Raw genomic sequence first — 56,425 nt, 5'->3', positions numbered from 1 at the left:
CTGTATACGCAGTATTTACATCATACCACGTCTGCTTAATTGATAGGAATGACGTAAAGAAACTAATCAATGCCAGCACGAGCACTGTGATGTCCAGGGTAAAATTATTCTTGCTGGGCAAGTACGTACCGGCTAAGGATGATAGCAAAACCGTGTAAACAACCACCGCAAGCACTATGGCAGCCGCCAATAACTTAGACATGGCAATCACCTCAACGCATCCCTTAACCTATTAATTACGAAATCCTTACCAAGCATCGCCAGGTAAGGCGCAATCCTTGGGCCGCTCGGTTTACCGAAGAACACAAGGTACGCAGCCTCAAAGAATGCTCTCTCAACACTCTTGTCCTCCCTTGGAACCCTCTTCATAGCCTCCTTAATATTATCCTCACTCCAAACATCAACCTTCTCAAGCTCCTGAAGGAGTAGGTTAAGCTTACTCCTCTGCACATCAGTTAACGATGACCTAATCGATTCCGGTAACTCCTCAAGAACCCTAATCCTGTAGGTCTCTGGCGCGTACTTATTGACCCAATTACGGGCCCTGACCAACCTGGACTTAATCCTCTCACGGGACAAGTCATCCAAGTCCTTAGTAAGTACCTTAGTCTCCCTCAACCTCTTAATAACCCTCTCCATAAGCTCATCCTCACTTAATGACTGCGGTAACGTCTGGATTAACGCAACGGCGTGAAGGTACGGCAACTGGAACGGCATCTCCTTAGGCAGTGGTCTCCTTAATTGTGCATATTCATAGGACTTAATGATTAGGTCTAGGTAGTCCTTCTCCTTGGGGCTCGGCTTATCAACACCGTAGTAAAGTCTCTCAGCCCTATCATAGATATCCACGTATTGATAAATCGAGTCGAGACTAAAGGTCAGCCTTTTCGTTGGTTCATGGAATATGTAGATGTACCTAAGGACCTCAGGTTCAGCAACCTCAACCCACTCCCTGGGCGTGAAGCCTATGAAATCGCTACTACCCATGTCACCCACGTCCTTACCGTTGACCACGTAACCAACCCACTCATACCAAGTACCCAGGGGTGAATTAATGCCATAGACAGACTTTGCAATCTCCACAGCAGAGTCCCTGGAACCACCCGGCATTGCGTGATCCTTACCGTAGGGCTCAAAATCGACCTGCAGCGTGTACCAAACACCAACCCACTCAACTCCACGGGAGCTTGCCATCGGTCAACTTAGCCCTACCCACATGACCGCAGTACGTGCACTTATACTCAACCTCATACTTATCGAGGTCTAGCTTCGTAACCTCCGCAGTACCAATACGGCCACAATTCTCGCAAATTGGTTCGAAGGGTATCCAATCCCTTGGGTATGGGTTCCTACCCCTGTACTTATTAATGACCTCAATCAACCTCTCCCTATTCCTCATTGTCATCACTATGAACTCCCTCATCCTAGGATGCTCCCTATACATCTCACCGGTCGTTATAACCTCCACATTCCTTGCGAAGTAATCCAGGTAATCACCGAAGTCCCTCCAGTAATGGTCAACCCAGGACCTATGGCATCCCTTCGGGTCAGGTACTCGCTCCAGGGGCCACTCAATGTACCTCCTACCAACGTCAGGGTTTAGGAACTGCTCGAGCTGCTTATCCTTACCCTTCCAGGGATCCACCGTGTATAGCGTCAATACCTGCCTAACCCTGAGCCCAGCATCCCTCAGCTTCTCAGCAATGACACTATTCAGTATTATCTCACCCCTAAGCCTACCAATGTGCTGAAGCCCAGAAACGCTGAGCCCACCATTGAGTACACACTCCTCCTTACCCTCACTACGGCACCTCTCAAGGACTTGACTCGCTATCCTATCAACCAATGAATATAGCTCATTAATGATAAGGGATCAAGGACTAATTTATAAGTTATCCTAATAATAATCATGCCGCTAAAGAACCATTAACTGCAACTACCATTTCCAGCAGGGACCTTCGTTAGGTTTTGGCTCCTTCTTTGCTTGAGTTAGATTTTTATGTACTGCGTCTTTACCTCGGTTTGTGAGGGTTAGGGTTAAGTTTTTCGGTGACCTTTACGAGCTTATTGGCACGTTTAAGCTAGAGCTTGAAGTTACTAATGGTCTTTCTATTCATGGTCTTATTGATTTGATTTCGCATACATTCAATCCCAAGTTCACTGAGGCTGTACTTGACGGCAATGGCAAACTGAGGGGTGAGTATGTGGTGTTGGTTAATGGTAAGGCCATTGAGTGGCTTAATGGCTTGGCTACAAAGCTAAATGATAATGACGAGGTCGTGTTCCTACCACCTGCGGAGGGTGGTTAATCACTCCACTCCTTTCTGATTCAATTAGACCAAACTCACACCATCTTGGGTCTTAGTGGACATAAAATCCTTAATTGACAGTGGGGTTCTCTTCAGCATATCCGCCAACTCCTGGGTGCTAAGGAAGGGAATACGATAATTTGCCCAGGTTTTAAAGAAACGACCCTCGCCCTTACTTAGATCAAGCCCTATCAACACGTCAGTACGGCTCTTCCAAAAACCCTTCGGAGTATACACGTCAAATAGGTACACGACACTCACGTTAGAGTGGTAAATCACCTCCGCGCACTTTGCGCCAGTACCGAGTTCAGGCGCCGCCTCCCTCAATGGCTTGTCCACCTCGGCATCCTCAACAGAGAACAACCTACCACTATACGTACCATTCCTCAGGCCAACACTACGATCCGCGAAGGGCTTTATCCCCCTCAAATCATTCAGGAAACTAGTATTGATAATACCAAAATCCGTTTGACCGAATGAACTGTAAAGCTTGGATCCCCAGAATATGAGCCTATCATTGGTTATTATAAGCCTGCCTCCCATTCCCATACGATTCAAGTCTAGCTTGCATGTTTGGGATCCATTTAGAACCTAGGGAAGGCTATAAAGCACCTGCTCCTCTAACTGATCATCCCTTCCAAAATCATAATGGCAAAAACTGCATTTCTTCTCTCCCTCCCTATTCACGTAACCACACCTCGGGCAAGTTATTTCACCAACAATTGACATTAATCACTAATATCCTAGCTCTTTAAAAAAACTTTGTATTTTCAATAACTCTATAAATTCTTAATTGCAATTGAATTATCATTTATACTAAGTATAAATAATATGGTCACGCAATGATGAGGATGGCGTATGGATCACCCTCTGCCTATTATATGCGTAGCGCCTTATGTAATTGGTTTTCTTGGCTAAGTGCAAGAGTCATTTTGTATGTAAATAATAACGATATCAGAAGCATTTATAAAGGACTTTTTCCTTGATGCCATGTGTCACAGTTGAGTAATGAGGAGAGTACTTGGGCTTTGGTTGCATGGTTGATTCCGCTTGTCGGTGGAATAATTGGCATGGTGGTTAAGCCCAACTCAAACTATGTCAAGCATTGGTCTTACCTGAGTATTGCCTTTGGCTTGGTCATAATTGGTGTTGATGTGGTACTCGGAGTAATATCACTCCTAACCATCTTAATACCACCAATACACATAGTAATAATGGCACTGAGTTACCTGGCGGGGCTAGCATTCCTAATAGTGTGGATAGTTGGTATACTGAGGGAACGCAACTCAATCTACTGGAAACCAACAATAATATACGACGTGGCAAAAATGATTGGTGCACCATAAACAAGGCAACCACAGCCCAAGACTTAAAACTATCATAAATCATCTTAACAATCAACATCCATAGTAAATGGGCAAGATTTGAAAATGAAGGATTAATTGCAAAAATATGGTGCCCCGGCCGGGATTTGAACCCGGGTCACGGGCTCGAAAGGCCCACATCCTTGACCGGGCTGAACGACCGGGGCTGTTGTCTCATTTTTCCTGTGGAGTTTTAAACTTTTGTCTATGGTTCTTAACCTGGGCCTGGGTGAAGTCCTCGGGGCAATCCGCCGCGGTCGCCCCCTTTGTGGGTGTGGTCTCGCTTAAGTACGAGGATTCTTTGCCTTGTCTCTTCATCCTCGGCATCCTTATACCTTAAACAGAGCACTGCCGTGATACTCCTCCTCAAATCATCATCCAGCATTACCATCCTTAGTACCGCATTGTATGGTAGTTCCACACGGGTATAGTTATAGTCACCATTTTTCTTATGGATATTATGAGTATAGGTATAAACAGTGATAGCGCCATACTTATTCTTCAATGTATCAACGAGCCGCTTAGCGTTCTCACTCACCACATTACAACGGAGCGAAAGCGTTTTTTATGAATAATTATTGTAAACGCTTTCCCCATCAATTCCACACTATATCTCCCCTTCTTCTTCCTCCGCCCCATAGTTCATGGGTTAAGCGTGCGTTGAGGAGGTTTAAGTCTGGTAGCGTCAAGTAAATTAATGAGAATGTCGGTTAATTGATTTAAGTTTGTAATTTTACGGTGTTTTTAATGCCCATTACCGTATTTAGAGGTGGTGATTTATACTTCGTTAGATTCTCGATAAATAGGTATCCCAGGAGGGCTGCTTTTGTAGTTGGTAATTTTACTGCGTATATGAAGCCCATTGAGCTTGAATTCTGTGGTTCTGACTATTGTGCCTATGTTTCATTACCTCCGGGCAGGTACTACTATAGGTATTTGGTTGATGGTGAGGTTGTCCTCGATGATGGTCCTACGGAGAATGGATTTAACGTCCTCATACTCCGTGGCCCCGTTAGGAGGGTCCGCATGAATAGGCGTAGGTTGTTTAGGGCGATTTATGGGATATTCGTTGATAGGTTTGGGTGTAGGAGGGAGGGTGGCCCTAGGGATAGGCTTGGTGGTGACCTGTATTTCATTAGGGATAAGCTTGGCTATATAAGGTCCATGGGTTTCGACGCGATTTACTTAACGCCGATTTTTAGAGCGATGTCATACCATAGGTATGACGTTACTGATTACCTTAACGTTGATGATGACTTGGGCGGTAATGAGGCATTTAAGGAGTTGTTGAGTAGGGCGCACGACCTAGGCATCAAGGTCATACTGGATTTACCTATACACCACACTGGTTCCGATCACCCCGCCTTTAAGGCCGCCTTAAGTGGCGATCCTGAGTATTCCCGCTGGTACTACATTTATGATGGCGATTATGAGAAGTTCATGGATGTTAAGAGGATGCCTAAGCTTAACATGAAGTTCGCCGGTGAGTGGGTTAAGGGCATAGTTCTTCACTGGGCTTTGATGGGGTTGATGCCTTTAGGATTGATGTTGGCGCCGGCATACCACCCTGGTTCTTGTGGGACCTGAGGAACTTCATCAACACGCCTTTAATCGCCGAGGTCTGGGGCGACCCATTCCTATGGAGGAACGCCGTCGATGGCGTTATGAATTACCAAGTCTGGGAACCACTCACTAAGTTTCTACGTAATGAAATAAACGCTGAGGAATTTGCTCAAGTGCTTAAGAGACAATTAGCGGTATTACCGAGGCACTTCCTAACGAATTCCTGGCTCTTCGTGGACACGCATGATACACCAAGAGCAATAACTATACTCAACAATGATATTGAAAAGTTCAAGGCCGCATTGGTATTTATATATACCTGGGTTGGAACGCCAATGCTTTATTACGGTGACGAAATAATGCTTGAGGGAGGTCCTGACCCAGATAATAGGAGGTGCATGGATTGGAAAAGAGTTTATAATGCCAATACCCTTCATGATTTCATAAAAAAAGCTTTCAGGATTGAACATAATGCCCAAGCATATAATTGCCAACTCAAGTGAGCTTATTTATTACGATAGTAGGCTTGAGGTTAGGCTAAGTAATGAGGTGAGGAGGTACGATGGTGGTATATTGAGTGGTGATTACTTTATTGTTAGGAGTAGGTAACTTGACAGGAATTATCGATATTTAATTATCGTTAATAATTGTTTATTAATGGGTATACCTAGGTATAAACATATAGATAAATATCTAATCTTTGTCTCTTTTATTTATGAGTATGCATGAATTATATAAATCAATCACGGTAATGCTTTTAAACCTGTTCATAATACCTGAATACGTATGAACAGGCTTGGACTATCAACGGGCGCCATAATAGGTATAATCGTTGCGGTGATAGTCGTAATAGTCGCTGTAGTAGCCGTGGTCTACTTATACAAGCCCTCTGCGCCAAAACCAGTAACACCGCCGGGCTTCGTAATACCGATAAGTGAATTCACGCCGCAGAATGTCTATAGTTCCAGCTTTGCCCAAACCTTCTGTTCGAAGGTCGGTAACGTAACAATAACCGTGTGGAACACGTATAGCCCCAGTGAGAATGAGGCATTTAATGCCTCGCTAGCCTCCTTCGAGCAGTTATACCCATGCATACACGTTGAGGTAACCTACGGCGTAGGCATAGCCACGAGCAACTTCATATCAGCTGCCAAGGCTGGGCAGGCGCCCATTGTTTACAGGGACTCGAGTGATGATGCGGGTAAACTCTTTGCAGCAGGCCTAATACTTAATTTAAGCGAGTATTTACCACCGTCTGTCTTTGAGCAGTACCTATCAACTGCTGCACAGAACTTCTATCTCAACACGCCAAGTGCCCACGGCTATTACGGACTGCCAGACAACATAAACTACATAGTCATGTTCTACAACAAGCAATACATAACATCACCACCAAACACCACAGACCAGTTAATTAATATGTGCCTGCAGGTCAACAGTACGTACCACGTGTGGTGTATCGCATACGGCGTTGGCTCCGAGTGGGGCTATAGGTTCGCAGCCTGGTTCGCGGGATTTGGAGGACAGATATTCGGTCCCAACAACATGCCGCAGCTCAACTCGAGCGCCATGGTTAACGCCCTAGAATTCTGGTATAACCTAACATATGGTCTCCACATAAATGCCCCAGACATGAACCCAAGTCTCGAGGGTCAATTATTCACAAGCGGCCAGGCAGCAATAATATTTGACGGCCCATGGGACTTAGGGACGTACTTCAAGGCCCTTGGCTGCAACCTTGGTGCCGCGCCATTACCCGTGGTTAGCCAGACAGGGCTACACGCAAGCCCGTTGATAGGCAGTACTGGTTGGGTAATTTCCTCACCACAGGCTAGCGGCGCCACGCCGCAGCAGATAGAGGCTGCATTAGTATTCATACTATACATGACTGGTCCGCAGGCGGACCTTAACCTATGGAATTACGCACATGACATACCAGCAAACATACAGGCTTATAACACGGCGGTCAGCCAATTAAAGTCTGGGCAGTTAACGCCGGCATGCCTCAACGACATTATGGAGGGCATATTCGCGCAAGCCCAGTATGGCCAGAAGTTCCCCAATATACCAGCAATGGCCTATTACTGGCCGGCATTTCACCAGTACGTAACTGCATACTTCGCAAATCAAACCACAGCCCAAGCCGCTGCCCAGGGCATGGAGCAGTACATGCTCCAGCAGATGGCTCAGTCAAGCGGTTGAGCTAGGTGATTGGTAATGGATTCTCTTCAAAAATTAGATCGTATTATTATCCAATATCTTTACCTCCTCCCCATCATTGCCATCGCATTATTCCTATTCCTATACCCAGTGGCCTATGCGGTTTACATTTCGTTTACAAATTTCGATCTATATCACCTATTTCATTATGCATTCGTTGGTTTGAAAATCTATGAACAAATACTGACAAGTAGTACATTCTATACATTATTATTAAACACGATTATCTGGACAGTGGGTAGTTTGATCCCAATGGTCGTTACCGGGTTCATACTGGCCCTAATACTTAACCAGAGGGACATTAAGGGTAGGAACGTGTTCTTCACGTTACTCCTGGTTCCCTGGGCATTCCCTGCATATATATCGTTAGTAATTTGGTATGGTATGTGGAATTATGAGTATGGAATTGTCAATAAGTTCCTCGGTTTGCTTGGCATACCACCAATTAATTGGTTAACATTCACAAACACGGCTTGGGTGGCATTAATACTAACTAATCTGTGGTTGTCATTCCCATACTACACCGCTGTCTTCCTATCAAGCCTGCAGAGCATACCGAGTGAACTTTATGACATAGCGATTGTGGATGGCGCCAATGCATGGCAGAGGTTTAAGCACATAACGCTGCCCCTAATGAGGAGTGCCATAGCTTCGTAAGCGTTGGCGGCTTCGTATTCACGTGGAATAACTTCTACCCAATATACATACTTACCGCTGGAGGTCCCGGCATATCCACGGACATACTGATCGTTTATACGTATCAAGAGGCATTCTCCTACGGGTATTACAACATAGCGGCTGCGTACTCCGTAATATCGACGATAATACTGACCATAATGGCCATATTAATGCTTAGGATTGGTAGGGTCCTCGAGGTGATAACATGAGCAACAGGTATAGCTTGAAGAATAGGTTTGTTAATTGGGTTAGGCTTGGGATATCGTACATAATACTCGCCATAACCGCCGCCATAGCCGTATTCCCAATATACTACATAATAATCACCTCCGTAAACCCAATACCAACACTAGCATCAATAACCCTACGCTCCCTCCTACCAGAGAACCCATCCCTAGAGGCTTATTACTACATTTTATTCAAGGAACCATTCCTATTGTGGCTTAGGAATAGTCTAATCCTTGCGGCTGGTACCGTAGCGATTACGGTGATTGTAGCCTTCATAACTGGGGCTGCCTTATCGAGGTTTAATATACCCGGTAAGACGATGCTCATGGTTACGATATACGTCATGACCTTCTTCCCATTCGCAGCAACTGCATTGCCACTATACCTAATGTTCGCATCATTAGGAATACTTAAGCATGCATGGTCAACATATGTAGGCTTAATACTGGCATACTCCGGCGGCACATCGATATTCAGCTCATACCTGGTTAAGGTGTTTCTTGATAGGATACCGAAGGATTATGAGGAGGCGGCGTTAATAGATGGTCTAACCAGGCTCGGCGCATTTTTCAGGATTCTCCTGCCAATGGCTAAGCCAATAATAGCCTTTGTGGCACTGCTCGCTTTCATGGGTGCCTACACGGACTATGCATTGGCTTATGCATTCATAACGAGAGGGAGCATGTGGACCTTAACCCTGGGCATGTACTACCTAGCTTCGTGAATAGGGCTACGCTGTATAATGTACTCGCCGCATTCTCCGTGCTCATGGGCATACCGATATTCGCGGTATTCATAGCGTTTCAAAAGTACCTAGTGCAGATATATGCAATGGGCGGTGTTAAGGCATAGAATGGTTGAAAATAATTAAAAGAATAATTGAAAAGAAAAGTTTAAATATCTAAAAAACCAAATAATATGACAATTAAAATAATATATACGGCAATTCTTTTACTAATAGTAGCAGCACTACTCATAGTACCCACAATCCATGCCCAGAACTCATGTACATATATAGTGTCCTTCAATGTAACACCAACCTCAGGCCCTGCATACATAACGGTGGCAATAACAGGAATCCCAGAGGGCCATGAGGTATACCTACACTGGGGTATTGAACCGTATTCGCAAGGTCCCTGGTCAAGCGTTACCGACACGTCAATGACCTGGAACGGCACCAGCTACGTAGCGACCATAGGGCCTTTCCAACCAGGCACGTGGGTTGCCTGGGTGTTTCATGATGAAACAACTAACACGTGGATTAACTATCAGTGCGTGCCCTTCTGGAACTGGAACGTGGATGTTAACCCACCAAATGCAGGCTATACATGGGCCTACGTCTATCCAAACGGCTCAATACTAATAACAGTGATTGGCAGGGCGCCAGACAACATACTCCTTTGGTATGGCTTAACCTCAGGCCCTGGAAACGTACCTTGGTACACAACAAGCAGTACACCAGGTGCCATGAACGCAACGATGACATTCAACCCACTATGGGGCAATTACTCAGTGATGATAGAACCATTCCAGCCTGGGCAATGGGTACAATGGGTTTACTGGGATACAACAACCAATACCTGGCTTCACTGCTCAGCGAACTTGATAAGTGGTATGGTTACGTGCACACCCAATGGAAACTTCGCAATACAGGACGTTTACTCACCACTAGTGTTCATAAACGCGACGTATAGTAAGTACGTTTACCTGGTTAAGCAGGAGGCGACGGCATACGTACTCTTTGAGAACGCATTTGGTAAGCCCGTCACCGTGAACATGACCCTCACCGTAGATAATGAGGAGTTTAATTACTATGACGTGACTATAATGCCGGGCTACTACACGGTGGCGTTGAATTTCACGGTGAATATACCGCAGGGAATCTACACACCAACACTAACAGTATACAGCTTAGGCACGGTGCTAACCCAAGCCTCATTACCAAGCCTCTACGTGCTCAATACAACCGGTAAGCCACCAATTAGCCTGGTCATTGTATGGAACATGCACCAACCACTCTACATAGAGCCCAATGGCACATGGGAGTAGGCCTGGACACTGCTTCACACGTGCCATGACTTCCTATGGAATGGCACCTGGGTCGGAGCCTATGAGCTACAGGCCTTATTACTAAGTGAATATAACGTGAGTGTAACCATAGACTTCACCCCAGTCCTACTCTACCAGTGGGAGACCATCCTAACCGAGGGTAAGTTCCCATACTCACCGGTCTGGCCAAGTCCATCAACCCTTAACGTGAATATGACCCAATGTCTTGAGGCCATAAACTACACGATAAGCCTATACAGGGAGCTTGCCCAGGAGGGTAGGGTTGAGATACTCACGGTACCCTTCTACCACCCACTGCAGGCCATAATCTACGACAATGGCTGGCAGAGCGACCTACTGGCCAGATACTCATGGGTGAGGAAATGACAGAGAGGGTCTTCGGCATTAAGGCCACTGGCGCCTGGACCCCTGAGATGACGTTTAACATGGGCTCATCCACCTATACAATGAGACTGGTATTGAATTCACAATACTTGATGCCCAGGCATTCCTACCCTATGCAACCGTGGTCAGCGGTACACCATCACCCTACGGACCAATAATTGTTGAGGACTCAACCGGCGAGCAGTTAATAATCCTATTCAGGGATACTGACTTATCTAACGCCTTTGCCTTCGCCTACTTCAGCCAATCACCCCAGGTAACTGCCAGGGAGCTAATACACTACCTGGCCAGGATATACATGCAAAACCCAGGCGCTGTAGTCGTCGTTGCACTGGACGGCGAGAACCCACTGATCTTCAACCCAACAACGGGACCCGCCGACCTGCAGGCAATCTATCAAGTCCTCTCTGAGTACCAGGGTACCTGGTTCATAACGCAAACGGCAAGTGAAGCCATAGCCACTCACAAGCCAATAGCGGTACTAACGAACTTACCCGAGTCATCATGGGCCCTAAACCTGAATAACTGGAACAATGGCTACCCAGGTAAGATAGAGATTTGGCGCTCAGTGGCCCTGGCGAGGGAGTACCTAGTGGCATTCACCAAGGCCGTGGGCATGCCAATATCACCAATAGTGCCACTGCCCTTCAACATAACGCCAAACTCAACAAACCCAATATACACGCTGTGGAATTACCTATATGTCGCCGAGGGCAGTGACTGGACCTGGCAGACCGGGCCGCCGAACTACGGCCCAGCGTGGTTCCAGGAACAGGCATTAACATACACGAGCGCCATAATCAATACGATAAAGGGTTGGTTATTCGAGATTAGGCTTGTTAAGTACGTGGTCGAGGATAATGCGGTAGTGCTGCAGATCTACAATGGCCTAAACTACACGCTGTATGTAACGCTAGTTGTGAGTAACGGCACGTACACAATCGCCAAGCCCATATTACTAAGGCCTCACCACATAACGACAATACCAGTAATCGGCATTGAGAATGCAACAATAGCCCAACTATACTCACCAGTCACAGATAGCGAGCTTGGCGACCACTCAATACCAATCAACCAGTACGGATTCCCACTCGTCACACTCACACTTAGTCATGGTAATTCACAGGCAATAACGGCAATGCAGGGAGAATCCAATGATTTAGTAACCGGCCTTATAGCGGTACTACTTAGTGCGTCCGTTATAATGATGGTCATACTCATCCAAAGAGGCTTACTCAGGTAACTCATTTCTATGGCGCATTCAGAATTAAAAATCATCATCACTCTTTCTCGCCTGACCCCTTAGAGACTATTGAGTAATACCTACTGAGTACTGGGCATCCACGGCCGCCGCTGAGGCAGAAGTTGATGAATTTGCTTCTACTAACTCTCCAATCCTCAGGTGGCATGAGTATGCAACGTTCACCATCGTACGTTCTCTGATAAAATACGCACTTATTCCCACTACTAGATGACACAGTAAGTCATGAGGCATTAACCTTATTTTTATTACTCTTCCTCAATTTCTTCTTCAATTCTCTTAAGCAAGTCTCACAGCATAGGTAATACGTCCTCCTACCCCTCCTATATATGATTGGCACCGTTATGGGCCCACCACAGTAATCACAAACCAAGCCAACACTAATCAATTGCTTACTCACGGGCCTTAACGCTATGTAGACCTCCTCCTTATCCCTAAGCCTATCAATTATGTTCACCAACTCATTGAAGTCCCTAGCCCTTACAATAACCATGTACCTACCATCGACCAACTTAAAGCACTCACCAAGGTCCGCATGAGACTCCCTACTCACCACAAATGCCCTTGGGGAATCCTCGGGTATGTCTACCGTGAACCTAACGCCCTTATTAACTAGCGACTTCAGTGCCCTATAAACCGTGACTCTGGAAACACCGAGTCTCTCGGCAATCTCAGAAACACTCGCCCTGGAGTTCTCCCTGAGAATGCTTAATACCTTAATCTCAATATCCGTAAACCTAGAAACACTTGTTTCCTGACCCATGACGATTACCTTAACACTTTGTTCTTGATAAACTATACAGTTCAGTGCATTAATTGCACCATTGTATGGGCAGGGCCATAGACCCAGTCTGTGGTATGGAGGTTGACACAAGCACCCAATACAAGACCATATACAAGGGCAGGATATACTACTTCTGCTCACCAGTGTGTAAGCGTAAGTTCGAGGAGAACCCTGAGTACTACCTAATGCATGGGCCCCAGGGAATGCCGCATGAGTAATGAGGCAATTCATGATGAATTGGGCAGGGTAAGGGTTGGGCTTAGGTTTAGCGGTGGTAAGGAGGTCCATTTCAAAATAATTGGCATGCATTGCGCTACCTGTTCCTTAACCGTGCAAAGGGCATTAATGAGTGTGGACGGTGTCTTATCGGCCAGCGTCAGCATGGCAAGTGATGAAGCAGTCGTTATAGTTGACCTAACACGATTCGAATACTCCAAGGCCTTAAGGGCTGTTCAGAGGGCTGGTTATGACATCTATAGGGAGTCGGTGACACTCACATTAAGGAGTCTTGAGCCGGAGGAGGCAAATACCGTGACAAGGGCATTATGCATTCCAGGTGTTTTCAACGTCGTTGTCAATCCTGTTAACCACTCAGTGATGATTACTTACAACCCGCTGGAAACAAGTGATAATGAGCTCAGGGCAATCATTGAGAGTGCTGGCTTTAGGGTAATTAACGTTGCTAAGGCCGATGCCGGTGATTTTGATGTAGATAGGAAGGCTGTTGAGACCGACTTGAGGGATATTAGGAATAGGCTCATTGTGGCAGCTCCACTAACGGCACTAATATTCGCATTAGAAGCCCTAAGCATCGCTAGGCTTATCCCAGACGCATTGTATGCGGTCCTATCCTTCGCCCTAGCGACTCCAGTCCAGTTTTACTCTGGCATGCGCTTTGTTAGGGGTGCCGTGAGGGCCTTTAGGAATGCCACGGCTAACATGGACACGTTGGTGGCCCTGGGCACGTTATCAGCATACATATTCAGCGTACTGGTGTTGCTTCACGTATTAAGTGGTGAGGTCTTTTTTCGACTCAAGCGCCGCAATAATAACCTTCATACTCATTGGGCGTTACCTGGAGACTAGGCTTAAGCTCAAGGTTAGCTCAACAATGAGGGAGTTAACCAGATTATACCCGAGGAATGCCAGGGTCATTATGAATGGCGTGGAGACGGAGGTACCCATTAACGAGGTTAGGGCTGGGGACTTGGTGGTTGTTAAGGAGGGTGAGGTAATACCAGTGGATGGTTATGTCGATAGTGGTGAGGGTTACGTTGATGAGTCCGTGATGACCGGTGAGCCAAGTCCGAGACGTAAGGGTGTTAACGATCTCGTGCTTGCTGGCACAATACTCACGAGGGGTTACTTAAGGATTAGGACCACGAGGAGTGGCGAGTACGCCTTCATAGCCCAGTTAATAAGGCAGGCCAGGCAGGCTCAATCATTGAGGATACCAATACAGTCACTGGTGGATAAGGTCGCATCCTACCTCACCTGGTTCGTGATGGGAACCGGCGCTGCAACATTCATTGCCTGGTACCTAATTGGCGCGCCATCTACGTAGCCGTACTGCACATGGCCTCGGTACTGGTCATAGCATGCCCTTGCGCCCTTGGACTGGCAACACCAATAAGTGTCGTAGCTGGGACAAATAATGCCCTAAAACACGGCATATTGATTAGGGAGTCTAGGGCAATTGAGATAAGCCTAGGATTAAGGCTATTGCCTTGATAAGACGGGTACCTTAACCAGGGGTAGGTTTGGTGTTATCTCAGTGGTTGGTGATGGTAAGGCCCTGTACTACGCGGCAATTGCCGAGAAGGGCTCCGACCACCCAATAGCTAGGGCAATAATTGAAAAAGCTAAGGAAGTATATGAGGAAATCCCCAGCGCAGATAGTTACGACACCATACCTGGCATGGGTATAGTTGCTCAGTGGAATGGCTTAACGATAGGGGTTGGCAATGATAGGTTGGTCAAGGGCTTTGAGGCCAGGGCCAGCCCTGAGATTGAGAAGGAGGTCCGTAAGTACGTCAGTGATGGTTATACGGCGGTTTACGTAATTATGAACAACGAGGTATTAGGCGCGGTAATACTTGGCGATTCCATAAGACCTGAAGCCCCGATGGTAATCAATGAGTTGAGACGCATGGGTATAACGCCCATAATGGTCACCGGCGATAATGCCGAGACTGCAACATGGTTGCCAGGAAGTTGGGTATTGACTATGTCTATGCTGGGTTAATGCCTTATGATAAGGCCAACATTATTAAGGAGTTGAGCACTAAGTTCGGTGTAGTGGCCATGGTGGGTGATGGTATTAACGATGCAGTGGCGCTTAAAACTGCCGACATTGGCATAGCCATGGGCGCTGGTACCGACATAGCGAAGAGTGCGGGTGACGTGGTGCTGCTAAGTAATGATTTAACGAGCATACTAAGCTTCATTAAATTATCGAGGAGGATACTAAACAACATTAAGTTTAACATATTATATGCATTCATGTATAATGCCGTGTTAATACCCATAGCTGCAGGCGCTGTGCCCAGCCTCACCATAAGGCCTGAGTGGGCCGGCCTTGCAATGGCCCTGAGCAGCATAACCGTAACGCTCAATGCATTGAGACTTAGGCGGAGCCGTGTTTAATGGCTTAAGGTAAGTCTTAATAATTGTCTAGAAGTCTCCAGTAATGGTATGAGCGTCATAGTGGAGATAGCGATCGACCCGATTGGCACGGGCTCCACGAGCGTTGGCGACTATATAAAAATTGCCGTAGACGTGATCAAGAAATCCGGCTATAAATACGAGGTTGGACCATGGGTACGTCAGTCGAATTACCAAGTGTTGAGGCATTGGGTAAGCTTCTTCAGGACATTCACGATGCCCTTTATAGGGCCGGCATTAGGAGGATCGTAACCACCGTTAGGATTGATGATAGGCGTGATAAAGCAATAACAATGGAGTATAAGGTCAATAGGGTCAAGGGTTAAGACGGGTAATACCTAGTGATACGTATAGACTTAGATGTTAAGGATATTTATGATTTTTAAATCTAAGGACGTGAATACTAAGGTTAAATTCAATCAATTGCACATTCCTTTAACGCTAAAGTAAAATGAGTTTGGGTTGCCGAGACCCTAAAAATATAAATGTTAATTTTTAGTATTATTACTGGATATGCAGTCGGTTGATAGGCTCATTATCAAGCGGGAGAGTTCGTGGACTATTAATGGTTCGGTGATTGACTTGTATAGCTTGCGTGATGGTAGGGGTAATAGTGTTTACATTGCCTTGAGTAATGGCGTCATATATGGCGTTGGGCAAACATAACTTCAAGCGTTATTCTCGGCCTCGAGTAAGTGGGTTAGCGAGCATCATGAAAACCCTGGCGAGGATCCATTCATGCATGTCATGAATGAGGTCACGAAGGAGGGTGGAGGGGCGTTGGCGGTGATGAGGCATGAAATATCAGCGGAGTTATTAGCGAGTAGTGACAGGGAGGATTGGGGCGTGGTGAGGAGGGAATTGGAGGGGTTGCTGGCTGACTACGGCATACCCAGTAAGTATGGTGAGCCCTTTATCACCATTATTAAGGACTTGGTGAGGGATAGGTTGAGGGAGGAGGGGTTGCAGGCTGAGGATTGGCTAGTTGATGCACTTACGAAGTTGTACATAAGGCTTGCCCGTGAAATGCTGTACGTGGGTGGTGCGCATTAATGAGTATGGACTTGATCGAGGATGTAATCAGCATTATAAGGTGGGTCGCGGAGTTTCTCTCAGACCTGAGGAGATATCCTGATGATAAGTTTGTGAAGATCCTAGGGGAGTTGAGAAAGAACCAAAGGTTAACTCCAGAGGACATGTATAAGATCATTTCTGAAATAGTTAAGTCACAGAGGTGCGAGCATTACCGTGTGGTGCGGAGGAAGACGATACTGGGTAGTTACGAGGAGGTGTACATTAAGGATAACCATTTCGTCGATTATTAACGAGCAATCGTAATTGGGATTAGCGATTTAGCAATGAGGTGAGCATTGCCCACTGAGATATAAGAGGGTCTGGTGGGCTGGGTTGGTGGGTTATGGTTAAGGTCACGTGAGACTTGGCACGGTATTTGATGACCCGGAGTTTTTCGAGGTTAAAATGAATTGTACAAGATGCGGTAAGTGCTGTTTAAACACACAAATGGAGCTCCTGCCCGAGGATATTGAGAGGATAACTAGGCTGGGGTATAGGCTCACGGACTTCGCAGTGTTTGATGGCGAGATATGGAGGTTAAAGAATGTTAATGGGCATTGCGTATTCCTTAATCCACAGACCATGGAATGCACGATATATGAGAATAGGCCAATCGGTTGTAGGCTTTACCCGCTGGTTTATGACGATGTTGAGGGGCCGTACATTGATAAGGAATGCCCAGCCTGGAACACCGTGAAGCAAGGCGAGGTTGATAGACTTGGTAAGTACTTGCCATTGTTCATAGCTAGGTCGCGACAAACAAGAGATTGGGTTCGGTTAAGGTACGGTGTTCGTTCAAGTTAATTTTACTTAAGTAAAATAAGCATTAATACACTATCATTAAAATAAATATTAATAGCATCATCATATGAATTTAGACATGACCTTAGAATGCGTGGCATTAGTTTTTATGTATTTCGTGGCACATTTATTAAGCTATCTAAGTAGTCTATGGATTTATATTTAACTATTTTTACCATTTAGAGATAAATAACCTACCAGAAGCATTTATAAAGCCCCTAGCGCCTACGTTCATGAGCGATATGACCGAGGTAACTGAATTCATAATACTTGGCAGGGGCGGGCAGGGTGGCGTCACTGCGGCTAGGATTCTCGTGTCCGCCGCGCTTAAGGATGGTAAGTGGGGCCAGGCTATTCCAGAGTTTGGCGCTGAGCGTAGGGGCGCTGTTGTTAAGTCGTATGCGAGGATTGCTGATAAACCCATACTACTTCATAGCAATGTGAGGAAGGCTGACGTGCTTGTCGTCCTTATTTCAAGTGTCCTTGATTTAGTTAATGTGGATGAGCTCATGAAGAGTAGGGACTCTATAATAATTGTTAATTCACCAACACCAATAAGGACCGGGTATAGAACTTATTACGTTGATGCCACATCAATAAGTGAGAAGCTTGGCTTGGTAATTGCTGGTTGGCACATAGTGAGTACGCCATTACTAGGGGCTGTTGCGAGGGTGACAGGTGTTGTTAGCCTTGACTCAATCATCGCATCACTGCCTGAATTCGTTGGTAGGGAGAGCTTGGTTAAATTGAATGCCGAGGCCGTTAAGATGGGCTATGAATTGGTCAGGGGTGAGTGAGATGGGTGTCGCCGAGAAATTGAGAGGTCTCTTACTTTCAACTCCTGCAGAAGGCGCTGGTGGTAGGACTGGTACTTGGCGCGTGTATAGGCCTGTCATTAATTACTCTAAGTGCACCAAGTGTGGTCTGTGTTGGCTCTACTGCCCTGAGAATGTCATTGACTGGCTTGAGGATAAGAGTGTGAGGATAAATTACGACTATTGCAAGGGCTGCGGAATCTGCGCCGATGTCTGTCCAGTTAAGGCTATAGACATGGTTAAGGAGGGGGTGGTGTGAATGAGTAAGCAGATATCCCTGGCGAAGCAGGTTAGGAGGGTCTTGGTAGGTGATCATGCGGTTGCTGAGGCCGTTAAGCTAGCAAGAGTCAACGTGGTCTCTGCATACCCAATAACGCCGCAGACCCTCATTGTCGAGAGAATCAGCGAAATGATCGAGAGAGGTGAGTTGAAGGCGGATTATGTTAGGGTTGAGAGTGAGTTTGCGGCATTGGCCACGGTGTATGGCGCGGCAGCAGGCGGCGCAAGGGCATTCACAGCAACCTCAAGCCATGGGCTGTTCTACATGTATGAGATGCTTTGGTGGGCTGCGGCCTCGAGGGTTCCGTTGGTCATGGCTGTGGTTACGAGAGTCGTTGGACCACCGTGGAATATACATGATGAGCACACGGACATACTGGCTATTAGGGATAGTGGGTGGATAATTGGTATGGCTCAGAATGTGCAGGAGCCTTTGACATGACATTAACGGCATTCAAGATAAGCGAGGATGAGAGGGTATTATTACCGGTGGCCATTGGCCTTGATGGGTTCATACTCAGCCATACAGCGGAACCCCTGGACATACCGTCACAGGAGGATGTAGATGCGTGGTTACCGCCCAGAAATCCGAGAATTCCATATACCGTTGAGCCTGGTGGCGAGCCAATAACAATGGGTAACCTACCCCGTAATGACGTCTACCACGCACTACTTAAGAAGTATATGGACGAGTCCATGGAATCCGCTAAGAAGGTCATCGCCGAGGTCTATGATGAGTATGGGAAGTTAACGGGTAGGAAGTACGGGTCATTAACTGAGTGCTATAGATGTAGTGATGCTAAGTACCTAGCCGTGTCAATGGGTGCGTGGAGTGGGGATATAATGAACGCAGTTGATAGACTTAGGGATGAGGGATACCCAATTGGGCTGTTAAGGATTAGGTACATAAGGCCATTCCCTGAGGAGGACATTTCAGGCTGGGTCAATGGCATGAAGGGCGTAATAATATTTGATAGGGACTACTCAGCCGGCATGGGTGGTATATTAGCCGGCGAATTAAGCGGGTTAATACCAAGTAACACCTCCTTTGAGGGAGTATTAGCGGGAATTGGTGGGTTTGATGTTTCAGCCGATGAGTTTAAGGCGATAATGAGGGACTTCGTGGATAAGGTTGAGCGTGAGGGCTTAGTAAGGATTAGGAAGTACTGGTACATACCGAAGGTTGAGGGGTGATGGGCATGGTCACGATGAGCGAATTACATAAGTACGGCAGGACTAAGTTCATAATGCCTGGCACAGCCGCATGCCCTGGCTGCCCATTGCAGGTTGGCATGAGGCAATTGGCGATGGCGCTTGATGGTAAGCTTGCCATGGTAATACCGGCTGGGTGTTCAAGCGTAATACCTGGCACCGCACCGCACACTGCATACTCATTCCCTGTGCTTCACGTGCCATTTGCCTCAAGCCCCGCAGTCGCCAGCGGCTTAGTTAGAGCCGTGAGACAGAGGGGTATTAATGGGCCTGTGGTTGTTTGGGCTGGTGACGGCGCAACTGCCGACATCGGTTTCGCAACCTTAAGCGGTGCTGCGTATAGGAATGAGGACATACTATACATAATGGCTGATAACGAGGCTTACATGAACACTGGAATACAGGCGAGCGGCACAACGTCTTGGATGGCGTGGACAACCACGTCACCAAGGGGCAAGACTGAGGATAAGAAGGATGTGGCATTGATAATGCTCATGCACAAGGTGCCCTACGTAGCCACTGCAAGCATAGCATACCCAATGGACTTCATCGACAAGGTTAGGAGGGCTATGCAGGTAAAGGGATTCAAGTTCATACACCTACACGCACCATGCCCACCCGGTTGGCGCATGGAGGACGCCTATACCATCAGGCCGCAAGGCTTGCCGTTGAGACTGGTGCCTGGATTTTATGGGAGTATAATCAGGGTAAGTTGACCATTAGTCCGCCGAGTCTGCCGTATAGGGATAAGTCGAGGAGGAGGCCGCTGGAGGAGTACTTGAAGATTCAGGGTAGGTTCGTTCACCTGAGACCTGAGGATATTAAGGTTATGGAGGAGAAGATCGATAGGCAGTGGGAATTAATACTAAGGCTTGCTGAGATTTTTAAGTGAACGTCATTAAAATAAAATTTAATAATTGTGTAGATTCCCCAGACCAAATGAGCTGGAGCTTATTAGATGCATTAAGGAATAGACCGGACATTGTCAAGGACTCACTTAGGAAGAGGAGGATGGACGTTAGCATTGTTGATAAGTTCATAGAGCTTGACAGTAAGTGGAGGAGTCTTAAGGCTGAGATTGATGAGTTGAGGCATAGGCATAACGTGCTTACTAAGGAGGTTAGTAAGTTGAGCGGTGCTGAGAGGGAGAGGAAGATAATGGAGGCTAAGGAACTACTGAATGAGATTCAGAAGAAGGAGCAGGAGTTGGAGAGTGTTGAGAGGGAGAGGGAGAAGGTTCTCAGGTCAATACCGAACCTGGTGCATGAGAGCGTGCCCTACAACTGCCCAGAGGGTGTTGATGCAATACCTGTCAGGTTCTACGGAACACCCAAGGTATGGGTTAGCCACATTAAGGAGTTTAAGGACCAAACCGAGCGCTTTGGCTTTAACGTGCCCTATGAGACCATTGATTGGAAGCCTATTGGCCATGCGGATATGCTCGAGGTAGTCCTTGGCATGGGCGATACGCTTAAGGCCGGTGAGGTGGCCGGTTCGAGGTTTTACTACCTATTTGATGACTTGGTGATGCTGGACATGGCATTGATAGCCTACGCCATTGATTACATGACTAAGAAGGGCTTTAGGCTCGTATTACCACCCTACATGCTTAAGTACGAGGTTCTCTCCGAGATTCTAGACATGGAGACGTTTAAGGATATGGTGTATAAGGTGGAGAATGAGGACCTGTACTTAATAGGCACGGCGGAGCACCCAATAGCTGCTTACCTAAGGCGTACCGAGCTTCTTGAGGATCAATTACCACTATTGTTTGTTGGCGTATCGCCGAGCTTTAGGAGGGAGGCTAGCGCAGGTAATAGGGATATGAAGGGGATCTTCAGGGTTCACCAGTTCCATAAGGTTGAGCAGTTCATATTCTCACTACCCGAGGATAGTTGGAAGTGGCATGAGGAGTTAATAAAGAATGCAGAGGAGCTTTGGCAGGGACTTGGACTGCCATATAGGGTAGTACTGCTCTGCGCCCATGACATGGGTAGGTGTGCGGCTAAGCAGTATGACCTCGAAGTCTGGATGCCCGCCCAGGGTATGTATAGGGAGATGGTCTCATGCAGCAACTGCACCGACTGGCAATCGGCTAAGCTTGGGGTTAGGGTTCTTAGGAAGGATATGAGGAGGGAGTTCGTGCATACACTGAACTCGACAGCCATAGCCAGCACCAGGGCTATAACGGCAATACTCGAGAATTACCAGGAACCTGACGGTACCGTGGTAATACCAAAGGTCCTAAGGAAATACCTGGAAATATTCAGTAAGGGCCCAACAGACGCCATTTACCCGAGGAAGAAGGTTAGGAGGAATGATAAGGGTAACCCAATAATCGAGTGAGACACTATCGCTGGAGGACCTCCGCATCATTCCAAAGATTATTGAAGTACGTCTTTGCAATATCGATTATGTAGTCTTGCCTTGAGTATAGGCTTATGTAATCAGTGCCATGTCTAATAATGAGACAACACCGCCAACACCGATGAAGCCACCACCAAATAGTTTGTCCCTAACCTAATGTGTATCCTGGGTGGTAAGTCCCTGATATGATTTACTAAGTCATGGGTAACCAGGAGCCTAACCTCGCTATTACGTGATATATCCTCAATCATGGACAGGACTCTATGGTCAAGTAGTTCTGGGTATGGCGTTGCAACGTCCAGGTTTCCATAACCCATGGATTTCATTATCAACTCCTTAGTGCTGTCGAGACCCCTAACGACGTATAGAAGTTCGCTTTGAGCCGCAACCCTGCCCCTATAGGCGGACTCATACATTAGCTGTAGTGAGTCTATCAATGGCTTTATCGAGTTAACATAGTCCGAGAACCTCTGTACAAGCCTATTGAATATGTCCGTTGGAGATATGGCGTAGAACAATTCGGGTCTCCTCTTATCATCAATCTCGACATAACCTAACCTGTACAATTTATGAAGTACTGAGTATACCTTTGATGATGGTATATTAGCCTTTGCCGCGACATCCCTCGCGGTTAATGGTCCATTCTCCACAAGGGCTATGTACGCCTTTATGTCGTAACTCGTTAACCCAATGAATCTCGCCAAGTCCTGAAGTCTCTTTTCAATGCTCATACTAAAACACTACTGAGAGTATCAGTTGGCGACAAAGCTTTTAAAGAATTAACCCTCAATTACCGTAATGGTTCAGGTAGCGACGGCTAAGACGGAGTTAATTGAGGTGCAAAAGCCGAGAAAACCACTCGTGGACTTGAGTAGGTTCAAGCTGCCTAGCATTATAGGAATGCCCTTGAGAATGAGGCCCTTCAGCGCATGTGGAAGAAGCAATTCGGCTTGCCTGACCATGTTAGGGTTGTTAAGGTCTCAGTATCCGTATGCCCAGTTTGCAGTAAGCAGATACCGATGGTTGTTTATGAGGAGGATGGGGCAATATGGCTGAAGAAGACCTGCCCGGAGCACGGCACATTCAGGGACCTGTACTGGGGTGATGCTGAACTTTACTACTACTTCCTCCAGTGGGACGCACCTGAGTACATTGGCAAGGGGACCGCAAACCCAAACACAGACCTAAACTACTACCTAGCAGCAGGCAGCTGTCCACAGGGTTGTGGACTGTGCCCAGTCCATAAGACGAATACCGTACTCGCAATAATCGACGTGACAAATAGGTGCAACATGAAGTGCCCGGTTTGCTTCGCAAACGCCTACGCGGCCGGTTACGTCTACGAGCCAACGCTTGAGCAGATTGAGTACATGCTAAGGACACTAAGGGCTCAGAAGCCCTGGGCGCCCAATGCCATTCAATTCAGCGGTGGCGAGCCGACTCTGAGGAATGACCTGCCGGAGATAATTAGGATGGCGAAGGCCCTGGCTTCGACCACATTGAGGTGAACACCAACGGTATTAGGCTTGCCAACGATATAGACTATTACAAGAAGCTCTTGGACGCGGGCATGTCGACCATATACCTGCAGTTCGATACTATAGACTCCAATAACCAGGGTGTTTGGAGGCATAGGCTTTATGACCCAAGGGCCTACGTGGCTGTTAAGAAGAAGGTTATTGAGAATGCTAGGAAGCTTGGACATAGATCCGTGGTTTTGGTTATCACCATGGCCAGGAACTACAATGATAAGGATATTGGCAAGATAATTGATTTCGCGGTTGAGAATAGGGACGTAGTTAGGTGGATTAACATACAGCCGTGGCCTTTGCCGGTAGGGCTAAGGAGTATAGTCCCGAGGAGATTAGGCAGTTTAGGATCACAATACCTGACGTTATAAATGAGATCGAGGTTCAGACAGGTGGTAAGATAAGTAAGTGGGACTGGAGACCAGTTAACTGGCCCGTAGCCATCGGTAAGCTCGTTGAGGCAATAACGGGTAGTCCAAAGCCGTTGTTCGGCAATAACCCAGTATGTGGTGCATCAACGTTCATATACTATGACGAGGATACTAAGGAGATACTCCCAATAACTAAGGTCGTTGATGTTGACGGCTTTGAGAAGACTGTTTGGGACCTGCACAGTAAGGCTGTTAGGGGCGGTGTTTGGAGGGGAATAGCCACCGTGGAGACTCTTAAGCTGCTTAGATATGTTAAGCACAAGGCTTTAGGAACATACTTGCCAACTTCCTAATAAAGAAGGACTACGAGTCCCTGGGCCAGGTAATGTTTAATGTGGTTGGCCTTGGCATAATGCACTTCATGGACGTGTTCAACTTCGATGTGCAGAGGGTCCAGAGGTGCGATATACACTATGCAACGCCCGATGGTAGGATAATACCCTTCTGTACAATGAATAACTTCCACAGGGATAAGGTTGAGCACAGCTTTAAGATGGATGTGAAGGACTGGCTGAAGATTAAGCTTGCTAAGAATACCGCAGTTTACGTATAATTTTACCGCAATTATTAATTTACCCGTATTTATTCAACTCTACACCTAAGTAATTATTAATAAGTATTTCTTTATCCACAGGTAGTGTGAAACCGAGGAGTAGGTTTGTCCTGGATTCTGTCATAAACTCATCAGATAATCTACTCATGGTTGTACCACCATTCATAAACTCCCTATTCTCAGCCATAGCACTTTTAATGGAGCGATTTAGGAGGGGCCTATTAACGCACATAACATTACTAACGCTTGAGTCAATAAATGATTTAAGAAGAGACGTAATAAGCAGGTATAATTCAATTCTATTTATTGACCCACCCACGATAATGCAATTTAATGAATTCGTGAACTCCCTCAGTGGTAAGAGGGTGTTTGTAATTGGTAGGGAAGGCATTGACTGGGTGAATGCCGATGCTTATCTCGAGTTCACGGACTCAATACCCCAATTAATATGGCAATTACTAAATAATGAATTAAGTCAGGACTCAATGAGGTTTCTAGAGGCGGCGATTACGTATGAGTTTTCCGTAATGCCAGACTATAACGTCTCATTATTCAATGGGTGGTTAACAACGGAGTTCATTAATTACCCAGCATTACCAGGCATACTAAGGCTACCATTGAGCATATCTCTCACGCGCGCCTTCTCACCCGTAATACCCAACATCACGGGCAATGAGACCGAGGCTAAGAACCTCGTGAAGACCATTACTAAGAAGGTTGATGCATCGTATAAGGACCTTAACGAGGACGAGGTTATGACTTTACTGAAGCATATAAGTGATTTCATGCTAGGAGCCGGGTTTAGGGGTGATTATCTTGATAAGCTCGTGCTCATGCATAGGAGGTGGATTAATACCGATGTTGATGTTCTAGAGACGATACTCGCCGTAGAATCTCAACTAGTGCTTTGGGAGTACGCAGGTGGTTTATTGGCTCCAATACTTAATCCGCAAAGCGTTAAGGAAATGAATGGCTCAATCACTAAATACCTAGGTGTGATCAGTGAATATGTGAAGCAATTAGATAGGGACAGTATCACGGTTAGGCAGGGTTACCAACCATTAACATTAATTGACAGGTTATGTTCAATTATTAATTTTAAAATCGATAGCAGGAGTAAATCTTTCCTTATCGAGAATGAGCCCTACAGTTAATTTGTGCATTTAATGAGGAGGTTACGGATGCGGACCTAGTATTTAAACGTGGTAACTACTCAATAGTGGTTAAGGGATTGAGACAATGATAGTCAATGGTAAGGTTGTCCTGGAGATTGCCGTGAAATCCCAGGAGGATTGCCGGGTAATAATAGCATCATTATTACCTGACGAAAGGGACTTGCCGCAGGGTGTTTCATCAACCATTAAGTGCGTTGATGATAAGCTCATTTATGAGGTCGTGTATAGTGTGGAGAGTGATAGGTTGTTGAGTGTTTATAATACGATTGATGATTTCATTAGGAATCTCAGGATTGCATTGGAGTCCCTTAATGGGTTAGGAAGGTAAAAATATAAAAAGGGTCTTTTTGATCAACGATAAGATCAACGTGTCAGAGCAGAAGCAGGTTAAGACAGGTAAGTGGATGATTAAGAAGTGGTTTACGGTATACGCACCTGCATTATTCAACGGAATAGAGCTTGGTGAAGTACCTGCTAATGAGCCCAACGCACTCATTGGCAGGACCATTGAGGTTACATTATTTGACATCACGAGAGACCTCAGTCACCTGCACATAAAGTTGAGGTTCCAGATAGATAGGGTTGAGGGTGAGAGGGCATACACGAGATTTAAAGGCATGGAGTTGACGAGGGACTATGTAAAGAGCTTAATTAGGAGGGGTTCAAGCCTTATTCAATTGATTCAGGACATAAATACAACGGATAACGCATTACTCAAGGTCACGGTCCTCGCCATGACACCTACTAGGTGCAAATCAAGCCAAAAGAGGGCAATTAGGAGGGAGTTTTCTAAGACATTGAATGAAATCGCGAGCAAGGTTGACTTCAATGGGTTTGTGAAGACCGCAGTTTTTGGTGACATTAGTAATCAACTATTTGCCGTTGGTAAGAAGATATACCCATTGAGGAAGGTCGAGGTTTACAAGATAAAGGTACTGAAATACCCAACCGGTGGCGAGGTCAAACCAGCCGCTGAGGAGGTCAAGGTTGCGGAAGCGACCACAACATCTCAACCCTCTTCCTCACCCTCCTCATAATAAGTCCTGCTTAATCTCTCCATCAACTCCCTATACCTACTTTCCCTCCTCCAATTCTGAATCCACCTATATACCGTAGCATGTTGTCTACCGCGTATGAGCATCTCGATTGCCTCCCTGGCCGTCTTAACATTCTCATAGGGACCGAGTATTGCTATGTACTTATCGCCAATCACTATGTTCGTATCAGTCAACTCCTGGAGAACCCTCTTAGCCCTACCATCCTCACCAATTATCCTAGCCTTAATCCTACTAATGTGGTTGGACTTGCCCTTGTCAACATAATCCCTTAAATCAATTATTTCAAGGGTATAATTATCATTCCTCAGGTTTTGGGCATCATTATAATCAAAGCCATATGATATTGCCTCAATTATATTCTTAGCCTTCATCAATTGGTCGAAGTTTGTGTTGTTGCCTGGTACTATGGTAACCTCACCCTTATCATTATCAACGATTATTTTAACACCGAACTCCTCCTCAATGGCTCTTGCGGAATCGTTAATCGCCCTTAACCTATTCTTCTCAACCACGAGTTTAAAACCACCCTTAATGTAATCGCTTATCATGTTCTCATCTACATAATTCTCTCGGATTAAAAATCTTGCTTCCTTCGTGGGTTTAGTAATTATTAATAATTATAATTATTACTATGGTAGGAAAATTTTAAATATAGTACCTAGTCATAATTGGGTTGTATGGGTTTACCCAGTATACCCAGTTCACTCCCGACAATAAACCTATGCAGTAGGGGTAAGGTCTTAGTTAGAGTTGACATGAACGTACCAATAAACAGGGATTCCGGTGAAATACTCGATGAATACAGGATCGAGGCGCACTCAAGGACGATTAGATATCTCGTTGATTCAGGCTTGCCCGTTGTCGTAGTGACGCATCAGGGTAGACCTGGAGACCCGGAATTCGTATCCCTTGAGATGCACGCCAAGGCGCTTAGTAAGTACCTCGGTATTGAGGTGCGCTTTGTGGATGATGTTATAGGGCCTAAGGCACGTGAGGAGATAAGCAAGTTAAGACCTGGTGAGGTACTAATGCTCGATAACCTTAGGTTCATTAGTGAGGAGGTCATTGAAGGAGAGCCGCAGAAGCTCGCAAACACGTACCTAGTGAAGAGGTTGGCGCCATTATTCAATTACTTCATCCTTGACGCATTCGCAACAGCGCATAGGTCGCAGCCAAGTATTGTTGGGTTCCCGTATGTATTACCGAGTTGTATGGGGCTCGTAATGGAAAGCGAGGTTAATGCATTGGGTAAGGTGCTCAACACTAGGGATGTGTCCACGGTATTAATTGCCGGTGGTGCTAAGGTTCCCGAGACGGTAAAGGCCATTAAGGCGCTGCTAAGTAAGAACCTAGTTAGTAAGGTGTTGATTGGGGGGTTAGTTGGTCAATTATTCCTGGCTTTGAGGCATGGCAACAATAAATTACTTGGTAGTGTTAAGGTTGACCAGGGCACGATTAACGATGCTATGGACGTGATGAAACTATTCAATGATAAGGTAATACTCCCAGTGGATGCCGTGCAGCCGGATGGCAAGGTAATTGAGCCGAGCAATGCGCAGTCGATGCTCGATATAGGACCTGAGACCATTGATTTATTCAATAAGTACGTAGCGACAGCCGACATTGCAATAATGACGGGACCACTTGGTCTCGTTGAGGTTGACCAATTTGCAGTGGGTACGAGGGAGGTTATGAAGGCCATGGTTGATAATGCCCAGTTCACAATAATTGGCGGTGGCCACACAATAATGTCAGCTAAGAAGTTTGGGTTAATAGGTAGGATAAGTCATGTGTCCACCGGTGGTAGGGCGTTTATTCAATTCTTGGCAGATCCATACCTGCCCGGTATTAAGGCTCTTGAACTCTCCAAGTCAAGGTTCTGGGTGTGAGCCATGGTCGTTAAGGTAGGCATAATGGGTTATGGAACGATTGGGAAGAGGGTTGCTGACGCAATAATGAGGATGGATGACATGGAGTTAGTCGGTGTTATTAAGCAAACACCAGATTACGAGAGTGAGGTCGCTGTTAGCAAGGGCATTAGGTTATACACCTATGAGGATAGGGTTAGTAAGTTTGAGAAGGTTGGGGTCAAGGTTGCGGGGACCGTTAATGACTTAATTAAGTATGTCGATGTGGTCATCGATGCCACACCTGATGGTGTGGGTGCCGAAAATAAGGGTAAGATTTACGAGCCAATGGGGTTAAGGGCGATATTCCAGGGCGGTGAGGAGGCAGACGTTGCCGAGGTAAGCTTTAACGCGCTTGCGAATTACGACATGGCTGTTGGTAAGAGGTTCATTAGGGTCGTCAGCTGTAATACTACCGCTCTCTCGAGGTTAATAAGCGCCTTCTTAATCCACGGTTATAGGATAAGGAGGGTTAGGGCGTACCTAATTAGGAGAGGTGCTGATCCCAGGGAATTCAAGAAGGGACCCATTAATGATGTGGTATTCAACCCAGCCACGGTGCCCAGTCATCATGGGCCTGACGTACAGACGGTGATACCGACCATCGACATAGTCACGATGGCTGTGGCCGTACCAACAACAATGATGCACCTGCACATGGTTAACATTGAGTTTGATGGCCAGGTAAGTAAGGGTGAGGTTGTGAAGGTTCTTGAGGAGACGCCAAGAATACTACTGTTTAATGTGTCCTCGAGGAAGTTCGAATCCCTTGCGCAGATAATTGAGTGGGCTAGGGACGTGGGTAGCTTAGGGTGATGTGATGGAGAACGCCATCATAGAGGACTCAATAACCGTGTACCAGAATGAGTTGTTCCTGATGCAGGGTGTTCACCAGGAAAGTATCGTGGTTCCCGAGAACGTAGATGCCGTGAGGGCAATGTTCAAGCTCTCCAGTAAGTGGGACTCCATCAGGAAGACCGACCTAAACCTTAACCTGGTGACTACGGGCAAGAATTACAACCTCGCATAACAACAGGTTCAAAGCTTTTAAGCCTTAATAATCCCCGCACTTATATGGATATAGACCTATTGGGTCGATTATCAACGGAAATCGGTCCCTCGGGCTTTGAGGATAGGGTAAGGAGGTTAATCAAGGGTTTAGTGAGTGATTATGCGGATGAGATTAAGGTCGATAACTAGGTAGCTTAATTGTCAGGGTTGGTGATGGCCCATTCAGAGTCTTAATTAGCGCTCATATGGATGAGGTTGGTGTCATGGTCTCCCACATAGACCAAAGGGGTTTCCTAAGGATAATACCCATTGGTGGCTTAGATCCTTGGATACTCCTCGATAAGGAATTGGTGTTCATGGGTAGAAATGGCGATGTGGTTGGTGTCGTGGGCATTGATCCACCACACCTACGTAAGGAGAAACCACCCTCAAGATTTGAGGAGTTGTATGTTGACGCCGGCTTTAGCAGTAAGGACGATGCCCTGAAGAGTGGCATTATGCCGGGAACTCCAGGTACGTTTGCTGGTAGCTTTAGGCAGAGGGGTTCCGTGGTTATTGGGAAGGCGTTTGATAATAGGGTTGGTTGTACAGTCCTGATTGATACGCTTAGGGACATTAGGAATAAGGTGGTTGGTGATGTATCGCTGTACTTCGCATGGAATACGCAGGAGGAGGTTGGTCTTAGGGGTATTAATGCCGTTGTTCACCAAGTCAATCCACACCTAGCCTTTATTGTGGAGACCACGGTCGCCGCGGACGTGCCAACCAGCAGTGAGGATGTCTGGATTACGAGAATTGGCGGTGGAGCTGCGTTGAGGGCGTATGACAGGTCTATGATTACTAATCCCAGGCTATTGTCAGTGGCCATTGAGATCGCTGAGGGTAGCAATATTAAGTATCAGGTCCAGGTTAATCCGTATGGTGGCACGGATGCGGGCGTGGTGCATACCTACGGTGTTGGTGTTCCATCACTAGTAATATCAACCCCAGCAAGGTACATACATTCACCGGCATCATTAGTAAATACTGAGGATCTGAGGCAGGTTGAGGACTTGCTCAGGACCTTATTACTAAGCCTTGACGTGATTAGGAATAAGGCACTAACCAGTGAGTGATGATGGAGTCTAAGAGGGTAATGACACTGATCGGGAGGGAGCAGGCGGTCGTTGGTAAGACATTTAGGCTATACTCAATCCCAAGCGAATGTAGGCAGTGTAAATTATTCAATATATGCGTAGCCAGGCTTAGGCCAGGTAGGTTTATAGAATCGTTGAGGTTAAGCACGTCGGCCTACCGCAACCCAATAAATGCCTATTAACGGGTGAGGACATGGTACCGATAATAGCCGAGGAACTACCAATAATTATACCAATACCCGCCAAGTTATTTATAGAGGGCGTGATCATAACATACACGAAGTCACTAATTACCTGCACCGACGCAGGAAATACATACCCAACGACAACGTGCTTAAGGAAGGCACCAGGGTGAAGCTCGTCAGGGAAACAGGGCGTGTTAAGTGCGGTGGTGAGAGTTACGTACTTGCCGAGGTGATACCGCTTGATTGAGTGGGAGGGGATTCCTAGTTTTACTAGTTTTACAGGATAATACCCGGTTTTATGGGTTTGAGAATTGTGTAGTAGCCACATCACTTCTTGGGCTCCTTAACGATCGTCCTCGCCTGCTCCCTGAAGTAATTAAGTAAGTAATACGGCCCACCAACACCCCTACCGGTAGCCCCACTGGACTTCCAACCAACGAACGTCTGCGCACCCGGCCAAGCACCCGTGGTTGCGCCACCCCTCCTATTGACGTATGTGACTCCAAACTCAATCTTACTGAAGAATAATTCATACTCACTCTCATCCTCAGTGAAGATTCCGGCCGTTAACCCATAATCCGTGTCGTTGGCCTTGGCGATGGCCTCCTCCAACGTGTCGAATTCAGAAACTAGTAATATTGGTAGGAAGAGCTCCTGCTTCCAGAGGTAGTGGTCCTCAGGTACGCCTATGATCACGGTTGGCTGAACGTAGAAGCCCTTGGCGTAGAATCCCTCCTCAAGCGTCTTACCTCCCACGAGGATCTTACCACCAGCCTTCACCGCATCTGCGACGTACTTCTTAAAGTTCTCGAAGGCTCTCCTATTTATCACGGGACCCATGAACGTCTCCCTCCTCCTAGGATCACCAACCACCAACTTCTCAACCCTATCAATGAGCCTTGCCAGGAACTCATCCTTTATCCTCCTATCAATATACAGCCTAGACGTTGCACTGCACTTCTGCCCGTCATAGCCGAAGGCTGCCCTCACCACGCCCTCCACGGCTTTGTCCAGGTCTGCCTTGGCCGTGACTATGGTCGGGTTCTTACTACCCATCTCAAGGACTATGGGCTTTGGGTACGGCTGCTCCGAGGTAAACCTCTTGTAAAGTCTCATACCAACATCCCTGGAGCCCGTGAAGGCAATGCCAGCCACTAACCTATGGGATACGAATGCATCCTCAAACTCCTCGCCAGCCCGTGACCAAGTTCAACACGCCCGGTGGGATACCACCATCTATATATGCCTTGTACAATAATACTGCAGTCAAAGGCGCCTCACTCGTTGCTTCCAAACCACGGTATTACCCGTCAGGAGGGCGCCAAGTATCATCATTGGCCAGGTCAAGTGGGAAGTTGAAGGGTGATATAACGACCCAGACACCGTAGGGCCTAGCGACACTCCAGGTCTCCTCTCCAGGCGCGCCGGGCATCATCCTCTTTACGTATCCATCCTCTCTCTCCATTAAGTCCGTATAATACCTTATCGCGTCAATCGCCTCGTGAACCTCGGCCAATGCTTCCATCCTATTCTTCCCAACCTCATACGTTATCGCTGCAGCCAACTCAAACCTCCTCGCCTCCAGTATATCAGCGATTCTCCTAAAGATCCGCACCCTCTCCCTCCAATCAGTCTCACCCCACTCTCTAAACGCTTCATGAGCAATCTCCAGGGCCTGTATTGCATGCTCCTTAGTACCCCGCTGAAACCTACCAATTAGGATGTCCGTATCTATTGGACTTCTCTTCTCAAACTCCTTATCTGTATAAACCTCCTTACCAGCAATATACATTGGATACCTCCTACCTAAGTACTCCCTCTCAACGACAGTCAGGGCCTCCTCATACTTTGGGTGTATTGATTCATCCGCAAAGAGGGTTACGTAGGTTATTTTATAGCCACTGCTCAAATTTATCACCAGGTAATTATCGATAAAATGATAATTTATAATTTTTACCCACCTATATAGCATGAAATCGAAACATACGCGCACATTTATATGGTAAATATTCTAAGAAAGATCATAATTTATGAAATAATTAGTCAACGTGAGCTCAATACCTTAATAAATATTTAATATAACGAATCCATCCTTACCTAAATTCTTTAAAGAATTAATAAGGAATAGAAAGGATATATTCTGCGCAGCGGCCCAACGTGGTATGGTATAATTACGTATAATTGCCCTGGGTATATTGACTTATGCAAGCATTGAGAATGCCTCGGGCGTATACGTGAAGTTCGGCGGTAACTTACCAACACGCTTATAGTACTTGACCAACCTATGTATCTTGGACTCAACAAGGTTAAGGCCCCTCCTAGCACTCAAGTCCTTTGGGTGCTCCTCAAGGTGCTTCCTAATCTTCACTGCCCTCCTAATAAGGTTCATTAGGTCCTCGGGTATTTGCGGCGCCAGCCCATGCTCCTGCAAGACCTCTGTAATGCTCTTACCAAGTATTGGCTTAACCAGCGGTATACCATATTGATCCCTAAGTATTATGCCTATCATTGATGGTGAGAAGCCCCTCTTAGCTAATTCAATGACTAGTTGCTCAACCTCCTCCTGCGTGTATGAAACCCACGAAGGTGTTGCCTTGGAAACTGGTCTCGTGCTACCGCTCCTACCATGCTTATGCCTACTACGATGAGGCACGCCTAACGTTATCTAGAGAAGTTTTAAAGCTTATTTATTCGTGGGACCGAATAATCACCTAACGGCATACCTAACCATTCTCCTCACCCTATTAACTATTGAGTTAATTCTATCCGTTAATTCAGGTCCCATGGCATCCCTATATCCATTGAGGAATTCCATAAATAAGAGGCGGCTTTGATCCTTACGTAATGCCTCAAAGGACCTTAGGGTAACATTAAGATCAAGCGCTAACTTATACAGTATCCTAATATCCCGCATAGTGGGTGCCCTGCCAAGGATTTCTGATAAACCAAAGTCTATGAGGTATAACTTATCATCAACTATTAATGCATTGGCAGGCGTTGGGTCGCCATGCATTATGCCATTCCTATGCAGTACACCTATGTAATTACCCATTATTCTTATGTAATTAATAATCGTGTCATTAAGCTCCTCATTATTCATAAGTATCTTAACTAATGGTACCCCATTTAGGTACTCCATTCGAATTCTCATGTTCACCAGATCAACATCATAAATCCTAGGTACAGGTATGCCTAACTCCCTAGCCCTAATCATGGCTCTTACCTCATTAATTGTCCTTAATCTACGAATATAACTATCAAACTCAACGCTCCTATAACCCTTCGGAACCCTCTCCTTAACAAGCACGGTCATTCCTAACCAATCCTCCAGATAAAGCACGGCCTCCGCACCTACGGCTATTTGATTACGATTCACTAAATCAAGGGTCAACTTAGTAAAAATAATTTTTACTCGTTAGATACCTTAACTTCCTGAGGCTTAATGATCGATGCCTTAACAACCTCAGATATATCAAGTATCTTAACCCTATCCTCAACACCCTTAATCCTAGCGGCATCAGTAAGCATGGCGTTACAGAATGGGCACAGCGTCACTATTGTTTGGGCGTTAGTTTCCATTAGCTGTTCAAGCCTTATGTGGCTTATCCTCTTCTTCTCAGGTACGTCATACCAATAATTAGCACCACCAGCGCCGCAGCAGAAGGTTTGGGCTCCATGATTCTTAGTCTCCCTTAACTCACCGAGTTTTCTAACAATATTTCTTTGAGGATCAATAACGCCGTTATGCCTAGCTAAGTAACATGGGTCATGTATTGTAAAGACAATGTTATTCTTGTTTACCTTTATCTTACCCTCATTGATTAATTGCTCCAGGAACTCTGAGTGATGAATCACCTTGATATTTTTCATCCAGGGATCCACCTTTGGGTACTCGTTCTTGAATGTGTTATAGCCGTGTGGACAAATCGTTATTATACTCCTCACGTTGTACTTCTTGAACAACTCAATATTATTAAGTGCCAGTTCCTGGAACCTACTCTCCTCGCCAAGTCTCCTCGCTGGATCACCACAGCAAGTCTCTTCATCACCCAGTACAGCAATCTTATCCAGGAGACCCACCTCCCTAAGAATCTCAACCAAGGACTTTATTATGTCCCTGGCCCTATTGTCAAAACTACCCATACAGCCAACCCAGAGCAGGTACTCAAAGTCTGGGTTTTCCTGGACAGTCTTGACGCCTAGTTCTTTCAGCCAGTCATGCCTGCCATAATTAGACATACCCATTGAATTATTGTACTGAGATAGGTTGAGCAATAGGTTTGACTTCTTTTGATCAATCCTCATGTTAACCATGACCAAGTACCTCCTCATATCAATTATGTAGTCAACATGCCTTATGTAGACTGGGCATGTATTCATGCATGCACCGCACGTTGTGCATGCCCATAACTCATCATCCACAATGGAACCATCTATTAACTTACTCTCATTGCTATTGTAAAGACCATGCTTTATCTTTGTCACAACCATCATGGGCGATAGGGGCCTACCCGCGGCATAAGCGGGGCATGCATCCTGGCACCTAAAGCAATTAGTACATGCAATAGCTTCTAACTTACTTAACCTCGGTATTTCTCTAGCATCTGCGAAACCAACCTTTAGCTCTGTTGCTGATTCAGCCGTTAACTCCTTCAAATCAAAGGGCTTGGTTAACTCGCCGAGGGGTCTACCGTAATTAATAATGTAATTATAAAGCCCAAGTAGTGAGTGGAAGATTGCCGTGAGTGGTATTATGGCTATTAACATGAGGCTAGTGGGAAATGCGTGTAGTAAATCGCCATGTATAGGATGCTTGATGAACTTATTGGTGATAGTATTAGGGCGTTCGGCATGAACATCCAATAACGCCAAAGATCCATGTGGATGAACCTATAGCTCTCGATTATGGCTCCGCTCACGGCTAGGTACATGAAGCCAGCAAGGAATAGTATGTTTGTGTAATACTCACTCCTTGTGTATAGTTCCTTCCTGCCCAAAACCCTGTATATCCCCAGGGCAGAACCTATGAAGAGAATCCACGCAGTTATATCCATTACTAAGCTATAGCCCAGGAAGAAGTACCCACAGAAAACTTCCCTACCAGTGAATATGCCTATGTACTGATTAGCAGCCACTATTAAAGTGCCTATTAATGATAGTAATAATGCGTATAGAATCATTAAGTGGGCCACTGCTCCAATGCCCTCATATTTTGTGAATCGCCTGTGGGTCGCTATGTCCCAGAGAAATGGTATCCACGCTCTATAGCCCCTCAGCAATATTAATATGAATTCCCAAAGCCCAATACCATACTTATTCAGCCTTACCTTAAGGAAGTAGAAAAACAATATAACAGATAATGCTGCCAAACTATATACAGAGACCATCGAGGGTATCTTAGGTAGGCTAAAATACTCCGCATAGCACACGTAGGATAAGTTCATCAGGTTGAACAAGCTATGATCTTTTAAAGCATTATTTTATTTTACTTTATATATTTTATCTTTCCGATTAATATTAATAATTATAGAATATTTTCTATCGATATTTGATAATACAATGCATAAAATGTAATGAAAGAATTAATTATTAAAATTACTATTCCCTGAAATTTAATCTTCCATTACCTAACTTATTTCTTAAGTATCTCACGAAGTTTCTTCGTTAGTGCCGGTACGAACTTATATAAGTCCTCAACAACTCCGTAGTCGCAGTTCTTGAAGAATGGCGCATTGGGATCGCTGTTTATCACGACTACGGTCTTAGACTCCATCATGCCGGCCAGGTGTTGCGGTTGTCCGCTTATGCCTATTGCCATGTAGAGTTTTGGTCTTACTTTATGACCACTAAGTCCAACCCAATGGTCCTCACTAAGCCACTTGAGGTCTGCGGCTATGGGTCTTGAGCAGCCAATCTCAGCACCAAGGACCTCGGCAAGCTCGAAGGCAAGCTTAAGGTCCTCCTGCTTCTTAAAGCCCCTACCCACGGATACTATCAACTCAGCATCCTCAATCCTAACCTTACCCTTAGGCTTCTCCTCCGTAGAGACAACCTTAATGCCGGGAACAACCTTAGGTTGCAAAGTCTCAGTGGATACGGCAGTTGTCTTCTCAACGGGTTTGAAGCGCGTTGGCGGTGCCATTAAAAATACCTTGTCAGTAACTTTAGCAGTTACTTGAGCCCTATTCCCAATGCCATTGTACGTAATCTCAAAGATATTACCACTCTGCTTTAGGTCGATAACATCGACAATTAACGGTGCTGATAATTTCTGCGCTGCAACGGCTACCGCAGTTTTAAAGAACTTGCTAACTGGAGTGGCTATTATGGAATAGTTATTGGCATTGATTAAACCTACTAATGTCTCTGCGAACGAGGTCTCATCAACCTGGGTACCCATTACATAGGCCTTAGTGACCCCATACTTACCCAATTGAGAGGCATCTCCAGTCCCAAGCAGTAAATAGTGAATTTCTACGCCCTCTATTTTCTGCACCAACCCTACTAATCCTACGTCGTTAATTGAGCCTATTACAAGGGCCCTCGCCATAACCATCACCTCGGGGTTATTATACCTTCTTGAATTAATGCTTGAACAAGCTTCTCCACCTTTTCATCAACACTACCCTCCTTAATAATCACACCCTTCCTTTTAACCTGAATGGGCATAATATTCTCAACCTCAATAGATGACTTTACGGAAATTCCTAAGTCAGCAAGGCTTAGCTATTTATGGGCTTCTTCATAGCGGCCCTAATTTGGAGTAGAGGTGGTATTCTTGGTACGTTTATCTCTCTAGTGACTGTTACCAACACAGGTAATTGAGCCTCAACTGTCTGCACGGCATCCTCAAGGTCACGCTTGGCAATGACCTTATTGCCTCAACCTTCAGTTCCCTAACAAAGGAGATCACGGGAATTCCAAGCTCGGCAGCAACCCTAGGACCAACCTGGCTTGTGTAACCATCTATTGTTGCCTCACCGGCAATTATTAAGTCATAATTACCCAACTTCCTTATTGCAGCGGCTATGGCTTGGCAGTTATTAATTGATCACTATTTATCAGGGCATTATCAACTATTAGATAGGCTTCATCAGCACCCATAGCCAACACCTCCCTAAGTAGGCTCTCAGCTCCTGCTGTCTCTTCGCCAATGGGCCATACTTAAGCGCAGTTATTACACGAACCCTACCACCAGCCTTCTCCTTAATCCTAACGGCCTCCTCAACCGCGTTCCTATCAATATCGCTTATCTTAAGTGGCGTAGTCTCAATATCGATCTTCGACTCGCTAACTCTCAATTGTCCCGTATCGAGGGCTAGCTTCACAAGTGCCAATACCTCCATATACGTGTGTGGCTTAGTATGTGTTTTTTTAGCATTATCCATTATTTATGTTATATAGGGTTCTAAGTCTTAATAACATAACCCCTGAGTAATCTTTATAAGGTACGGGAACGGCGCATCAACGTAAATTAATGAGTGCGACCAGGGATAAAGAGTTAATACTGCCGCAGCAGGAGTTTGAGATATTAAGGTTATTAAAGGATAGTACTGCATCTGTAAGAATTGACAATGTCGCATCTAAGTTAGGCACTGACGTAAACTCACTCATGAGGAGTATTGCGGAGCTTGAGAATCTGGGCTTAATACGCATTAATAAGGTCGTAAAGAGGATATTAGAATTAACGGAGGAGGGCAGGAGATATCTTGAGGTTGGGCTTCCTGAGGTTAGGTTAGTAAGGGTGTTAATTAACTGCAAATGTAAGCCTAGCATTAGTGAGGTGCCCAATATTGCAAAGGAGCATGGCATTTCCTTAACGCCTAATGAGGTTAATTACGCAATATCATCACTTAGTAAGTTAGGTATTGTCAGGGTTAATAAGGGCATTATTGAATTAATATCTTCAGATAAGCTTAATAACGTAATTAATAGGCAGGATATACTTAACCAGGTTAGGAGTGAGATCTTTGAGGATGAGGTGTCTGAAGGTATTAAGCCCATTATTCAGGAATTTATTAAGAGAAATATTGTTAGAGTAAGGGAGAGAAGCGTTATCGAGTTATCAATCACTGACGAAGCTCGCAATCTCATAAGCAGGGGGTTAATAAAGGCGGGTGTTGTGGTCACGGCATTAACACCCGAGTTAATAACGAGCGGTGGTTGGAGAAATGTCGTGATTAAAAAGTTCGATTTGTCAATACCAATACCGCAGGCGCCATTGGTTACTAAGCATTTCTTCTCGGAATTTATTAAGTTCGTTAAGGAGGTCTTCGTATCGCTGGGTTTTGAGGAGGTTTATGGGCCTCACGTGGAGCTTGAGCTTTGGAACTTTGATGCATTATTCCAGGCGCAGGATCACCCTGCCAGGGAGATCCACGATACGTACTTCCTAAAGTACCCAAGCACGGGTAAGATCCTCGATAATGAATTAGTAAGTAGAATTGCACATACTCACGAGGATGGTTGGATAACGGGCTCAAGGGGCTGGGGCTATAGGTGGGACCCAGGTAGGGCCGTCAGGCTCGTGTTGAGGACGCAAACGACATCCGTTTCAGTGAGGACGCTCTATAAACGTGGTGATGGTGAGTATAGGGCGTTCACCATTGATAGGGTGTTTAGGCCTGAGGTCCTTGACCCGAAGCATTCCATGGAGTTTCACCAGGCGGATGGTATCGTGGTTGGCGAGAACCTAAGCTTCAAGCACCTACTTGGCATACTGGAGGCTCTGGCAAGAGGCATGGGCCTTAGGAAGGTGATGTTCAAGCCAGCCTACTTCCCCTTCACAAGCCCATCTGCCGAAGGTTATGCATACCATGAGAAACTTGGTTGGATTGAGTTCGTGGGGTCCGGAATATTCAGGCCTGAGGTTGTGATGCCGCTTGGCATTAGGAGGAGTAGGGTTTTGGCCTTTGGCATGGGCCTTGATAGGATTGCCATGATACTCATGAACATTGAGGACATTAGGGACCTTACTTCCAGGGATATCAACGTGATTAAGGGATATTGGACGGGCTTCTCAAGATTCATTAGCCATCTAAACCATTAAAGTTAGTTAAGGTTATAAATCCAGGGATTAACTAGTGACCCGTGTCGAAGGGTGAGGAGCGAACTATTAAGTCAGCGCATCTATTATTGCCGTTAACATCGCCAATAATGGCCGTGCTCCTCATACTGGGGCTTATCAACATTGGTGAGACCCAGGTTCCCGCGGGTCCACCATTCCAGTCAGTGAATACCTCAAGTGCTGGTCTATATAATGTGGCCGTTATCATTATTATAATGGTTATAGCGACGTACATAATATATAGATTAATAAAGCAGAGGTTGATAAGGGCATTCGAGACGCTTAAGAATGTGTTGCTGGCGATAGTCATAATAAGCTCCGCATTATTTTACACAATGACATACATATACGGCTATGATGTGAGTCCATTAATTAATCATCCATTGTTAATATTCGTATTAGCGGTCGTAATAAGCACATTAATAATGTATGCAGCAATTAGGGCCAGAAATACCGTGGTTAGGGCCCTGGCGATAAGTGCCTATAGTTCCATGGCCGGCGTAATATTCACAATAGCCCTACCCGCCTGGACCCTAGCAATACTGCTGATTGCATTACCGCTCTACGACATAGTGATGGTATATAGAGGGTTACTCGGTCGATTAGTCACCGAGCTCTCTAAATACGGTGAGGGTAAGTACCCATTACTTAGGGGATTGATCCTTGACATGGATGGTATAGGCATTGGTGTTGGGGACCTGGTGCTATACGCAACCCTGGTTTCACTAACGATGCTTCAATACGTAACCCACGGTTTCACCCTCGTTCAAGGCGCATTGGCCTCGTTAGCCTCATTAATTGGAATTCTCATCGGTCTCTTCATAACGTTTAAGTACTTATTACCAATTAAGAAATACGCACCAGCACTGCCAATACCAATACTACTTGGGTCAATCCCACTCATATACCTGGTTACAATAACTATATGACCTATAACTGAACAATATCAATCTTCCTAAGGGCTTCACGATCCTTCTGAGTGGGGTATCTACTAAGTATTTTTATCCAGGGATTATCAATCATCTCCGCAAATGGAAATTCCATCATTCGTATCTCATAACATGGCAATAAATACTAAGTGAGTAAAAATAATGGTATTACGGCGTAATAATGCTATATAACAATAAATATTATACTCAAAGAACAACCTTATTTAGAATCCCAAAAGGATGAGTTGTGCGTAGGGTCGGTATTATTGGTGTTGGTCAGTCTGTGTTTGGTGTTAGGAATGATGTGACGATTCAGGAACTAGCCTGGGAGGCCGTTAAGGAAGCCCTTGAGGACGCAGGTCTGACGCAGAGGGATATCGAGATTTCAATCATTGGTAGTGCAGGCACTAGGACGTATGAGTTGTACCCAGCAGTTCCAGTTAATGAATATAGCGGTTTTAGTGAGAAGGGACCTATAAGGGTTGAGGCTGCCTGCGCCACGGGTAGTGCTGCCTTGGCTGTGGCCTATAACATGGTGGCCTCAGCTTCGTGGACATAGCCCTCGCCGTTGGTGTTGAGAAGATGAACGAGGTCGACACAGCTACTTCACTCGCCGTTGGAGGTAGGGGCGGTAATTACCTATGGGAGTACCACTTCTACGGCACCACATTCCCAGCCTACTACGCCCTATACGCCACAGCCCACATGGCCAGATTCGGAACAACCGAGGAGCAGCTAGCCCTGGTCAGGGTTAAGAACCAGAAGTATGCAGCTAGGAACCCAAAGGCGCAGTTCCAGTTTGAGGTTACTGTTGAGGATGTCCTCAAGTCGAGGCCAATTGCATGGCCACTGAAGCTCTACGACTGCTCAGCAATTACAGACGGTGCTGCGGCGGCGATAGTGGCCAGTGAGGATGCAATCAGGAAATTACGCATTGATACCCCGGTGTGGATTGAGGCCATTGGCTACGCATCTGACACCTCAAATATAACTAGGCGTGAGGACTACGTCAGTCTAAAGGCTACGAAAATAGCCGCCCAAATGGCGTATAAGAGGGCTGGGATTGAACCGAGGGATGTGGAGGTTGCCGAGGTTCATGACTGCTTCACTATAGCCGAGATAATGGCTTACGAGGACCTGGGCTTTGTTGAGAAGGGCATGGGTGGTAAGTTCATTGAGGAGGGTCAAAGTGATATTGGTGGTAAGGTTGCCGTGAACCTAAGCGGTGGTTTACTCGGGAAGGGGCACCCACTGGGTGCCACGGGTCTTGCCATGATTTACGAACTCGTTAAGCAATTGAGGGAGGAGAGGGAGCGTGGTAGGCAGGCGCCATTGAGGAAATACATCGCGTTGGCTCACAACATTGGTGGGACTGGTCATTATGGTTATGTAACAATACTAAGGAGGTGATGGGTATGGCAGAGAGGAAGGCAGGTTCGAGGAAGACCGTTAAGATTGAGGGACCAACAATCGACTCAGTACCGATCACTTACAGGCATAGAATACCCATTGGAAGGACCGTTAAGTACTGGGATGGCCTTAAGGAGGGCAAAATCTACGCAACCAGGTGTAAGTCCTGTGGCGCTGTTTACTACCCGCCACAAGCCGATTGCCCATACTGTGGCTCAAGCGATGTTGAGTGGATCGAATTACCTAGGGAGGGTATTCTCGAGACGTTTACCAGGGTCTACGCCAAGCCCCAGGGTTATGAGGATTTTGAGCCATACATAATAACCATTGCCAGGGTTGGTGATGTTAGGGTCATGGGTTGGCTAATTAATGTTAAGGATGAGAGGTGCGTCAAGGTGGGTGATGAGGTAATACTAGGCACAACATACATTGAGAAGCACAATAAGTACATAATAACATTCCAACTAAAAAAACAAGCAATGCTAACGACTCAATACGGACTCACTTAAAATGGAATTAACAACCTGCTTAACCACGCAATCCTCATTTAATACCCTGAAATACGTGGATCTAGGACCGACGGTCCGGGCGCAATTATCGGTTCAACACAGCCATCCAAGTTGTTAATTAACGATTGCCTTATATCAATATCCCCAAGCAATTGCTTAATGCAGGTACTTAAATCATCGAGCCTCAAGACCTTTTGATTACCTATGGGTGCTATCGCCCTCCTAATGCATTCACTTATAGAGGCTGCGTACCTAATATTAACCTCCCCATTTACCACCTCCACAACCCCGAGATCCACCGCAAGTCCAATTAATGCCTTAAAGGCAACCTCATTAAGCCATGCCGTCGGTGATAACTCCCTCATCCTTTGATTTATCAATTTATGAAGCTCAGTAATGCTCACGGGCCCCTCCTCACTAATCGTATTTATTAGTAATCGGTAATGAGGCAACTCTCTATATAGTATTAAGTGAAATAGCATCTTCGACAACGCCACATCCCTATTCAAAGCCCTATACAACGCATTACCCGCATCAGTCAACCTAATGTTGCAATCTCCATAAACCTCCACAATCCCAATCCTCTGAAAGAACCTGGTGATGTCACCCCTACCCTTACCAATGTCAAGACCTCTCTCCTTTATTGTTGAGCAGTCAATTCCAGGATTCTCACCAACAGTGAGCATATAATTTATGAGCTTCTCAAGGCTTATCCTCGGTATTGGTATACTCCTCTGTATGTTGAGCATTAATGATTAGTTATTATGCATGATTTATTTACAGTGACCCTGTAAAATAACGCTAATACCAGTATCAATACCGACCCAATACACGCAACAGTATGCCACCCCATTACTTCTAAGTAATATTACCCTAATGTATTAAGGACAGGGACTCACTTACCTGTTACCCATAAATACTTAACGGGACTATGACGTCAACTTTTTAAGTGTTTGATTAATAATCCTGCGGTTTCAATACCTAAATCAATGGTATCGGAAGAAACATTAAAACTGCAGCTGAGTCTGAAATGCCCCATATGTGGTTCCAACCTTCAGCTAATTGAAAATTCAACATACATAATTCTCGGATGTCCAAATTGCAAGATATATACTAGGATGACGAAAAAGCACATCTATAGAAGTTATATCGAGTATGAGGGTAATAAAATTCACCTTAAGTGGGCTGAGTTAATTAAGGAGTTGTACATAAGGATTAGCGGTAAAGCTCATCTAGAACCAGATGAATCGTGATCCCAAACCTCCTTAAATATTCAAGGGCTGCATCAAATATCGAGTTAATGTCGTACGTGGACTCTTTCTTACCTTTAATGTATGGGTAATATAAATGAACGTAGACAGTGACCCCCTTACTTACTAATTCAACTATTTTATAGGCATCAAGGTGAATCACGACTTCCTGGGTCAATGGGCAATCATCACTCACTAGATAGTTCATTATGGTGAAGCCAAGCCTATTTAATAATGATATCCTGTTCTGGACTATGCACGGATATATAATCAACCTATTAATTCTCCGCTGCAATAATGACTTTACTAATGATGGGCGTCTCAACAATTCATTGACCTGCTCTGGGTCTATCATAAGCCCATACACGCTGCAGTTAAGTCCTTTCACGTAATCCCAATCAACCACCCTAATAATGCAGTCACTACCGCAGCAATCAATCCCTAACCTATAAATACTGACTATTACGTCCCTATACTTGTCAATCAAGCCCTCAAAGGGTTCATGACTGATTACCCAGGATGCGCAGTCTACTCGCGGTATTATTAATGAACCTTCACCCTCAAATCCACTCAACTCCTCAGTGCATCCGTAATCATGCAGTAGGCAGGTAAATGCCGATACCAATGCATCAACCTCATGCTCATTGCTCACCAAGGGCCCTCTCAATCTTGATGTAATGAATTTAATAAAGTCCTGCCTATTCATACTAAGTATCCTGAGTGTTGATGTTGGGTGAACCTCAAGGACCCTAAAGCCCTGGTTCCTCAGTTCAGTTGCAATTTGCATGCCGTACATCGTTAATTGTCTCATTGGGCCTAGTAATGGTGGGATGAGCCTAAGACTGAGTTTCCTGGCCTTTATCTCAACTAATCTATTAATGCCGTGTTTAGGAAGCCCGAGTGGTGCGTCTATGCATACTAGTGATGGGGATTGACTTAATATTAGGTTCATTATCTCCTCCTTAGTGGATAGGGTGGCTACTGAGTAGGTACGTTCATTGGCGTTTATTAGTCCAAAGCCTGTCCTCCTCTTATTTGGCAATGCTAGGTCAATTCCCGCGTATATACTGTTTATAATCGAAGTCATTAATCACGTCCTCTTAATTATTTTCACATTCAATTCATTAAGAACCTCAGTAACAAGCTTCCTAGCTTCACTATCAATGGCCTTCCAGCTTACGTAAGCCTTGACGGGCTTATGAGTCATCATGTTCACGGCCTTAATAATCATGTCCCTGGTTATCGGCGTTACGTACTTCGGTATTGCATGACCAATATCAGCCTCGCCATTAATTAACCTATTATCTATTGTTAAGTAGTGAAGGTCCCCTATCGATATTGCAGGTTCGTAATTACTGACTAGCTTACCCTCGAGGAATTCATTGACCACGTAATGAAGCAATTCCCAGCCCCTACTCACGGACCACTCCCTCTCACTACTTCCCTGCTCCACGAAGGTCACGGGTATCGACTCTATCGTAGGTCCATGGTGCGTAGCTCAATACGGCACTCAAAATTTTCAAGACCGTAGTCGGGCCTGACCTTACACAACACTCTGTAAAAGGCCGTGATTGTATGTGGATTAGCGAGGGATATCGTATTTGGTTTCCCACCTAACTCAGCAGCGCCCCAATTACCCGTGACATGCGACGTAAACATTGGTCGTGGATTCCTCATCTCATGACGACTAACGAAGATTAACTCCTTAGGCTTCCCCCCAATCCTGGAAATCACCTCCTCAATATCATCTAGGTAAACAATATCCTTATTCAATGCATAAAATGCCAGGTTTCCTCCTATGTCGTAAATCTCGTAATCGCCCAACCCCATTCTATACCTAAGAACTCCATCCCTATTAAATAATTCGAAGACGCCCCTAGATACTACATCAACCTTACTAAATACAATTCCATACATGCTAATTCAACACTTGCACAAATCTACTGCCTTTTTAATATTCCCATTGCAACTCATACCAACTCATTAAGCCTGATCTCACTAACAACAACCGGGTACTCAAGGTCAAACGCCGTTATCACGTCGGGCCTCACCTCCATCACAAAACCAACATTCCTATCCTCAACGAATATGCAAGCAGTTCTTTCGGGCAAGCCCGAGGCGTATATACAGGGTTTAAGTACGTAATTAATGCCAAGGCTTGTCAATAATGACCTCAGGACCGAGAGACCATCAGTTAGTGTTATCTCAGGGCCGCTAATTAAGTAACTAAGTACTAAGTCCTCCTTAACCCCAACCTCACTTTCCTGGCTTGGCGATGCTACGTAGCCAACCTCGAATATCCTGAGGACACCCTCAATTAGCGCCTTATTCCTTGCTGCAACCTCCATTAATTGAGGCCATATGTGGTCCCTAATGACCGTGTAAAGCTCGGACTTTGGATTCTCAACCTCAATAAGCTCCCTTTGATCCATCGTCCTCCTGATCATTACATCCTTATTACTCATCATGTAATTAAGAACCTCCTGAAAACCAAGACCAACCATTAAATCCCTAGTCAAATCCGCGAAGGCGTTCAATCCATTCCTAGCGCCCCTAACGGGTTGCGGTGGTAACTCCCTCGGTATATTCTCATAGCCATAAGCCACCGCAACGTCCTCGACAAGGTCGACCGGGTGAAGTACATTGAACCTGTATGGGGCAACCTTAACCAGTAATTCTTCACTGTTATCAACAACATCATGCCTAGACATCAATAAGTAGTTAATGATGTCATCCTTACTCAGGTTAAATCCTAAGTAGTCATTCACGAAGTTAATGGATAACCTAAACTCAATGGGATCCAGGGTCGGGGATGTCACACTGCCCCATGGTGCATCCGCATTTACTAACTCAACAGTTCTCGAGGAACTCCTCTCGAGCAAATTATAAACTAGAACGGCAAGTACCGACTTGGCTAGCCTCATGTCTGTGGCCGTCACGTCTATTAATACGTTCCTAGTCCTCTCCGTAACCTTGAAGTCCTCACTACCGAGTACGGGTATTATCACGAGGATCCTACCCTCGGAATCAATTAGTATTGGTGCCCTACCCTCATAAACCGCGTACTTGCCATAAAGCCTACCCTTCTCGGTGCCCTCAATGACCTCGTAACCACTCATCTCCCTATCACTATCCAGCGGCCTATACCTAATGGCATCGAGTCTCTCAAGCCTGTACGTGAGTGGTGGTTTTACCTTATCAACGTCGTAAAACCCAATGGCCATCTTCCTCCTATCCCTGCCGTAGGTTGCGTGAAGCTTCTCCTGAAGCTGTATCATCTGCCTAATGGCCTCATCACTAAGCCTTAGATCACGCACAATAGCCATCATTATATATGGCCTATTGGGAACATCCTCAGCAATGAGCTTGAACCCATTATTAACGACTTTAAATCTGGGAAGCCCAATCTCAATTCTAAACAGGCCCTTAAGCGCCCTCGCGATGCCCTCCACGGAAAACAAGTCAGGCCTATCGTGGGTAACCTCAAACGTAACGTCATCACCAGAGACACCCTCAACCTCACCCTTAAGCCTATTCAATGCCGCAATAAGTTCCTCATCACCATTAAAGTACTTACCCAACAAGCCCTCCAGGTCACTTCGTTTAAATGTGATTACAGGCATGCGACAATACGGAACAATAAAGTCTATTAAGCATTTTTAAGCATGGCTTATTGAAGTATGAGACTGAGCTACATAATCATAGCCCTCGTAGTAGTCATAGCAATAGTAATAGTGGTCCTACTCACAATACCGACCAGGCATGAGGTACCATACGTAGTGATAGGTCTCGTAAAGGTTCCAGCGAATGTGCCCAAGATAGTTGTGAGTTCCGTGTTCAGTAATGGCTCCAGGATACCCATTAATTACACGTGTGACGGATTAAATTACTCAATACCACTGTACATAAGTAACGTACCCAGCAACGCCAAATCCCTCATGATAGTGATGGAGGACCTAAACGCACCCGGCGGTATCTTTATACACTGGGTCTTGTATGACGTGCCCCCAAACATAACGGAGTTACCCCAAGGCATCCCGGCTCAATACTACGTGCGGGGCATTGGTTATCAGGGTATTAATGACTTTGGTAAGGTTGGTTATGGTGGTCCATGCCCACCGCCCGGCCCTCCGCATGAGTACGTAGTCATGGTCCTCGCACTTAATAGGGAGTTGCCGCCGTCTAATGAGAGTGATTTTAATATAATAAGGTCTATTAATGTGGGTGATATTGTTGGTTATGGCATATTAATTGGGTATTACGGTGGTTAACCAATCAAGTGCTTAATGCTTTCTAACTTCTTCCTCAATTCCTCATTCTCAACCTTCAACCTATTATTTTCATTTACCAACTCGTTAACCCTATCCTCAAGCTCCTTAACCCTACTCATCAACTCATCTCTCTCCTTCCTCAACCTATCAACCTCCCCAGCACTTGCCCCTGCACCAGCTGTAGTAAAACCAAGCTCCCTACACTTCTCAGCAACCCTATCACTCCTAACCCAGTAAATGACTTGCGTAGACTCCTTATCCCACTTAAGCTCGCCGGTATTGATGTTAAGCTCAAGCGTTGTCGTGATCACGAATACATCACCCCTCTCAAGCTTATACTTAGGGACAACCTCATCAAAGAACCACCTCTTCATGGACTCAAACACCTCATCTAACGAATCTTTAAAGCCCTGGGAATTCCTAATGGTGTTGAACAGTTCATTAGCCTTATCCTCAGGGAATTGAGACCTAAGACTACCACCAATGGCTCCAAAGAGTAACCTAAAGAAGTCAGGTCTTCCCTCCCTACCGTACTTACCGAATAACCTAGCCGCCGAGGTCTTACCCGTGACCCACCTAATCTTTAGGACATTACCCTTAACAAGCTCAGCCGTCGCACCACCTCTTTCAATCTCCTCCTCACCACCCACTTCCTCCTCCCTTCTCTCTTCACTACTCATACACTAAATAAATAACTAATTTCTAATAAAAACCTTTCACCACATATTCATTAGTGATATATTTAATTTTACCGTGTCCATATGATCTACGAAACACTCTTATTAATTAACTTTTTAAACAATTGTTTAAAGGAATTAATTAAATGCGTGCAGGTAGGAGACTTGCCAAGTTGATGAGCAGTTAGAGGCTGTTGAGTTGATAAATTCAGCCAAGTCCATTTACAACTTATCGTACAGGGAGTTATCACAGATACTAGACATACCAGAAAGCCTACTCTGCAGGTATGCCAATGGCGATTTACTACCGTCATTAGACACCGTTAACGTAATTAAGGAGAGATTGAAGCCCATGCTTGACTTAACCGAGGTTTTGAGGAGAAATGTCACAATTAAGGATGGGTTTATCGACCTAAATAATGTACTGTTTAACCCATACATACTCAAACTCTACCAAAGAAGGGTTAAGGACTCATTCTCTGACCTACCAATAATAAGGTATTAACCGCGGCCACCGATGGAATACCCCTCTCAGTGATGGCTTCATACGCATTAAATGCAAGGCTAGCCATTGCCAAGCAGTATAAGGATATCGCCTCAGAGGACTTCTACGAGGTTAGCTACATAGTTGATTCACCACCGCGCAGGGTTTCCTTATACTTGCCGAGGCACTTACTCGAGAGGGGTGATGAGGTTTTGATAGTTGATGATATCGTTAGGACTGGTAGGACGTTGAATGCATTGATCGAGCTAGTAAATAGTGCAGGAGCTAGGTTAGTGGGTGTCTCGGTATTAATCTCAATGAGCAATTCCTGGATTAATAAGTTGAGGGATAGGAATGTACGTGTTGATGTTATCCTTGACTTAAGCAATTTAAGGAGTTGAGGGTGGGATAAGTTATTAAGTTATTGCGATTATAGGCGATACAATGATTAATTACGAAACCACACTCGTAATAATATACCTAATAGTAACGATAATATCGTTCTACCCAATAATATATCAATTAATGATTATTAAGAGAAGCGGCAATACTCATAAGGATAAGGTGAATGGCGGTAATTTGGGAGTCAAGGGAAACGTATTCCTCGTTATCCCTGCCAAGTCCGAACCACTCGATCTGGTGGAGACATCAATGAGGAGGTTAGCATCCTTAGGGTTGAAGCTTGGTACTATTTACGTACTTGATGGTTATGACAACAGCACTCTGGGCATCATAAGGGCGTTAGGTAGTAAGTATGGTTTTAGGGTTATTCATAGGGAGAAACCAAGTGGTTATAAGGGTGGCGCGTTGAATCACGTTATTAAGAGGGTTGAGATGAGCGACAGTGACTACATGCTTGTGCTTGACGTTGATTCATCAATGAGCCGAGAGAGTATTAATGAATTAATTAAGAACGCGAACTCTGCGGCTGCCGTGGTTCCTCACTGGGTCGCTAGCAATGAAAATGATTCATTATTGGCCCGTGGGCAGTGGATTGGTTATGCCCTATTCTTTAAGGTTTTGAAGGCACTCAACGACTTGATTGGTTGGGTACCAATACTCGGCAGCGGTTCTTTAGTAAACATTGGCGCATTGAGGAGGATTGGTTATTGGCCTGAGGATGTCCTTGAGGATGTGGAGCTCGGCGTGAAGTTCTTCATTAATGGTTTAAGGGTTTCATATGCCGATAACGCGCTCGTTAACGTGGAGGTCCCCGTTAATTATGCCGGGTTCCTTAGGCAACAATTGAGGTGGAGCTTTGGTGTTGGTAGGGTTATTAGGAGGTACTTCTGGCAAGTCCTGCGTAGGAGACATGGCGCCACGGTACTGCTTTACCTGGGGCAGTATTTCGCCTACGTTCTCCAATTAGCGTCAATACTCATGCTAGTAGCCATGGACATTGCTGGGATGAGCATCCCAACCTGGACATTCGCTGTATTATTAATAATGGTTGTACCACCATTACTAACTTACCTATACTCATTGCTAATGCTTGATAAGGAGCTTGGTGGTGATCCTCGTAGGGACGTCTTCGCGATTAATAGTGCAAACCTCGCCTTCATAATGGCGCTACCCAGGATAGCCCTTGCAAACCTAATGGGTCTCCTCGGTATTGGCAGGATTGAGTGGATACCAACACCCAAGGGTTCCCGTAAGTGGTTAGGGAAAGCCTTAATCTGCTTCCGGAGTACTTAATGACCATACTCGTGATTACCGCATTCACAGCCTCGATAATACGCCTCAACCTAGTGAATATGCTCATTACACTGCCATACCTGGCAGGGTACGTGAGGGGATTATGGAGGATACTCAAAGGTACGTTATGACTCAGGGACCTAAATAGTCAAGTATACCCCCACCTCCCTCACCCTTACCCAGCAAGGTCTTTACCTTCCTCAAATCCTCCTCAATAATGCCCCTAAGCCTTGGGTTGTACAGTGCAGCGGCTGGGTGGTACGTCGGTAGGACCTTAACATTAAGGTCACCAAGCCTAGCATTAAACACCCTACCCCTAATACTACTTATGTTGGATACGGACTTCTCAGGGTAACCAGCTATTGTGAGAACCTCCCTGGCGCTATGCCTACCTAGACATATAATTATCTGGGGCCTTATCATTAATATTTGAGTAACTAAGTAAGGTCTGCATGCCTCAATCTCGTCAGGTTCAGGATCCCTATTATTAGGTGGTCTACACTTGACGACATTCGTTATGTAGACCTCCTCCCTCCTAATGCCCACGGTATTCAATAACTTAGTCAGCAACTGTCCCGCAGCACCAACGAATGGCCTACCCTCCTCATCCTCTCTCTCGCCAGGTGCCTCGCCAATAATCATTATCCTGGCATTTAAAGGACCCTCCCCAGGGACGACCCTCCTCCTCGACGTATACAGCTTACACCTGGTGCAATTCAGCATCAGGTTAACGAGCTCGTCATAGCCCGACACACTTATCCTAATTTTGGTAATATCCATGTTAATCCCTTTATGTTAGGGAGATAAAATTCGTTATTTAATTTATTTTTACTTAAATGTTAATTATTACGCTTAGGTGATTATGTTACCCTGCTCGTCGACCTTAGCCACAACCTTCCTAACAACCTTACCAGTGGGCAACCTGAAGAGTGCCATTACGAAGCCCTTCCTACCCTTAGGCTGAACCTTCCAAACCTTCGTAGGCTTAAGCTTGTACTTGCTCCCCTCATACTCTATCTCATAATCCTTCTTTGCCAGGTCCTCTAGCTTTACCATACATTGACTTTTCTGTAATGCATATTTATAAATATATCGCTTTAGAAAGAACCATAAGAATAAAACGAAAAAGAAATGAAAAACAAGACAGGAAATATTATAAATATAAACAAGGAATATTTTTCATCGATAAAATCCATAATTATGATAAAGTCTTGAGCATTATTTCTATTTTCGTTAGCAATTAAAACCAGTCTTAATAGTAAATTGAATTAAAATAAGAAGTTATGACAAGCTTCTCTTATCACTGCTTCTCCTCGGCCTTCTGCTCAGCGCCACCACTGAGCTTCTGAACCTCCTTATCGCCAAGCGGTATGATTGGACCCTCCTTCCAATCCCTTGGATAGACAAGAACGGCATTTACCTGAACAATCTGGTCACTAATCGTGTTACCCCTGACAAGCTTCCTCTTCCTCATGCCGCGCTTCTCAGGGTGATAGCCAACACCCTCACTCATTAATAGGTACTTCTTAACCGCACCCTCAATATTCGGCAGCATTGGAGCACCATCGACACCACTACCACCCGTAATCCTAATCTTAAAGCCAGGCGGTAGCTCAAACACCTCCTTAATCACACCACCATCAACCTCATCACCTATTTTCAAGCCCACAAACCTCTGGGCAACTGGATCCTTAACCTCAAACTGCTTAGCCCTCCCGCTCATTGGGTCACTAAGCACCAGCTTAAACGTGGGCATTGACTTGAGCGTAAATAGGGGCTATTAAAATACTTCTATCATTATGAATAACGAGCTAGCATTATTAAGTGTCATATTTTTGAAATATTAGTATTTAAATATAACTAAAAAAAATCAGATACATGACCAATATGGGCAGTAAATCTCTGAAGATTACGGTTGGCACTGCAAATCTTAGGCCTATGTGGGTAGTTGCATCAATACTTCTAATAGGTGCTTTAACGATGCTTATTGGAGGTATAGTCATGCAGCTTGTATATCATGTGTACCTTGCACCATTATGGGTTGGTGTATTTGCAGGGATTCTATTATCAATACCTTTAGAGATTTGGGACTTCTCTAACCCTGATGTCATAATTAGAGCTATTACTCTAAAGGATAGACTATTGATGGTATGCTTTGGATTAGTCATAGGCGTTGGCGCAATACTACTTTATGCCCTTAATTTATTTGTACCAGTACTTCATTGGGGCATTAAGGCGTTCTTTATACCTGGCATTGTCATTGGAGGCTTATTATTCGGCATCGGCGTTGCAATCGCGGGCTACTTCCCAGGAACTATATGGATAGCGCTTGGTCAGGGTAGGAGGGATGCTGTGTATGCCGTGATTGGCGGTTTACTGGGTGCCCTAACTTGGTCATTAATTTTTGGCCAGGCAAGGTACTTCTTCTGGGATACTCTTAACTTCGGCCCAATAACATGGCCCACATTATTCGGCTTAACAACAAGGCTTGATGAATTAGTCGTAGCCGTAGTATTCGGCATATTGATGATTAGTATGTGGTTATTTATACCGAGGAGGCAGGGCGGTAAGGCATGCGTGCTTCACCTCACTGGTAGGACTAAGGAGATTATGCCGCTTGAGGATGAGATTAGCGAGTTCAAGGAGGATTATCCAAAAATACCTGACTATGTAATTGAGGCAGTTTCTGTTCAGCAGCCCCGTTCATCAAGGATAATATTTGCGCTGGCCTTTGACTTCACGTTAGTGGCCGTGGCGGTTATCGTACTTAGGCAGATATTTGGTGAATCAACAACGTACGCGTGGATTTGGTCACAAATACTATACTTCATAAATCCACACTGGGCCGCCAGCTTACCCTATTTCCAGCTATTTGGTGGATTGAAGATAGTTAATGGTGTCCCAGTTGATAAGCCATTCAGTGAAATTGGTTGGGAGCCTCTTTCAGACCTCGGGACATTCCTCGGCGGCTTAATATCATCGATATTCATAACGAGGAGGTTTATGGCATTTAAGCCATGGACACCACACATATGGAGAAACAGGTTCGGTAACACACCAGGACTTAGGGCATTAGCCTCGTTCATAGGCGCTTACCTAGTACTATTTGGTGCTAGGATGGCTAATGGCTGTGCCAGCGGCCACATACTAAGTGGTAATCTACAGATGGCTGTTAGCAGCTTTGTATTCTTCATGGCCGTAATAGTTGGCGCTATAATCACAGCATACATATTATACGGCCTAAAGCCCTGGACCTCGAGGTAATTACCCATTTAATGTGAAGCTTTCCTTAAAAATTATTAAAATTTCAGTTTTACATCATGATTATAAAACTCCGTAGGTTGGGTCTGATTATTATGCTGAAGTTAATGGGGTAGTGATTAGGATTGGTAATTTGAGGCCCATTGACTATTTATTGATTGCACTAGCCTATGGACTCGGTACTCGTTATATGGATAGGTATGGCGCTGATGAGTACATGGTTAATTGTGAGGTAGTTAATTATGAAATTAGGTGCATGGCTAATTGCGGCGGGTCTGAGGATAGGTGCCTCGTGTATAGATTGCTAACGCGTGGCGGTTTAACACTTAGGTGCTTAACTCGGTCATGACTGGTACGTGGTCTGAGCCCTCAATATCTGTTAGAATTTCCGCCTTAATGACCCTATTCCTTAATTCATCACTGACAATGCAGTAGTCAATCCTCATTGCCCTCCACCTCTCCCTATAACTACGCCACGTGAATACCCTGGCGTTCGGGTGCAACTCCCTGTAAATGTCTATGAAGCCCTTACTGAGGAATTGACTTAGCCAAGCCCTCTCCTCGGGAGTCAATCCAGGGTGTTTCTCGTCCCAGAATGATGAGTCAATCCTGTCCCTGGCTATGTTGAAGTCCCCGCAAATCACCACGGGTTTTTTTACTCCTTAAATTGTCCAGGTACTTCTCAATCGCGCTACAGAAGGATAGTTTGAATCCTAGCCTACTAAGGTCATCACCTGCCCTGGGGAAGTATGCATTGACTACGTAAAATTCGTTAAGCTCCACCGTGATGACCCTACCCTCAGCATCAAATTCCTTAACCCCAAGACCCTTAACGACCGTGATTGGGTGTATTCTTGTGAGCGTCATAACGCCTGCATAGCCAGGCTTTATTGCCGGGAATGGATATGCTTCATAGCCCATGCCCATTATCGTTAACGGCACATCACCCGAACTCCTAATTTCCTGAAGCAGGACCAAGTCGTAATTCCCCACGCCAAGCAACTTCTCGAGCGCCCCCTTCCTCATTATGCTCCTCAACCCATTTATGTTCCAGGAAATGATCCTCATTATACTGGGTTTAAACCTGGTGCTGGATTTAAGTGCTTACTTGCTAAGCGCGTCCTTATACTGGTCCCTAAGCACCTTCTTATCAATCTTGCCAGTGCTCGTCAGTGGCAACTCCTTTACGAAAATCACCTTATCTGGTATCCACCACTTCGGTATCTCGCCCCTCTCCACGAACCGCATCAGGTAGTTCCTAATCTCATCCTCAGTCAACCTACCCTCATAGCCAGGCTTGGGCACAACGATCGCCACAGGTCTCTCACCCCACTTCTCATGAGGAACTCCAACGACAGCCACTAGGTTAACGCCTGGGTGCGTGCTTATTAAGTCCTCAAGCCTTAGGCTCGGTATCCACTCACCACCGCTCTTGATTACGTCCTTAAGCCTATCGGCGATCTTAACGTAATTATCGGGGAACCAAACAGCGGCATCACCCGTGTGGAACCAGCCGTTGCGCCATGCATTCCTCGTCTTCTCAGGATCACCAATATACTCCCTGAATAGCCATGGAGCCCTAACAACTATTTCGCCAATTGTCTTACCGTCCCTAGGTACATCCCTGTCCTGCTCATCAACAACGCGCAACTGAACAAGCGGTATGATGATCCCTGTCCTTAGGTAAATCTCGTTCTTCTTCTCCGGAGGTAGGTCCTTATGGTCAGGTCTTAGGTAGGCTATGGTCAGCACAGGTGCAGTCTCGGTTAGTCCATAACCACTAATAACGGTCACACCCCTTGCCTGGGCAGCCT

Annotated in this window: 61 protein-coding genes, 1 tRNA gene and 13 pseudogenes (2 of these 75 only partly in view); 47 read left to right on the top strand and 28 right to left on the bottom strand. The window is 45.5% G+C overall.

Annotation, left to right across the window (positions count from 1 at the left end; genetic code table 11):
• The 3 genes in view from JCM14467_RS07300 to JCM14467_RS16950 are tightly spaced (at most 5 nt apart) and all read right to left on the bottom strand, a layout consistent with a single transcriptional unit that may run on beyond the window.
• Positions 1-202, bottom strand: partial view of a hypothetical protein gene (locus tag JCM14467_RS07300; protein ID WP_054849663.1) — the 5' portion only. It extends 113 nt beyond the left edge of the window; the window shows 202 of its 315 coding nt (coding positions 1-202); it begins with the start codon at positions 200-202; its stop codon lies beyond the left edge, outside the window.
• A 5-nt stretch (positions 203-207) separates the two neighbouring features.
• Complete coding sequence (gene lysS / locus JCM14467_RS16955; RefSeq protein WP_252901038.1) at positions 208-1,194, bottom strand: lysine--tRNA ligase; 987 nt, start codon at positions 1,192-1,194, stop codon at positions 208-210.
• Complete coding sequence (locus tag JCM14467_RS16950; protein ID WP_252901037.1) at positions 1,172-1,846, bottom strand: hypothetical protein; 675 nt, start codon at positions 1,844-1,846, stop codon at positions 1,172-1,174. Before JCM14467_RS16950 ends, lysS begins: the two co-directional genes overlap by 23 nt.
• Before the next feature lie 178 nt (positions 1,847-2,024).
• Here JCM14467_RS16950 and JCM14467_RS07290 point away from each other — a divergent pair, with 178 nt between their 5' ends.
• On the top strand, positions 2,025-2,309 hold the full coding sequence (locus JCM14467_RS07290) for a MoaD/ThiS family protein (protein WP_054849635.1): 285 nt from the start codon (positions 2,025-2,027) through the stop codon (positions 2,307-2,309).
• A gap of 24 nt (positions 2,310-2,333) precedes the next feature.
• Here the strand turns inward: JCM14467_RS07290 and JCM14467_RS07285 are convergent, their stop codons facing one another.
• Together JCM14467_RS07285 and JCM14467_RS16945 are read right to left on the bottom strand one after the other, a co-directional pair.
• On the bottom strand, positions 2,334-2,858 hold the full coding sequence (locus JCM14467_RS07285; protein WP_054849634.1) for a hypothetical protein: 525 nt from the start codon (positions 2,856-2,858) through the stop codon (positions 2,334-2,336).
• A 42-nt stretch (positions 2,859-2,900) separates the two neighbouring features.
• Positions 2,901-3,038, bottom strand: coding sequence for a hypothetical protein (locus tag JCM14467_RS16945; RefSeq protein WP_252901036.1), 138 nt, complete (start codon positions 3,036-3,038; stop codon positions 2,901-2,903).
• A 263-nt stretch (positions 3,039-3,301) separates the two neighbouring features.
• Here JCM14467_RS16945 and JCM14467_RS07280 point away from each other — a divergent pair, with 263 nt between their 5' ends.
• On the top strand, positions 3,302-3,655 hold the full coding sequence (locus JCM14467_RS07280) for a hypothetical protein (RefSeq protein ID WP_054849633.1): 354 nt from the start codon (positions 3,302-3,304) through the stop codon (positions 3,653-3,655).
• 107 nt (positions 3,656-3,762) lie between these two features.
• On the opposite strand, the gene JCM14467_RS07275 is transcribed toward JCM14467_RS07280, so the two are convergent.
• Positions 3,763-3,840: transfer RNA gene (locus JCM14467_RS07275), tRNA-Glu, on the bottom strand.
• A 47-nt stretch (positions 3,841-3,887) separates the two neighbouring features.
• On the bottom strand, positions 3,888-4,211 hold the full coding sequence (locus JCM14467_RS07270) for a hypothetical protein (RefSeq protein ID WP_054849632.1): 324 nt from the start codon (positions 4,209-4,211) through the stop codon (positions 3,888-3,890).
• A gap of 209 nt (positions 4,212-4,420) precedes the next feature.
• Between JCM14467_RS07270 and JCM14467_RS16940 the strand changes: the two genes are divergently transcribed.
• The 8 genes and pseudogenes from JCM14467_RS16940 to JCM14467_RS20425 all read left to right on the top strand — a co-directional run bounded on the left by JCM14467_RS16940 (position 4,421) and on the right by JCM14467_RS20425 (position 12,059).
• Complete coding sequence (locus JCM14467_RS16940; protein ID WP_252901035.1) at positions 4,421-5,260, top strand: alpha-amylase family glycosyl hydrolase; 840 nt, start codon at positions 4,421-4,423, stop codon at positions 5,258-5,260.
• Complete coding sequence (locus JCM14467_RS16935; RefSeq protein WP_252901034.1) at positions 5,248-5,739, top strand: alpha-amylase family glycosyl hydrolase; 492 nt, start codon at positions 5,248-5,250, stop codon at positions 5,737-5,739. The genes JCM14467_RS16940 and JCM14467_RS16935 overlap by 13 nt, the downstream gene beginning before the upstream one ends.
• On the top strand, positions 5,708-5,845 hold the full coding sequence (locus JCM14467_RS16930) for a hypothetical protein (RefSeq protein ID WP_252901033.1): 138 nt from the start codon (positions 5,708-5,710) through the stop codon (positions 5,843-5,845). Before JCM14467_RS16935 ends, JCM14467_RS16930 begins: the two co-directional genes overlap by 32 nt.
• A 177-nt stretch (positions 5,846-6,022) precedes the next feature.
• On the top strand, positions 6,023-7,438 hold the full coding sequence (locus JCM14467_RS07260) for an extracellular solute-binding protein (RefSeq protein WP_054849631.1): 1,416 nt from the start codon (positions 6,023-6,025) through the stop codon (positions 7,436-7,438).
• A 15-nt stretch (positions 7,439-7,453) separates the two neighbouring features.
• Positions 7,454-8,343, top strand: a pseudogene (locus tag JCM14467_RS19995) (carbohydrate ABC transporter permease).
• Positions 8,340-9,086, top strand: a complete 747-nt coding sequence (locus tag JCM14467_RS07250) for a sugar ABC transporter permease (RefSeq protein ID WP_252901031.1) — start codon at positions 8,340-8,342, stop codon at positions 9,084-9,086. Before JCM14467_RS19995 ends, JCM14467_RS07250 begins: the two are co-directional and overlap by 4 nt.
• Positions 9,083-9,214, top strand: a complete 132-nt coding sequence (locus JCM14467_RS20430; protein WP_256359228.1) for a hypothetical protein — start codon at positions 9,083-9,085, stop codon at positions 9,212-9,214. The genes JCM14467_RS07250 and JCM14467_RS20430 overlap by 4 nt, the downstream gene beginning before the upstream one ends.
• 66 nt (positions 9,215-9,280) lie before the next feature.
• Positions 9,281-12,059, top strand: a pseudogene (locus JCM14467_RS20425) (glycoside hydrolase family 57 protein).
• Positions 12,060-12,096: 37 nt separating this feature from the next.
• On the opposite strand, the gene JCM14467_RS16905 reads toward JCM14467_RS20425, so the two are convergent.
• Entirely contained in the window at positions 12,097-12,294 is a 198-nt protein-coding gene (locus JCM14467_RS16905; RefSeq protein ID WP_252901028.1) for a metal-binding protein, read from the bottom strand.
• 6 nt (positions 12,295-12,300) lie between these two features.
• Positions 12,301-12,840: a TRASH domain-containing protein gene (locus JCM14467_RS07240; protein ID WP_054849630.1), complete on the bottom strand. Its 540-nt coding sequence runs from the start codon at positions 12,838-12,840 to the stop codon at positions 12,301-12,303.
• 65 nt (positions 12,841-12,905) lie between these two features.
• On the opposite strand from JCM14467_RS07240, the gene JCM14467_RS16900 reads away from it, so the two are divergent.
• From JCM14467_RS16900 to serS, 16 genes and pseudogenes are all read left to right on the top strand, one after another.
• Positions 12,906-13,079, top strand: a complete 174-nt coding sequence (locus JCM14467_RS16900; protein ID WP_252901027.1) for a YHS domain-containing protein — start codon at positions 12,906-12,908, stop codon at positions 13,077-13,079.
• Complete coding sequence (locus JCM14467_RS16895) at positions 13,072-13,947, top strand: cation transporter (protein WP_252901026.1); 876 nt, start codon at positions 13,072-13,074, stop codon at positions 13,945-13,947. The genes JCM14467_RS16900 and JCM14467_RS16895 overlap by 8 nt, the downstream gene beginning before the upstream one ends.
• Entirely contained in the window at positions 13,877-14,425 is a 549-nt protein-coding gene (locus JCM14467_RS16890; protein WP_252901025.1) for an HAD-IC family P-type ATPase, read from the top strand. The genes JCM14467_RS16895 and JCM14467_RS16890 overlap by 71 nt, the downstream gene beginning before the upstream one ends.
• Before the next feature lie 11 nt (positions 14,426-14,436).
• Positions 14,437-14,592, top strand: coding sequence for a hypothetical protein (locus JCM14467_RS16885; RefSeq protein WP_252901024.1), 156 nt, complete (start codon positions 14,437-14,439; stop codon positions 14,590-14,592).
• Between the two features lie 43 nt (positions 14,593-14,635).
• Positions 14,636-15,106: an HAD-IC family P-type ATPase gene (locus JCM14467_RS16880; protein WP_252901023.1), complete on the top strand. Its 471-nt coding sequence runs from the start codon at positions 14,636-14,638 to the stop codon at positions 15,104-15,106.
• Complete coding sequence (locus JCM14467_RS16875) at positions 15,061-15,507, top strand: HAD-IC family P-type ATPase (protein WP_252901022.1); 447 nt, start codon at positions 15,061-15,063, stop codon at positions 15,505-15,507. The genes JCM14467_RS16880 and JCM14467_RS16875 overlap by 46 nt, the downstream gene beginning before the upstream one ends.
• Positions 15,508-15,555: 48 nt before the next feature.
• Positions 15,556-15,851: pseudogene (locus JCM14467_RS07230) on the top strand (MTH1187 family thiamine-binding protein).
• A gap of 187 nt (positions 15,852-16,038) precedes the next feature.
• A complete protein-coding gene (locus JCM14467_RS16870) occupies positions 16,039-16,191 on the top strand; it encodes a hypothetical protein (RefSeq protein WP_252901021.1) in 153 nt (50 codons plus the stop codon).
• A 72-nt stretch (positions 16,192-16,263) separates the two neighbouring features.
• Positions 16,264-16,578 carry a hypothetical protein gene (locus JCM14467_RS07225; protein ID WP_054849629.1) on the top strand — a complete coding sequence of 105 codons (315 nt, stop codon included), beginning with the start codon at positions 16,264-16,266 and terminating at the stop codon, positions 16,576-16,578.
• On the top strand, positions 16,578-16,850 hold the full coding sequence (locus JCM14467_RS07220; protein WP_252901020.1) for a hypothetical protein: 273 nt from the start codon (positions 16,578-16,580) through the stop codon (positions 16,848-16,850). Before JCM14467_RS07225 ends, JCM14467_RS07220 begins: the two co-directional genes overlap by 1 nt.
• Before the next feature lie 154 nt (positions 16,851-17,004).
• Positions 17,005-17,403 (top strand): YkgJ family cysteine cluster protein, encoded by a 399-nt coding sequence (locus JCM14467_RS07215; protein WP_054849662.1) that lies wholly within the window; start codon positions 17,005-17,007, stop codon positions 17,401-17,403.
• Positions 17,404-17,633: 230 nt separating this feature from the next.
• On the top strand, positions 17,634-18,197 hold the full coding sequence (locus JCM14467_RS07210) for a 2-oxoacid:acceptor oxidoreductase family protein (RefSeq protein ID WP_054849627.1): 564 nt from the start codon (positions 17,634-17,636) through the stop codon (positions 18,195-18,197).
• A 1-nt stretch (position 18,198) separates the two neighbouring features.
• On the top strand, positions 18,199-18,474 hold the full coding sequence (locus JCM14467_RS07205) for a 4Fe-4S binding protein (protein WP_054849661.1): 276 nt from the start codon (positions 18,199-18,201) through the stop codon (positions 18,472-18,474).
• Positions 18,475-19,688 (top strand): annotated as a pseudogene (locus JCM14467_RS07200) (pyruvate ferredoxin oxidoreductase).
• 5 nt (positions 19,689-19,693) lie between these two features.
• Positions 19,694-20,598, top strand: a pseudogene (locus tag JCM14467_RS07195) (3-methyl-2-oxobutanoate dehydrogenase subunit beta).
• 47 nt (positions 20,599-20,645) lie between these two features.
• Positions 20,646-22,052, top strand: a complete 1,407-nt coding sequence (gene serS, locus JCM14467_RS07190) for a serine--tRNA ligase (RefSeq protein ID WP_054849626.1) — start codon at positions 20,646-20,648, stop codon at positions 22,050-22,052.
• Positions 22,053-22,165: 113 nt separating this feature from the next.
• On the opposite strand, the gene JCM14467_RS07185 is transcribed toward serS, so the two are convergent.
• Positions 22,166-22,804, bottom strand: a complete 639-nt coding sequence (locus JCM14467_RS07185; RefSeq protein WP_252901019.1) for a TrmB family transcriptional regulator — start codon at positions 22,802-22,804, stop codon at positions 22,166-22,168.
• 67 nt (positions 22,805-22,871) lie between these two features.
• Between JCM14467_RS07185 and tes the strand changes: the two are divergent.
• From tes to JCM14467_RS07165, 4 genes and pseudogenes are all read left to right on the top strand, one after another.
• Positions 22,872-24,586: pseudogene (gene tes / locus JCM14467_RS07180) on the top strand (tetraether lipid synthase Tes).
• Positions 24,587-24,672: 86 nt separating this feature from the next.
• A complete protein-coding gene (locus tag JCM14467_RS07175; protein ID WP_252901018.1) occupies positions 24,673-25,740 on the top strand; it encodes a hypothetical protein in 1,068 nt (355 codons plus the stop codon).
• 85 nt (positions 25,741-25,825) lie between these two features.
• Positions 25,826-26,089: a KEOPS complex subunit Pcc1 gene (locus JCM14467_RS07170; RefSeq protein WP_054849625.1), complete on the top strand. Its 264-nt coding sequence runs from the start codon at positions 25,826-25,828 to the stop codon at positions 26,087-26,089.
• Between the two features lie 40 nt (positions 26,090-26,129).
• Positions 26,130-26,798: a 30S ribosomal protein S3ae gene (locus tag JCM14467_RS07165; RefSeq protein WP_252901017.1), complete on the top strand. Its 669-nt coding sequence runs from the start codon at positions 26,130-26,132 to the stop codon at positions 26,796-26,798.
• Here JCM14467_RS07165 and JCM14467_RS07160 read toward each other — a convergent pair.
• Positions 26,771-27,367 carry a KH domain-containing protein gene (locus tag JCM14467_RS07160; protein ID WP_054849624.1) on the bottom strand — a complete coding sequence of 199 codons (597 nt, stop codon included), beginning with the start codon at positions 27,365-27,367 and terminating at the stop codon, positions 26,771-26,773. The genes JCM14467_RS07165 and JCM14467_RS07160 overlap by 28 nt on opposite strands.
• Positions 27,368-27,496: 129 nt before the next feature.
• On the opposite strand from JCM14467_RS07160, the gene JCM14467_RS07155 reads away from it, so the two are divergent.
• From JCM14467_RS07155 to JCM14467_RS16865, 6 genes and pseudogenes are all read left to right on the top strand, one after another.
• The gene (locus JCM14467_RS07155; protein WP_054849623.1) at positions 27,497-28,708 is read left to right on the top strand and encodes a phosphoglycerate kinase; all 1,212 of its coding nucleotides are present in this window, start codon (positions 27,497-27,499) and stop codon (positions 28,706-28,708) included.
• Positions 28,709-28,711: 3 nt separating this feature from the next.
• Positions 28,712-29,756 (top strand): annotated as a pseudogene (locus JCM14467_RS07150) (type II glyceraldehyde-3-phosphate dehydrogenase).
• Positions 29,757-29,800: 44 nt separating this feature from the next.
• Positions 29,801-29,926, top strand: a complete 126-nt coding sequence (locus JCM14467_RS19440; protein ID WP_256359227.1) for a hypothetical protein — start codon at positions 29,801-29,803, stop codon at positions 29,924-29,926.
• Positions 29,927-29,982: 56 nt separating this feature from the next.
• On the top strand, positions 29,983-30,852 hold the full coding sequence (locus JCM14467_RS07145; protein WP_252901016.1) for a M42 family metallopeptidase: 870 nt from the start codon (positions 29,983-29,985) through the stop codon (positions 30,850-30,852).
• On the top strand, positions 30,852-31,055 hold the full coding sequence (locus JCM14467_RS07140; RefSeq protein WP_054849622.1) for a UPF0179 family protein: 204 nt from the start codon (positions 30,852-30,854) through the stop codon (positions 31,053-31,055). Before JCM14467_RS07145 ends, JCM14467_RS07140 begins: the two co-directional genes overlap by 1 nt.
• Positions 31,004-31,228: a UPF0179 family protein gene (locus JCM14467_RS16865; RefSeq protein WP_252901047.1), complete on the top strand. Its 225-nt coding sequence runs from the start codon at positions 31,004-31,006 to the stop codon at positions 31,226-31,228. Before JCM14467_RS07140 ends, JCM14467_RS16865 begins: the two co-directional genes overlap by 52 nt.
• 157 nt (positions 31,229-31,385) lie before the next feature.
• On the opposite strand, the pseudogene JCM14467_RS19990 reads toward JCM14467_RS16865, so the two are convergent.
• The 7 genes and pseudogenes from JCM14467_RS19990 to JCM14467_RS07110 form a co-directional block, all read right to left on the bottom strand.
• Positions 31,386-32,976 (bottom strand): annotated as a pseudogene (locus tag JCM14467_RS19990) (aldehyde dehydrogenase family protein).
• A gap of 282 nt (positions 32,977-33,258) precedes the next feature.
• The gene (locus JCM14467_RS07130; protein WP_054849621.1) at positions 33,259-33,711 is read right to left on the bottom strand and encodes a 30S ribosomal protein S15; all 453 of its coding nucleotides are present in this window, start codon (positions 33,709-33,711) and stop codon (positions 33,259-33,261) included.
• Positions 33,712-33,765: 54 nt separating this feature from the next.
• Complete coding sequence (locus JCM14467_RS07125; protein ID WP_054849620.1) at positions 33,766-34,434, bottom strand: KEOPS complex kinase/ATPase Bud32; 669 nt, start codon at positions 34,432-34,434, stop codon at positions 33,766-33,768.
• Positions 34,435-34,466: 32 nt separating this feature from the next.
• Positions 34,467-35,825, bottom strand: a complete 1,359-nt coding sequence (locus JCM14467_RS07120) for a (Fe-S)-binding protein (protein WP_252901013.1) — start codon at positions 35,823-35,825, stop codon at positions 34,467-34,469.
• Positions 35,819-36,502: a hypothetical protein gene (locus tag JCM14467_RS16850; protein ID WP_252901012.1), complete on the bottom strand. Its 684-nt coding sequence runs from the start codon at positions 36,500-36,502 to the stop codon at positions 35,819-35,821. The genes JCM14467_RS07120 and JCM14467_RS16850 overlap by 7 nt, the downstream gene beginning before the upstream one ends.
• Before the next feature lie 188 nt (positions 36,503-36,690).
• On the bottom strand, positions 36,691-37,614 hold the full coding sequence (locus JCM14467_RS07115) for an electron transfer flavoprotein subunit alpha/FixB family protein (RefSeq protein WP_054849659.1): 924 nt from the start codon (positions 37,612-37,614) through the stop codon (positions 36,691-36,693).
• Positions 37,614-38,404 (bottom strand): annotated as a pseudogene (locus JCM14467_RS07110) (electron transfer flavoprotein subunit beta/FixA family protein). The gene JCM14467_RS07115 and the pseudogene JCM14467_RS07110 overlap by 1 nt, the downstream one beginning before the upstream one ends.
• Positions 38,405-38,535: 131 nt before the next feature.
• Here JCM14467_RS07110 and pheS point away from each other — a divergent pair.
• From pheS to JCM14467_RS07090, 4 genes and pseudogenes are all read left to right on the top strand, one after another.
• Entirely contained in the window at positions 38,536-40,107 is a 1,572-nt protein-coding gene (gene pheS / locus JCM14467_RS07105) for a phenylalanine--tRNA ligase subunit alpha (RefSeq protein ID WP_054849619.1), read from the top strand.
• A 41-nt stretch (positions 40,108-40,148) separates the two neighbouring features.
• A complete protein-coding gene (locus tag JCM14467_RS07100) occupies positions 40,149-41,054 on the top strand; it encodes a hypothetical protein (protein WP_054849618.1) in 906 nt (301 codons plus the stop codon).
• 247 nt (positions 41,055-41,301) lie between these two features.
• A pseudogene (locus JCM14467_RS07095) lies at positions 41,302-42,464 on the top strand (thiolase domain-containing protein).
• Entirely contained in the window at positions 42,464-42,973 is a 510-nt protein-coding gene (locus JCM14467_RS07090; protein WP_054849617.1) for a Zn-ribbon domain-containing OB-fold protein, read from the top strand. The pseudogene JCM14467_RS07095 and the gene JCM14467_RS07090 overlap by 1 nt, the downstream one beginning before the upstream one ends.
• A 38-nt stretch (positions 42,974-43,011) precedes the next feature.
• On the opposite strand, the gene JCM14467_RS07085 is transcribed toward JCM14467_RS07090, so the two are convergent.
• The 4 genes and pseudogenes from JCM14467_RS07085 to pheT form a co-directional block, all read right to left on the bottom strand.
• Positions 43,012-43,722, bottom strand: a complete 711-nt coding sequence (locus JCM14467_RS07085; RefSeq protein WP_054849616.1) for a hypothetical protein — start codon at positions 43,720-43,722, stop codon at positions 43,012-43,014.
• Between the two features lie 466 nt (positions 43,723-44,188).
• The gene (locus JCM14467_RS16845) at positions 44,189-45,310 is read right to left on the bottom strand and encodes a DUF429 domain-containing protein (RefSeq protein WP_252901011.1); all 1,122 of its coding nucleotides are present in this window, start codon (positions 45,308-45,310) and stop codon (positions 44,189-44,191) included.
• Between the two features lie 3 nt (positions 45,311-45,313).
• Positions 45,314-45,882, bottom strand: a pseudogene (locus JCM14467_RS16840) (D-aminoacyl-tRNA deacylase).
• Positions 45,883-46,193: 311 nt separating this feature from the next.
• A complete protein-coding gene (gene pheT / locus JCM14467_RS07065; RefSeq protein WP_054849615.1) occupies positions 46,194-47,846 on the bottom strand; it encodes a phenylalanine--tRNA ligase subunit beta in 1,653 nt (550 codons plus the stop codon).
• Positions 47,847-47,903: 57 nt separating this feature from the next.
• Here pheT and JCM14467_RS07060 point away from each other — a divergent pair, with 57 nt between their 5' ends.
• Entirely contained in the window at positions 47,904-48,494 is a 591-nt protein-coding gene (locus tag JCM14467_RS07060) for a YbhB/YbcL family Raf kinase inhibitor-like protein (RefSeq protein WP_054849614.1), read from the top strand.
• Here JCM14467_RS07060 and JCM14467_RS07055 read toward each other — a convergent pair.
• The gene (locus JCM14467_RS07055; RefSeq protein WP_054849613.1) at positions 48,491-49,174 is read right to left on the bottom strand and encodes a hypothetical protein; all 684 of its coding nucleotides are present in this window, start codon (positions 49,172-49,174) and stop codon (positions 48,491-48,493) included. The genes JCM14467_RS07060 and JCM14467_RS07055 overlap by 4 nt on opposite strands.
• A gap of 196 nt (positions 49,175-49,370) precedes the next feature.
• Between JCM14467_RS07055 and JCM14467_RS16830 the strand changes: the two genes are divergently transcribed.
• Genes JCM14467_RS16830 through JCM14467_RS19435 form a run of 4 tightly spaced genes read left to right on the top strand, consistent with a single transcriptional unit; the run spans position 49,371 to position 51,481 of the window.
• A complete protein-coding gene (locus JCM14467_RS16830; RefSeq protein ID WP_252901008.1) occupies positions 49,371-49,676 on the top strand; it encodes a hypothetical protein in 306 nt (101 codons plus the stop codon).
• A 32-nt stretch (positions 49,677-49,708) separates the two neighbouring features.
• The gene (locus tag JCM14467_RS16825) at positions 49,709-50,056 is read left to right on the top strand and encodes a phosphoribosyltransferase family protein (RefSeq protein WP_252901046.1); all 348 of its coding nucleotides are present in this window, start codon (positions 49,709-49,711) and stop codon (positions 50,054-50,056) included.
• Between the two features lie 43 nt (positions 50,057-50,099).
• Positions 50,100-51,350, top strand: a complete 1,251-nt coding sequence (locus JCM14467_RS07045; RefSeq protein WP_252901007.1) for a glycosyltransferase family 2 protein — start codon at positions 50,100-50,102, stop codon at positions 51,348-51,350.
• Positions 51,350-51,481 (top strand): hypothetical protein, encoded by a 132-nt coding sequence (locus tag JCM14467_RS19435; protein WP_256359226.1) that lies wholly within the window; start codon positions 51,350-51,352, stop codon positions 51,479-51,481. Before JCM14467_RS07045 ends, JCM14467_RS19435 begins: the two co-directional genes overlap by 1 nt.
• A 1-nt stretch (position 51,482) precedes the next feature.
• Here the strand turns inward: JCM14467_RS19435 and udg are convergent, their stop codons facing one another.
• From udg to JCM14467_RS07030, 3 genes are all read right to left on the bottom strand, one after another.
• Positions 51,483-52,130, bottom strand: coding sequence for a type-4 uracil-DNA glycosylase (udg, locus tag JCM14467_RS07040; protein WP_054849612.1), 648 nt, complete (start codon positions 52,128-52,130; stop codon positions 51,483-51,485).
• A 72-nt stretch (positions 52,131-52,202) separates the two neighbouring features.
• Complete coding sequence (locus JCM14467_RS07035) at positions 52,203-52,406, bottom strand: chromatin protein Cren7 (protein WP_054849611.1); 204 nt, start codon at positions 52,404-52,406, stop codon at positions 52,203-52,205.
• Between the two features lie 244 nt (positions 52,407-52,650).
• Positions 52,651-53,106, bottom strand: coding sequence for a 30S ribosomal protein S6e (locus JCM14467_RS07030; protein WP_054849610.1), 456 nt, complete (start codon positions 53,104-53,106; stop codon positions 52,651-52,653).
• Positions 53,107-53,237: 131 nt separating this feature from the next.
• Between JCM14467_RS07030 and JCM14467_RS07025 the strand changes: the two genes are divergently transcribed.
• The gene (locus JCM14467_RS07025) at positions 53,238-54,614 is read left to right on the top strand and encodes a YeeE/YedE thiosulfate transporter family protein (protein WP_054849657.1); all 1,377 of its coding nucleotides are present in this window, start codon (positions 53,238-53,240) and stop codon (positions 54,612-54,614) included.
• A 112-nt stretch (positions 54,615-54,726) separates the two neighbouring features.
• A complete protein-coding gene (locus tag JCM14467_RS07020) occupies positions 54,727-54,960 on the top strand; it encodes a hypothetical protein (RefSeq protein WP_054849609.1) in 234 nt (77 codons plus the stop codon).
• On the opposite strand, the pseudogene JCM14467_RS07015 reads toward JCM14467_RS07020, so the two are convergent.
• Together JCM14467_RS07015 and JCM14467_RS07010 are read right to left on the bottom strand one after the other, a co-directional pair.
• Positions 54,938-55,679: pseudogene (locus JCM14467_RS07015) on the bottom strand (exodeoxyribonuclease III). The gene JCM14467_RS07020 and the pseudogene JCM14467_RS07015 overlap by 23 nt on opposite strands.
• Positions 55,680-55,715: 36 nt before the next feature.
• Positions 55,716-56,425: pseudogene (locus JCM14467_RS07010) on the bottom strand (long-chain-fatty-acid--CoA ligase) (it continues 975 nt past the right edge of the window).

This window comes from Vulcanisaeta sp. JCM 14467 (assembly GCF_001316245.1).
Lineage (GTDB): Archaea > Thermoproteota > Thermoprotei > Thermoproteales > Thermocladiaceae > Vulcanisaeta.
Note: the sequence above shows the minus strand (reverse complement) of the source record. Positions and strands in the feature narration are given on the sequence as shown.

Excerpts from the sequence above, each read along its gene's own strand:
- JCM14467_RS16850 (WP_252901012.1), bottom strand. The coding sequence starts at position 36,502 with ATGAACTTATCCTACGTGTGCTATGCGGAGTATTTTAGCCTACCTAAG.
- JCM14467_RS19440 (WP_256359227.1), top strand. The coding sequence starts at position 29,801 with ATGGATATAGACCTATTGGGTCGATTATCAACGGAAATCGGTCCCTCG.
- JCM14467_RS16885 (WP_252901024.1), top strand. The coding sequence starts at position 14,437 with ATGGCCTCGGTACTGGTCATAGCATGCCCTTGCGCCCTTGGACTGGCA.
- JCM14467_RS07215 (WP_054849662.1), top strand. The coding sequence starts at position 17,005 with ATGAATTGTACAAGATGCGGTAAGTGCTGTTTAAACACACAAATGGAG.
- JCM14467_RS07090 (WP_054849617.1), top strand. The coding sequence starts at position 42,464 with ATGGGTATGGCAGAGAGGAAGGCAGGTTCGAGGAAGACCGTTAAGATT.
- JCM14467_RS07145 (WP_252901016.1), top strand. The coding sequence starts at position 29,983 with ATGGATGAGGTTGGTGTCATGGTCTCCCACATAGACCAAAGGGGTTTC.
- JCM14467_RS16895 (WP_252901026.1), top strand. The coding sequence starts at position 13,072 with ATGAGTAATGAGGCAATTCATGATGAATTGGGCAGGGTAAGGGTTGGG.
- JCM14467_RS16945 (WP_252901036.1), bottom strand. The coding sequence starts at position 3,038 with ATGTCAATTGTTGGTGAAATAACTTGCCCGAGGTGTGGTTACGTGAAT.
- JCM14467_RS07085 (WP_054849616.1), bottom strand. The coding sequence starts at position 43,722 with ATGCTCAACATACAGAGGAGTATACCAATACCGAGGATAAGCCTTGAG.
- JCM14467_RS07115 (WP_054849659.1), bottom strand. The coding sequence starts at position 37,614 with ATGGTTATGGCGAGGGCCCTTGTAATAGGCTCAATTAACGACGTAGGA.
- JCM14467_RS07140 (WP_054849622.1), top strand. The coding sequence starts at position 30,852 with ATGATGGAGTCTAAGAGGGTAATGACACTGATCGGGAGGGAGCAGGCG.
- JCM14467_RS07260 (WP_054849631.1), top strand. The coding sequence starts at position 6,023 with ATGAACAGGCTTGGACTATCAACGGGCGCCATAATAGGTATAATCGTT.
- JCM14467_RS07285 (WP_054849634.1), bottom strand. The coding sequence starts at position 2,858 with ATGGGAATGGGAGGCAGGCTTATAATAACCAATGATAGGCTCATATTC.
- JCM14467_RS07030 (WP_054849610.1), bottom strand. The coding sequence starts at position 53,106 with ATGCCCACGTTTAAGCTGGTGCTTAGTGACCCAATGAGCGGGAGGGCT.
- pheS (WP_054849619.1), top strand. The coding sequence starts at position 38,536 with ATGAGTGCGACCAGGGATAAAGAGTTAATACTGCCGCAGCAGGAGTTT.
- JCM14467_RS07240 (WP_054849630.1), bottom strand. The coding sequence starts at position 12,840 with ATGGGTCAGGAAACAAGTGTTTCTAGGTTTACGGATATTGAGATTAAG.
- JCM14467_RS19435 (WP_256359226.1), top strand. The coding sequence starts at position 51,350 with ATGACCATACTCGTGATTACCGCATTCACAGCCTCGATAATACGCCTC.
- JCM14467_RS07060 (WP_054849614.1), top strand. The coding sequence starts at position 47,904 with ATGAGACTGAGCTACATAATCATAGCCCTCGTAGTAGTCATAGCAATA.
- udg (WP_054849612.1), bottom strand. The coding sequence starts at position 52,130 with ATGGATATTACCAAAATTAGGATAAGTGTGTCGGGCTATGACGAGCTC.
- JCM14467_RS16870 (WP_252901021.1), top strand. The coding sequence starts at position 16,039 with ATGCAGTCGGTTGATAGGCTCATTATCAAGCGGGAGAGTTCGTGGACT.
- pheT (WP_054849615.1), bottom strand. The coding sequence starts at position 47,846 with ATGCCTGTAATCACATTTAAACGAAGTGACCTGGAGGGCTTGTTGGGT.
- JCM14467_RS16900 (WP_252901027.1), top strand. The coding sequence starts at position 12,906 with ATGGGCAGGGCCATAGACCCAGTCTGTGGTATGGAGGTTGACACAAGC.
- JCM14467_RS07045 (WP_252901007.1), top strand. The coding sequence starts at position 50,100 with ATGATTAATTACGAAACCACACTCGTAATAATATACCTAATAGTAACG.
- JCM14467_RS07205 (WP_054849661.1), top strand. The coding sequence starts at position 18,199 with ATGGGTGTCGCCGAGAAATTGAGAGGTCTCTTACTTTCAACTCCTGCA.
- JCM14467_RS07210 (WP_054849627.1), top strand. The coding sequence starts at position 17,634 with ATGAGCGATATGACCGAGGTAACTGAATTCATAATACTTGGCAGGGGC.
- JCM14467_RS07055 (WP_054849613.1), bottom strand. The coding sequence starts at position 49,174 with ATGAGTAGTGAAGAGAGAAGGGAGGAGGAAGTGGGTGGTGAGGAGGAG.
- JCM14467_RS16845 (WP_252901011.1), bottom strand. The coding sequence starts at position 45,310 with ATGACTTCGATTATAAACAGTATATACGCGGGAATTGACCTAGCATTG.
- JCM14467_RS16930 (WP_252901033.1), top strand. The coding sequence starts at position 5,708 with ATGCCCAAGCATATAATTGCCAACTCAAGTGAGCTTATTTATTACGAT.
- JCM14467_RS07160 (WP_054849624.1), bottom strand. The coding sequence starts at position 27,367 with ATGATAAGCGATTACATTAAGGGTGGTTTTAAACTCGTGGTTGAGAAG.
- JCM14467_RS07250 (WP_252901031.1), top strand. The coding sequence starts at position 8,340 with ATGAGCAACAGGTATAGCTTGAAGAATAGGTTTGTTAATTGGGTTAGG.
- JCM14467_RS07170 (WP_054849625.1), top strand. The coding sequence starts at position 25,826 with ATGATAGTCAATGGTAAGGTTGTCCTGGAGATTGCCGTGAAATCCCAG.
- JCM14467_RS07025 (WP_054849657.1), top strand. The coding sequence starts at position 53,238 with ATGGGCAGTAAATCTCTGAAGATTACGGTTGGCACTGCAAATCTTAGG.
- JCM14467_RS07155 (WP_054849623.1), top strand. The coding sequence starts at position 27,497 with ATGGGTTTACCCAGTATACCCAGTTCACTCCCGACAATAAACCTATGC.
- JCM14467_RS07120 (WP_252901013.1), bottom strand. The coding sequence starts at position 35,825 with ATGTTAATAGCCATAATACCACTCACGGCAATCTTCCACTCACTACTT.
- JCM14467_RS07220 (WP_252901020.1), top strand. The coding sequence starts at position 16,578 with ATGAGTATGGACTTGATCGAGGATGTAATCAGCATTATAAGGTGGGTC.
- JCM14467_RS07035 (WP_054849611.1), bottom strand. The coding sequence starts at position 52,406 with ATGGTAAAGCTAGAGGACCTGGCAAAGAAGGATTATGAGATAGAGTAT.
- serS (WP_054849626.1), top strand. The coding sequence starts at position 20,646 with ATGAGCTGGAGCTTATTAGATGCATTAAGGAATAGACCGGACATTGTC.
- JCM14467_RS07225 (WP_054849629.1), top strand. The coding sequence starts at position 16,264 with ATGCATGTCATGAATGAGGTCACGAAGGAGGGTGGAGGGGCGTTGGCG.
- JCM14467_RS16940 (WP_252901035.1), top strand. The coding sequence starts at position 4,421 with ATGCCCATTACCGTATTTAGAGGTGGTGATTTATACTTCGTTAGATTC.
- JCM14467_RS16875 (WP_252901022.1), top strand. The coding sequence starts at position 15,061 with ATGGTTGCCAGGAAGTTGGGTATTGACTATGTCTATGCTGGGTTAATG.
- lysS (WP_252901038.1), bottom strand. The coding sequence starts at position 1,194 with ATGGCAAGCTCCCGTGGAGTTGAGTGGGTTGGTGTTTGGTACACGCTG.
- JCM14467_RS16825 (WP_252901046.1), top strand. The coding sequence starts at position 49,709 with ATGGCTTCATACGCATTAAATGCAAGGCTAGCCATTGCCAAGCAGTAT.
- JCM14467_RS07185 (WP_252901019.1), bottom strand. The coding sequence starts at position 22,804 with ATGAGCATTGAAAAGAGACTTCAGGACTTGGCGAGATTCATTGGGTTA.